A 42,768-nucleotide genomic window follows, 5' to 3' on the forward strand; every position below is an offset into this window, starting at 1 on the left:
ACATATCTCTTTGCGCTGACTTTTTCCTTTTCAAAAGTTTTTTAACCTTGGCATCTTTGTTTATATTTCGTTCTTTCGTACCATTAGAAGCTACAAACAGCTCTTTTAAACCAACATCCATACCAATCGACTCATTGGTTAGTTCTTGTGATTCAAAGTCTTCTTGGAATCCTACACTAATCCACCAGTGACGACCATCAAATGTAACTCTTGGATTGGATGGTTTTTTGTTTCTTGGTAGTTGTTGGCTTGTTTTCACTTCTCCAATGGACTGAATATCAACTACTTTCTTTCCTATAATCAGTTTTTCATAATTGGCATAAAATCCTTGGATTAAATCTTTTTTGGATTTATAAGAAGTGTGATAACCATTTTTGTGATTTTTGAACGAATTTTTTCTCGCCTTATCAAAATCTTTTGAAGCCTGTTTTGGAACTTGTGCGTTGATGTTATTTAACCACTCATATCTCTTTCGCTTCTTGATCTTTGTAAATCGTTTCTGTAAAGCTAACTGTGGAACAGATTTTCCAAATAGCTTATAGTATCTATCACTCATTCTTTTACAATAGTTATAAGCGAATCTTGCAGCACCAGCATGGTTTCTAAGCACTTTTTCTTGTTCAGGCGTTGGAATCAGTCTGACTTTCTTCGCCAATATCATCAGAAGTCAACTCCTTGAATATCTGATTGATTTTTTCTGCTTTCGCAACATTCACGCTCTCTATTTCTAGCCACGCTGTAGTTCAATCAGCTTTAGGGATTGCCCGCAGTTAATCCTCACTACTAGCCAATCACTTGACTGGCAGGGCTTACTGATATATTTAATTAACTTTAGTTATAATTGGTTAAATAAATCGTAACAGTTAATTACCCTCTGAATGTTTTTTCAATAAAGTTTGCACAAGAGCTTCCATCTCTTTTAACGTCTCCTTATAAACAGAAAGAGAGCCTCCAAACGGATCGGAAATATCCTTACTTACACCTTCAGTTAATCCATATAGTGTATACACTTTCTCTTCATTATTAGGATAATGCCCAAGTATAATTCCCTTATGATTTTCTGTCATTGCTATTACAATATCAGCCCAATCAAGCAAAGTTTCATTTATTTGCTGTGAAGCATGATCGATTGAAATTCCCTTTTCAACGAGTGCTTCTTTCGCATAAACCGATGCATCGCTTCCAGGATAGACGAAAACACCAGCAGATTGCACTTCAAATTCACCTTCTCCGTAATGACGAAGTAAAGCCTCAGCCATCGGACTACGACACGTATTTCCAGTGCAAACAAATAGCACTCGTTTCATCTAAACCCACCCCTTTTTTCTGTTTCCTACCATTTATCATAGCGTACATTAGAATAGAACAAAAGAAATGTGAATATAGGAAAGGCGCATTTCTCTTATATTTTTTCTAAGAAAAATGCGCCTTATCCACATATATGTGAAACCCTATTTCCAAGTGCCCAAAGTATTTTATCATACATAATACACACACTACAAAACAAAATAAGGAATCCATTTCATATGAAACAGATTCCTTTCGCACAATAATTATTTCATTGTAACTTTCATTACTTCTGTTGAACCTTTTGTAGCTGTTACACCTACAGTAGTCTTAATAGACTCAGCTGCATCTGTATTTGTAATAACGATTGGCGTAATTGTACTTTTCGCTTTTTCACGGATTAATTCTAAGTCGAATGAGATTAATTTATCTCCAGCTTTTACAGCTTGGCCTTCAGAAACGTGAGCTTCAAAACCTTCGCCTTCCATTTTTACAGTTTCTAATCCAACGTGGATTAAAATTTCTGTACCATTTTTCGCTTTAATTCCAATAGCATGTTTTGTGTGGAATAATTGTACGATTTCACCATCAACTGGAGATACAACTACACCTTCAGTAGGATCGATTGCAACACCCTCACCCATCATACGACCAGCGAATACTGGATCTGGTACTTCTTCAATATTTTTCACTGCTCCAGTTAATGGAGCTACGATTGTTTCTTCATTTGTTTTTGAACCAAGACCGAATAATTTTTTAAACATAGGATAGTCCTCCTTATAATTTACCTAAAAGTTTATAGGGCAATCCCTAGTAAAGATCGGGATACATGTAAGACTTCATACTTCGAATATTATATTGTAAAAACGCTTTTGAAATAAATTACGTCATTACTAATAGACTCTTATTGTAGCGCTTCATAAAATTCCAGTCAATTCTGATTGTCTGAATAACAATAAGAAAGTTAACTCCTACTTATATTTTCTCTTTTTCTACCTGACTTGTCTAGAGGTCTTTACTACATTTTATTTTTTGTTGTTAATATGTAAAATTTATTTCATACCTTCTTCAAAAATCGCTTGACTAAAGTAAGTAACTATTTTATTATCACTTACATAAGATAAGTTAACAACTTTTAGGGGGTTTTAAAATGATGGATATCGGTCTTCTTATTATTCGTCTTATTATAGGAATTACATTCATGGGTCATGGCGCTCAAAAATTATTCGGTTGGTTCGGCGGTTACGGCTTAAAAGGCACAGGCGGCTGGATGGAATCAATCGGCTTACGCCCTGGTGTATTTATGGCATTTATGGCGGGTGCAACTGAACTATTAGGTGGTTTCTTATTCGCATCAGGTATTTTCACTGCAATTGGTTCATTATTTATCGTCGGAACAATGTTAATGGCAATCTTCACTGTTCATGGAAAAAACGGTTACTGGATCACACAAAACGGATTTGAGTACAATTTAATGTTAATCGCTGTTGCTGTCGGTGTAGCTTTAATCGGACCTGGCGCATACGTTTTACTTTAATTTTCATCTTGATTTCAAGATTCTTCAAAAGGAACTTACTTCATCGCGATTGAAGTAAGTTCCTTTTTATATAACAAAAATATTATTTTCAGCAGGAGTTTTCCACTGGCATCTTGTAAACAAACAATAAGTCGTCATATTTAGAAAGGGGATTACAACATGTTATCCATTAATCCAAACGAACAAACCGAAAAAGATAATTACAAATTACTAACAGGGAGTATCATTCCACGTCCTGTTGCATTCGTTACTTCTGTAACTAAAGATGGCGTATTGAACGGTGCACCCTATAGTTATTTCAATATCGTCGCTGCCAATCCACCACTTATCTCAGTTTCCGTACAACGAAAAGAAGGAAAACAGAAAGACACTTCCAGAAACGCAATCGAAAAAGGAGAGTTTGTCGTACATATTTCTGATGAATCTTACGTAGAAGCGATCAATGAAACAGCGGCCAATCTACCTCCAAATGAAAGTGAAATTGAACTAGCAAAACTAACACCCATTGAAAGTGACGTCATCTCCGTTCCAGGTGTGAAAGAAGCAAACATTCGAATGGAATGCGTATTAGAACGTGCAATCCCTCTTGGCGGAACGGAAAACTCACCAGCTTGCGATTTACTAATTGGACGCGTCGTTCGTTTCCACATCGCAGAACACCTATACGAAAACGGCCGTATTCACGCCGAAGAACTAAAACCAATAAGCCGCCTAGCAGGACACAACTACGCAAAACTAGGAGAACAATTTGAATTGGTGAGGCCAGTTTAAAAGTGGAAGCGGCTCACTCAGAATGGGAGGAGGATGGAGCTTCTGACGTAGAGGCGCTTTTTGCCTCGCAGGAAGACGCGAAGCCACCGACCATTCTAGCCGCTGGAACTGGATAATATTTAAAAGCGGAAGCAACTTGCTCAACTTCATCACTCAAACATAAAATCCCCCGCTTTTAGCGGGGGATTTTTTTTATAATTCTTCCTTTTTTTCCTCTAAATCCGGGAATTTCTCTTTTTTCGGTTCCCCAAGCTTAATTACTAAGAAGTATAGGGAAAGCAATGTAATAAGGAAAACAATTAAAAACGGGTATGGCGAATAAAACGCACGCGCTGCCTCCGTTTTCCCCGCAACAAACTTTAATGACTCAATATCTAAAAACTCAGCAAACATTTGTACACCGAGCATACTAAACCAGAAAACAAAAAAACTAATAATAATACCAAAAACTTGCTTTAATCTCGTCATTCTTCTCATCCTTTCTATATCTGTAATTTTTTAGTGCAATAAAGTATAGTACAAACAAAACTATGTACAGAAAGGAACTATCTTATCATTCACGAATTAACTTGATCCAACCCAAAATTGAAATTTGTAAAATAATACCCCATATAATAAGTTGTCGTAACCACCTAGGGAAAAAGGATATATAATCCAAATCCAACCAGAATGATACCACCTACTATTTCACCATATGTACCAAGCATATCTTTCACATGTCTACCAATTAGTAAACCAAACCACGCTAATAACATGCTAATAAATCCAAAAAGTAATATTGTAATAATCGTCTGTGCTCCGTAAATACCAAGACTAAGCCCTACTGAGAAACTATCTATACTGACGCCAAATGCAAATACAAATAAACTAATTCCTATAGGGGCCGTTCTAGTCTCTTCGTTTTCTAAAATAGACGAATATACGATATAAAACCCTAGTCCAATTAATAATATAGCTCCTGCAAAATGTGCCAAATCCCCATACTTCTCTGATAGGAAACGTCCTAATACCATTCCGATAAAGGGCATAATAATATGAAATATCCCGATTGTCATACCGATATACAGGATTTGTCTCAACTTTAAGGCCATCATCCCCATACCTAGGCTCACCGAAAATGCATCCATACCTAAGGCAAATGCCATAATTATTAAAGGCATTAATTGTTCAAATGTCATTCATGTCCCTCCTCGGACGTGCTACTTCAAAATATGCTTATCCGAGGAGAAATATTCTGTTGCGAAAGGTACATTATCATTCAGTAATAATATGATGTCCCGCTGCTTTTGTTAAACGATTCATAATTGCATTCCCTATTCCTTCATTCGGGAACGACTCACTAAAAATAACATCCACGTCACTTGCATCAAACGTTCTAAGCACATCATATAATTTAGTCGCAACGCTAGCTAAATCGCTTCGCACACCACAAGATAATACAACATCTGCGCTATATACATGCTGATATTCTTCTGTCGTTAATACCCCTACTTTAAATCCTTCTTCCTTTTTCTTATCCACAATATGCTGAATAAACTCGCGCGATCCTTCAATGATACTAAGTGGCGCTTTCGGTGCATAATGTGTATATTTCATTCCAGGTGATTTAGGCTTTTCCTTCTCATCCTTTAAAGCTGGATCTAAAGAAACATTTCCTATCACCGCTTCCAACTGTTCTTTCGTAATGCCACCTGGACGTAGAATCGTTGGCACTGCGCTCGTACAATCAATTACAGTTGACTCAACCCCTACTCCTGTTGCACCACCATCAACAATACCTGCAATCTTTCCATTTAAGTCTTCATATACGTGAGAAGCTAATGTTGGGCTTGGACGACCTGAACGATTCGCACTTGGTGCCGCAACAGGTACATTTGCCTCCTCAATAAGAGCAAGCGCTACTGGATGATCCGGCATCCTTACTCCAACCGTATTAAGTCCTGCCGTTACTTTCTCTGAAATCCCTTCTTTTCTAGGTAAAATAATTGTTAACGGGCCTGGCCAAAAATGTTCCATTAACTTCTCTGCAACTGGAGGAATTTCCTTCACAATCCCATCTAACTGAGATGTTGTACCTATGTGGACAATAAGTGGATTATCACTCGGTCTCCCTTTCGCTTCAAAAATTTTCGCGATCGCTTCATCATTCATCGCGTTTGCACCTAGTCCATATACTGTTTCTGTAGGGAAGGCAATCGCTTCATTTTCCTTTAATAATTTTGCTGCTTCTTGTAACTGTGGATAATATTTTTTTCTTTCCACAACATTATCCACAACCCACATATTTGTATGCATTTTTTCCCACGTCCTTTTCTACCATGAAATACTTGTCTATTTTTAGTTTACTATGATATTTATCCAAAAGACAAACAAGGTTTATCCACAAAATGTGGATAAACCTAATTAATCCGTGGATAACTTTGTGAATAGCTGACAATTTAGTATTATTGCATTTGGCTCTTTTATATTTTTACAAAAGTGTTCTAACTGTCGAATTCCCTCTGGCACGTTTTCTTTTTCTACAGTGACAAAGTCAAAAAACTGAAAGATCGTTATCGATTGTGGATGATTTGTTAGTAAGTACAATTGTCGAATATTTTTTTCTTTCATATACTGCAAAAACATTTCAAAAAAATATAAGAAAGTCTGTTTATCCACACGAGGTGTGAATAAACAAGAACGAATAAGTACATCTTCCCCACTTTGTTCATAACCAATTACAGCTCGTATTTCTTCCGCCTCTTCCAAAATCATAAATTGTACGTACAACTCATTTATTTTATCATCTTTTTTATTAGCTTGTCCGAAAAAAGAATGTAATCTTTCCACATCTGCTTTCGTAGCAAAATACACTTTCTTCATAATAAATCCCTCCTCATTTTTATATATGAGGAGGGATTTATTAATAGTACTATTTAGAGAATAAAGATGTAAAAGCCTCTACGATAAACAATTTAACTTCTGGCTTTTCCTCTTCCTCTTCTACTTTTACATACTCATTTTGTTTTTCTTGTTTTTGCTCCACAGATTTCTCCACTTTTCCCACAGTTTTTGTCTCTTCTTTACTTACAGGCTGTTCTTCGACTTTTGTTTCATTTTTTACTACTTTCTTTTCAGAAGCCGTTACTTTTTTTGCTACTTCCTTCTTTGCATCTTTCGTCTCTTTCACCTTATCCTCTTTTTTCTCTGGCGCATCTACTATATCCTCTTCAGGTTGTTTCACTTGCTCTTCTTCAGGAGACTCAGCCTTCACAACATGCTCCTCTTTTCTTACAGCTGTACCGCTCGAAAAATCTAAGAAACACATTGGCGGAAATAATACACACCACCAGTTCGCCCCTTCTCCTTCTCCAATTGTAATCAGTACTGCTTCATATTCTCCCGCTGGATAAATAAAATTCCCATATACCTTTGTAGGAAACTTTACATTCTTACTAAATTTCACTTGAAATGACTCTTTGCTTCCTTCTCTTTTTAATGTATTTGCAACTGTTTTTTCGATTTCTGGAATATGGCTTTGAATTACTTTTCTTGCCTCTTCGAATGAAGTTAGATCCGCTACCCATCCATCAATTTGTGCTTTTACTTCATCACGCACTTTACGTTTTAAAGCCTGATCTTTATCTGAATCACTATTTGCTAAAATTCGTAATCGAACGGCCTCTTTCGGAATAACAGAGGGCCCTTTCGCATCAGCTTTCATATATCCAAACTGCACAAGCAACTGTGCACCAATTAATAATAGAAGAAGATAAGCAATAACTTGTTTTTTCATTTCCTCCACCGTCCCTTCTACAAACAGTGTGGACAGACTTTCATCTTTCTAAACTATTAAATTCAAAATCTATATGAATTTTCCCATAAAAAAATAGAGTAAGGCTTATACCTTACTCCATCTCTGCAAATACCATACGGTCTTTTCCATTAATATCAAAAACAACCTCAACATGAGCATGTGGAAAAGCTTGTTGTAGCAGTCCCTTTACATCCTCACCTTGTCCTACTCCAATTTCAAACGCGACAATTGCTTTCTTCTGCAACACATTCGGCAATTCTTCCATAAAACGGCGATAAAAATCTAATCCGTCTTCACCGCCAACAAGCGCTCTCTTTGGTTCATGCTCTTTCACAACAAGAGAAAGACCACGCCAATCCTCTTCCGGTATATATGGAGGATTTGAAACAACAACATCTAACTTTTGACCTGTTTTATAAAATGGAGACAATAAATCACCGTGATAGAACGTTACTTCTGCGTCCAAAGCTTTTGCATTTTCTTTTGCAACTTCAATCGACTCCTGCGCAATATCTACCGTATACACATGAAGGTTTTCATTTTCTAAAGCAAGCGTAATAGAAATCGCTCCACTACCTGTGCCGATATCCGCTACATGAAGTTTCTCCTTACCAAAATGGCGCTCAATTCTTTCTAATACTCCCACTATAAGCTCTTCTGTTTCCGGTCTTGGTATTAATACTTCTTCATTCACAAAGAACGACCGTCCATAAAACATCTCATAACCAATCATATATTGAATAGGAATACCTTCTACATGCTTGTGGATAAACTCCGTAAAACTTTTTTCTTGTTCCGTAGTTATTTCTTCACGCATATTCATCAGTAATCCTGTTCTGTTCATCTTTAATACATGACAAAGGACAATTTCTCCCGCATTTTCATCTCGTCCATTTTCCTGTAAAAAAGAAGAAGCCCATTTCAGGGCTTCATAGACACGCATTACTCAGCTGCCTCCATCTTTTGAGCCTGATCTTCCATCACTAAGGCATTGATGAAATCATCTAACTTACCTTGTAAGATTTGATCTAGCTTTTGAATCGTTAAACCGATTCGATGGTCTGTAACACGGTTTTGCGGGAAGTTATACGTACGAATACGCTCTGAACGATCTCCCGTACCAACAGCTTGTTTACGGTTTTGATCATACTCAGCTTGTGCTTCTTGTCTAAACTTATCATAAACACGTGCGCGTAATACTTTCATCGCTTTTTCTTTATTCTTAATCTGTGATTTCTCATCCTGACAAGATACAACTACACCAGTCGGTAAATGCGTTAAACGCACCGCTGACATCGTTGTATTAACACTCTGTCCACCAGGACCACTAGAAGCGAATGTATCAACACGAACATCTTTCTCATGAATATCGATTTCTACTTCTTCTGCCTCTGGTAATACAGCTACAGTTGCTGTAGATGTATGAATACGTCCACCAGATTCTGTTTCAGGAACACGTTGTACACGGTGAGCGCCATTCTCGAATTTCAGCTTCGCGAATGCACCTTTACCGTTAATCATAAAGATAATCTCTTTATATCCGCCTAATTCTGTATAGCTAGCCTCGATAATTTCCGTTTTCCAGCCTTGTACCTCAGCGTAACGGCTGTACATACGGTATAAGTCACCAGCAAATAAAGCCGCCTCATCGCCACCAGCAGCTCCACGAACCTCAACGATAACGTTCTTATCATCGTTAGGGTCTTTTGGAACAAGTAAAATTTTCAGACGCTCTGACAATTCTTTATCTTGTCCTTCTAATTCAGAAACCTCTTCTTTTACCATGTCACGCATATCAGCGTCTAACTTATCTTCTAACATTGCTTTCGCATCTCTTAATTGCTCACGAACATCTTTATACTCACGGTACACCTCTACCGTTTCCTGCATATCAGATTGTTCCTTTGAATATTCACGAAGCTTGTTTGTATCACTAATAATTTCTGGGTCACTTAACAATTCATTTAACTTCTCATAACGATCTTCTACAGCTTGCAAACGATCTAACACATCATTCACCTCTACATCCTAGTATCTAATACAAATAGTATATGGTACTTACTCAAAAAAACGCAAATTATATTTAAAAGTACAAGCGGCTCGCTCAGAATGGGAGGAGGTTGGAGCTTCTGAAAGAGAGTCCAGGAAGAAGCGAAACCACCGACCATTCTAGCCGCTGGAGCTAGATAATATTTAAAAGTGCAAGCGGCTCGCACCGCTCATTCTCTCTATTTTGAAAAAAACCCGCCCTACATAGCGAGTTTTACTTATCTTTGTTTGTAGGTACTGCATGACAATGACGGCAACGTGGTTCATACGACTCTGAAGCCCCAACTAAAATGATTGGATCATCAAATGCCGCTGGTTCTCCATCAATTAAACGTTGCGTACGACTTGCTGGAGATCCACATTCAGAACAAACTGCCTGCAATTTAGTTACATGTTCAGCGATCGCCATTAGCTGAGGAACTTGTCCAAATGGTAGACCACGGAAATCTTGGTCTAAACCAGCTACAATGACACGATAGCCACGATTTGCCAATATTTGCACCACTTCCACAATGTCCCCATCAAAAAATTGCACCTCATCGATTGCAATAACATCCATTTCTTCTGTTACATGGTTAAATATATCTTTTGAAGCTGAAACAGACACCGCTTTAACCTTTGACCCATTATGTGATACAACATCTTCTTCACTATAACGATTATCAATACATGGTTTAAATACAATCGCATGTTGTTTCGCAAATTGCGTACGGCGTATACGGCGGATGAGCTCTTCTGATTTTCCAGAAAACATACTCCCGCAAATCACTTCAATCCAACCACTTTGATTCATTAAGTACATTGAGCTCTCCTTTCATCTACTTTCCTAATCCAAAGTAGGGTAAAGGTTTAATATTTTTGCAAAAAAAACAGACAAGCGAATACATACACTTGCCTGTTTTATGTTCTTTATTACTTAATACCGTATTTCTTATTGAAGCGGTCAACACGTCCGTCTGCAGTAGCAAACTTCTGACGTCCAGTGTAGAATGGGTGAGAATCAGAACTGATCTCAATTTTTAGTAATGGATAAGTGTTACCATCTTCCCACTCAACAGTTTCGCTAGAGCCTTTAGTAGACCCGCTTAAGAATTTGAAGCCTGTGTTCGTGTCCATAAATACAACTTTATTGTAATTTGGATGGATTCCTGCTTTCATTCTTTTCATCTCCTTCCGCCCTGAATCATTTTCGAAACAGAGTTTTTCATCTTCAGCTGCTTACACAACTATATTGATGAAACACATATGATGAAATTATAACAAGGCTAACTCCATTTTGCAACTACCTGTTTTTGTCTTTTTAAAAATTAAAAGTACAAGCGGCTCGCTCAGAATGGGAGGGCACTTAAAGCTCTCGACCCAAATATGATTTTCATCTCAAAAAACAAAATTATTTCCATATATTACTCTCTCTAATATTCCCTTAAAAACATAAAAAAACTCGCTTACTATGAAATAAGCGAGTCCCAATCTTTTCCCTTTACTTAGTTGTTACATACCTTTTTGAGTCTGCAACAATGTTTTGTAAAAATTCTTCATTTGTCTTTGTTTGACGAAGTTTACGCAAGAAACCTTCAACAAAGTCTGGTGTATCACGCATTGTTTTACGAATACCCCATAATTTGTCTAAATGTTCTTTCGGAATTAATAGATCTTCTTTACGCGTACCAGAGCGACGAATATCAATCGCTGGGAAGATACGACGCTCAGCTAATGAACGATCTAGGTGAAGTTCCATATTTCCAGTTCCTTTAAATTCCTCATAAATTACATCATCCATACGAGACCCTGTATCAACGAGCGCTGTTGCTAAGATCGTTAAGCTACCGCCTTCTTCAATATTACGCGCAGCTCCAAAGAAACGCTTCGGTCTATGGAAGGCAGCTGGGTCGATACCACCCGATAATGTTCTACCACTTGGTGGAATAACAAGGTTGTAAGCTCGCGCTAAACGGGTAATACTATCCATTAAAATGATAACATCTTTTTTGTGCTCTACAAGACGCATTGCACGTTCTAACACAAGTTCAGCTACTTTAATATGATTTTCTGGTACTTCATCAAAAGTAGAACTTACAACATCTCCTTTAACAGAACGTTCAATGTCTGTTACTTCCTCTGGACGCTCATCAATTAAAAGTACAATTAATTCTGCTTCCGGATGATTTGTTGTAACACTGTGCGCGATTTCTTTTAATAGACTTGTTTTACCTGCCTTTGGAGGCGCGACAATTAAACCACGTTGTCCAAATCCAACTGGTGCGATTAGATCCATGATGCGTGTCGGTAACTTTTTCGGTTCCGTTTCCAATTTCATTTGGCGATCTGGGTATAATGGTGTTAATGCAGGGAAATGCACACGCTCTTTTGCTGACTCTGGATCATCTCCGTTTACAGCTTCAACTTGTAACAATCCAAAATAGCGTTCATTTTCTTTCGGAGGTCGTACTTTACCAGAAACTTTATCTCCATTACGTAAATCGAAACGACGAATTTGCGAAGCCGAGATATAAATATCTTCTGAGCTTGGAGAGTAGTTGATAGGACGTAGGAATCCAAATCCTTCTGATTGAATAATTTCTAATACACCTTCCATGAAAAAGAAACCTTCTTTTTCTGCTCGAGCTTTTAAAATAGCGAAGATTAACTCTTTTTTCGTTAATTTGCTATAATACGAAATCTTAAATTCTTTCGCAAGCTCGTATAATTCTTTTAATTTCATGTTTTCTAATGCTGCAATTGACAAATTCATTCAGACACCACACTTTAACGTTATTCTCTATTCAAATGGGTAAAGGGAAAAAATACGGAAGGCAAATAATTAATAATGAAAGGCAATAAGTTCAAGTAGGGTAATATTCACTATTGTAACCCTTTTATCTAGTTTTAATCAATACGTTGAAACACAAATACAAGAAGCGAAGACAAGAAAATTTGTCTTCGCTTTTTATATTTCGTTCTTTTTTCTACTCACCTGATTTTAAGGAAGAATAGATAAGGCATTTAACTCTCTCGTTTGAAGCAAAAAGCGCTTCAAACGAGAGAGCTCCAATGCCCTACGATTCTGAACGAGCCGCTTCCACTTTTTACTTAATCCAGCTTCAGCAGCTAGAATGGTCGGTGGCTTCACTTCTTCCTCCCATTTTCTGAACGAGCTGCTTACGCTTTTTACTTAATAACCAAGTTCGGTTTTTTATTTAAGCTATGACGCCCGTCTACGAAGCGCACTGTACCTGATTTCGCACGCATAACAAGGGATTGTGTTGTTCCTACACTACCTTTAAATTGAACACCGCGTAATAGTTCTCCGTCTGTTACACCAGTTGCAGCAAAGATTGCATCGTCACCTCTTACTAAGTCTTCCATACGAAGGATGCGATTTATATCTTCAATGCCCATTTTTTTGCAACGTTCTAATTCAGCTTCGTCTTGTGGTAAGAGCTTTCCTTGAATTTCTCCACCTAAGCATTTTAACGCAACCGCAGCTAATACACCTTCAGGAGCCCCACCAGAACCGAATAAAATATCTACACCTGTACGGTCAAATGCTGTATTGATTGCTCCAGCTACATCTCCATCGTTAATTAACTTAATACGAGCACCAGCCTTACGAATTTCTTCAATAATTGCTTGATGACGTGGACGGTTTAAAACTGTCGCTACAACATCTTCAATATCTTTATTCTTCGCTTTCGCAACAGCGCGTAGGTTATCGATAATAGGTGCGTCAATATCAACTGCCCCAACTGCTTCTGGGCCAACCGCAATCTTATCCATGTACATGTCAGGAGCATGTAACAAATTACCGTGATCTGCAATTGCAATAACAGCAAGTGCATTCCATCCGCCAGCTGCTACGATGTTTGTCCCTTCTAAAGGATCAACTGCAACGTCTACGCGCGGACCATATCCTGTACCTAATTTCTCTCCGATATACAGCATTGGCGCTTCATCCATTTCACCTTCACCAATTACAACTGTACCTTTCATCGGAATTGTATCAAATACATCACGCATAGCTGATGTTGCTGCACCGTCTGCTTCATCCTTTTTCCCGCGTCCCATCCAACGCGCTGATGATAATGCTGCAGCCTCTGTTACACGTACTAACTCCATAGATAAACTTCTTTCCAAGATAATCCCTCTCCTTTAAGTCTTTAATATTTCTGCCGTATTTTGTGAACCGTGTTTTTTTATAAAGTGCACTTCCGCTAACGATGATTCTTCGCTCCCCATTAACGGAGGTCTCACCACTTTAAGCGTTCTTCATTTCTTCAATCTCTTGCTTTGTCATTTGTTCTCGCCAAATGTTTGCACCAAGCCCTTTAAGCTTGTCTACTATATTTTCATAACCTCGATCAATATGTTCAAGTCCTGTCACTTCTGTAATTCCATCCGCCATTAATCCTGCAATAACAAGTGCAGCTCCAGCTCGCAAATCACTTGCTTTCACTTTTGCACCTTGCAATAAAACAGGGCTAGTTACAATTGCCGAACGGCCTTCTACTTTAATTTGTGCATTCATACGACGCAGTTCATCAATATGTTTGAAACGTGCACCGTAAATTGTATCTGTGACAACACCCGTCCCGTGTGCTTTTGTTAAAAGCGTCGTGAATGGCTGTTGCAGATCTGTTGGGAACCCTGGATATACAAGCGTTTTTACATCAACTACTTTCAACCTTCTATTACCGTTCACTGTAATTTGGTCATCGCTTGTTTCAACTTGAACACCAGCTTCTCTTAGTTTCGCAGTAACTGACTCTAAATGCTGAGGAATAACATTATCAACTGTTACTTCTCCTCCTGATGCAGCTCCTAAAATCATATACGTACCAGCTTCAATACGATCTGGAATGATAGTGTGGTGACAACCGTGTAAAGAATCCACACCATCAATTCGGATTACATCTGTACCAGCACCTTTAATGCGTGCTCCCATACTTGTTAATAATGTGGCCACATCAATGATTTCTGGCTCTTTCGCTGCATTTTCAATAACAGTTCTACCTTTCGCTCGTACAGCTGCTAGCATAATATTAATCGTAGCTCCTACACTAACAACATCTAAATAAATACGCGCCCCACGTAGCTCATCTGCTCTTAAATAAATGGCACCTTGTTCATTTGTAACATGTGTCCCTAACGCTTCAAACCCTTTAATATGCTGATCAATCGGTCGTGGCCCTAAATGACATCCACCTGGAAGCCCAATAACAGCTTTTTTAAAACGGCCAAGCATTGCACCCATCAAATAATAAGAAGCGCGCAATTTTTTCACTTTTCCATTTGGTAAAGGCATCGCAACCATGTTAGAAGGATCGACTACCATCTCTTCTTCATGCCCATAAGTTACTTTCCCTCCAATTTCCTCTAGTAAGTCTCCTAACATTTTCACGTCCGAAATATTAGGAACGCCACCGATAGTTACTGGAGTGTCTGCTAAAATCGTCGCTGGAATTAGTGCAACAGCACTGTTCTTTGCACCACTCACACGAATTGTTCCATTTAAAGCTCTTCCGCCTTCAATTAGCAATTTTTCCATATTGAGCTCCCTTCTTGTGAATGTATTTATCTTCTACCTCTTTTTAAAAAGAAGTAGAAGATCCCCCAGAATCTCAATCACTCTTTCCACCCTAAAAACCATCACCTACAGTTCCCCTGTAGTATAAATAGGTGAAGGTTAACTATTCATCGAATTATAAATCAGATACTTATCACATTTATTAATAGGACTATGCACATTACTTTCTATATTTAAAGCTTCAAAAATTTACTTTATAAAATCTTTAGACTTGTTCACGCTTTCATTATACAACGAAAGGAAACCGTCTAAAAGACTAGACGGTTTCCAAAACGGAATTTTATTATTACGCTTTACCGTTAGAACCGAACTCACGCATTTTACCAGCAACAGTTGCTTTAATAGCGTCGCGGCCAGGTCCAATAAATTTACGAGGATCGTAAACTTCTTGGTCTTTGTTTAATACTTCACGAACAGCTTTTGTAAACTCAATTTGGTTCTCAGTGTTTACATTGATTTTTGAAGTACCTAAAGAAATAGCTTTTACGATATCAGCAGTTGGGATACCAGTACCACCGTGTAATACTAAAGGTACGCCAGTGAAGTCACGAACTTGTTCCATTTCAGCGAATCCTAAGTTAGGCTCACCTTTGTAAGGACCGTGTACAGAACCTAAAGCTGGAGCTAGGCAGTCGATACCAGTTGCTTCAACAAGGTGTTTACACTCTGCAGGATCAGCATAAATTACGCCTTCAGCAATTACGTCGTCTTCTTGTCCGCCAACTGTTCCAAGCTCAGCTTCAACAGATACGTTACGAGCGTGTGCATATTCTACTACTTTTTTAGTAGTTTCAACGTTTTCTTCGAATGGGTGGTGAGAAGCGTCGATCATTACAGATGTGAAACCTGCATCGATTGCTTCTTTACACTTCTCAAAGCTTGAACCATGGTCAAGGTGAATCGCTACAGGAACAGAAATGTTCATTTCTTCGATTAAAGCTTTAACCATAGCTACAACTGTTTTGAAACCAGTCATATGACGAGCTGCACCCTCAGATACACCTAGGATTACAGGAGATTTTTCTTCTTCCGCAGCAGCTAAGATAGCTTGAGTCCACTCTAAGTTGTTCATGTTGAATTGACCAACTGCGTATTTTCCTTCTAGTGCTTTGTTTAGCATTTCTTTCATAGAAACTAAAGGCATGGTGAATCCTCCTAAAAAACGTTTTTTGTATCCGATAAGTTCTTATCGCTGGTAGTATGACCTGGATAAGGTAAAATATGTATATCTACATACCGGACTTCTTTCTACACTCAATAGGATAACAACTTGTACTCAAAAACTCAACCGTATTCACCTGCTCAATAGTCCATGTAAACGCTTTTTTCCATATTTTTTATAAAAAATTCATTTTTACGCCTCTACAGCGAGCTCATTTCTCACAGCTTGACGAATTTCATCAATATCAAACGGTTTAGCAAAGTGCATTAAAGCTCCTAAATCTTTAGCCTCTTGGATCATATCAAGCTCTCCATACGCAGTCATTAAAATTACTTTAATACTCTCATCAATTTCCTTTACATGCTTTAAAATTTCTATACCATCCATACCTGGAATTTTCATATCTAACACTACTAAATCTGGATTATCTTTTTTCACGATATCTAAAGCTTGAAATCCATTCGCTGCTTGGAACGTCTGATAACCTTCTTTTTGGAACACTTCATGCAATAACACACGAATGCCATATTGATCATCAACGATTAAAATTTTCCCTTCCATAACTCCCAACCTTTCTGTGTAAGTACAAGATTTACAGCTTCTTATATCTTATCGATTTATTTTCGCTATTCTTTGCCAAATTCCTTCCTATTCTTTCTCATTTTACCGTTTACTATTTCGTTATGCTACCCCTACGATTTCCCCTTCTTAAAAAAAATGAGCTATAATGAGAACCGGCGAACACGAAAGGAAGGAGCGACAACATGTTAAAAATTTTCTCAACTCAATTAGGTGGATATTTCTCTAGAATTTCCCAAAAAGAAGAAATGAACTTAGAAGATAGCGCTCGCCTACTTGCCCAGGCATTAGTTGGCGACGGATTCATTTACTTGCACGGTACAAACGAAATGGAAGGCATTGTTTCAGAAGCATTATTCGGTGCTGAACCAATGAAACAAGCAAAACGTTTAATAGAAAACGGCGAACTGGCAACTGTAACCTCTGCGGACCGTGTGCTTCTTATTAGTCGTTTTTCGACGGATGAAGAAATTGTAAAGATCGCAAAAAAACTTCAAGAAGAAGGTCAATCTAGCGTTGGAATCTCGGCTATTCAAGAAGGTACGGAATCACTGGAACAATACACAGATGTACATATCGATACAAAACTGTTAAAAGGCCTTATTCCAGATGATGAAGGTAACCGCTATGGGTTCCCAAGTTTAATTGTAGCTTTATTTGCTTATCACGGATTGAAATTTACAATTGATGAAATGTTAAATGAATATTAAAAAAAGCGCCCTATTTCAGGCGCTTTTTTTATTACTTGCTCTCTTTATTCGTAATAGACGCTCTTACGAAGTCATGGAACAATGGTTGTGGACGGTTTGGACGAGATACAAGTTCTGGATGGAACTGTGCTGCCACGAACCAAGGATGTTCTTTTAATTCAATGATTTCAACTAAACGACCGTCTGGGCTTGTACCAGAGAATACAAATCCTGCTTTTTCCATATCCGGACGGAATTGATTGTTGAACTCATAACGATGACGATGACGCTCATATACAACTGGCTCATTGTAAGCATTGTAAGCATTTGTTTCTTCAGCAAGCTTACATGGGTATAGACCAAGACGAAGTGTACCACCTAAGTCTTCCACATCTTTTTGTTCTGGTAATAAGTCAATGATTGCATAAGGCGTGTCAGGATTAATTTCAGAAGAGTTAGCTCCTTCTAATCCTAATACATTACGTGCAAATTCGATTGATGCAAGTTGCATACCTAAGCAAATTCCTAAGAATGGAACTTTGTTTTCACGAGCATATTGAATTGCAACGATTTTACCTTCTACTCCACGATCGCCGAAGCCACCTGGTACAAGGATACCGTCTGTATCGCCAACTAATTCTTTTACGTTCTCTGCTGTTACGTGCTCAGCATTTACCCATTTTACTTCTACATCTGTATCGAATGAGTAACCAGCATGACGAAGTGCTTCTACAACAGAAATGTATGCATCTTGAAGCTCTACGTATTTACCAACAAGAGCGATTTTTGTTTTCTTAGAAAGGTTACGTACTTTATCAACTAGCGCAGTCCACTCTGTCATATCTGCAGCTGGATTGTCTAATTTCAAGTGATCACAAACGATTTGGTCCATATTTTGTTCTTGAAGAGATAATGGAACCGCATATAAAGTATCTGCATCACGTGCTTCGATAACCGCTTTTGTATCGATGTCACAGAATAATGCAAGCTTGTCTTTCATGTCCTGAGAAACAGGCAATTCTGTACGAACAACGATAATATTTGGTTGAATACCTAAGCTACGAAGCTCTTTAACGCTATGTTGCGTTGGTTTTGTTTTCATTTCACCCGCTGCTTTTAAGTACGGGATTAACGTACAGTGAATGTACATTACGTTGTCACGACCGATGTCGCTCTTAATTTGACGGATTGCTTCTAAGAATGGTAGAGACTCAATATCACCAACAGTTCCACCGATTTCTGTAATAACAACGTCCGCGTTTGTTTCGCGACCAGAACGGTATACGCGCTCTTTAATTTCGTTAGTAATGTGAGGAATAACTTGAACTGTTCCTCCTAAATATTCACCACGACGCTCTTTTTGAAGAACTGAAGAGTAAATTTTACCTGTTGTTACGTTGCTGTATTTGTTTAAGTTAATGTCGATAAAACGCTCATAGTGACCAAGGTCTAAGTCAGTTTCTGCGCCATCATCTGTTACGAATACCTCACCGTGTTGGTATGGGCTCATAGTCCCTGGGTCTACGTTAATGTACGGATCAAATTTTTGAATCGTTACGTTTAAACCACGATTTTTTAATAATCTTCCAAGAGATGCTGCTGTAATACCTTTTCCTAAAGACGATACTACACCGCCTGTTACAAAAATATACTTAGTCATGAAAAAGCTCCCTTCTACTTTGCTGTTATATAATCACCGTTGCAAAGCGCAACGTATGTAGATAACACTGTATCCATCTTATTGTTAGACTCTTTTTATTTTCTAAACAAAAAACAAAAAAGAAAATTGCTCCCCTCATCACATAAAGTAATAAGTAGGGAGCAATTTTCTTTTATATTTACACTTTAAAAGTATTATCGTCCTTTTTTAAAGAGCCCAAAAATGATTCTACATGGACGATAATGAAAAGTCAAGAACTACAGCTCTTCCTCTTCTTCTTCTTCAGTTTCATCATACTCAAGTTCTTCTTCAGCGAAGTCTTCTTCTTCTTCGTCTAGATCATCAAGATCCTCGTCATCTCCGTCTTCTTCTTCAAGAACCTTGTCCAAATCTTCTACATCATCTTCGTCTGCATTTCCGTCTGCATCGTCAAAGTCATCTTCATCTTCTTCAATGTAGTCGTCAAAACCGTCTTCTTCAACTTTACGTTTTTTCTTCGGTTTTGGCTGCGGTAAGATTTCTTCATCAATTTGCTCGTATGGGTACCAGCTGCGTAGCCCCCAACGATTTTCTCCTAAATTAATGAAACGTCCGTCGATGTTTAAATCTGTATAAAATTGTGCGAGTTTCGCATTAACTTGCTCTTGAGATAGTCCCAGCACTTGAGCGATTTCTTGAACCAACTCGTTGAATGTCGTTGCTTGTCTTTTATCCCCTAAAACGCTATGTACAACTTCAATCATTGAACATTCTTTTAGCTCTTCTGGTGAATATTGCTTAAAATTCACTTATGCGGCACTTCCTTTCTTCAAATATAACCTTATATATAACGGTCTGCTTAAAAAAATCCATACTATTCATTATAAACAAAAGTCGTACAAATATGCTACAAAAAAAACGGGAAACTTTTATATGGCAATAAAATTATAATTTGTCCATTCCTTATTTCGGAAACATATGGGCTCCTTGCAATACATACCTAATTTGCATTTCAGTATATTCTTCAAGCGTATACAGTTTTTGCAGGGCCCAACGTCTAAATCCCCACATTTGTCCTTGTATGAAAATATTATGTGCAAGAAGCTGTATTTCCTTTTCATTTAATGTAAATGTCCCATTCGCTGTACACTGTTCTAAAATATTTTCAAACATCCCTACCATTTGAAACTCTTTTTCTAATACATATGGAAGTGATTCTTTCGGTAAAAAACGGACCTCTTGATACATGATTAATACTTCTTCTTGCAACTCGTCCATCACTTTAAAGTAATTCGTTATCGCTATCTTTAAACTTTCTATACTCCCCTTCTCGGTACATACTACTTCCTCTAATCGTTCTTTTACGTGTTCATAAATACTATCACAAACTAAATATAAAACATCATCTTTTGTACGAATGTACTCATAAAGTGTTCCGATACTAAATCCCGCCGCTTTCGCAATTTCTCTCGTTGTTGTGCGCGGAAATCCTTTTTGCTTAAACAGTTGCACCGCACCTTTAATCATTTGTTCACGTCTTAACGCAACTAATTTTTCATCTTTCACGGATGCATGTACGTTATGTTTAACCATCCCCTTCACCTCTCTCTATTATTTTTTTGGAAGGAAAAAGCGTAGGAAAATACCTACGCTTTCGTTCCTACTTCGTTAACATACGAGAAATTACGAGCCTTTGAATCTCTTGTGTTCCTTCATAAATCTGTGTAATCTTTGCATCTCGCATATAACGCTCTACTGGATAATCTTTCGTATAACCGTAACCACCAAATACTTGTACCGCTTCAGTCGTCACCTTCATCGCTGTATCACCTGCGAATACTTTTGACATCGCTGATTCTTTCCCGTATGGAAGCCCCTCAGACTCAAGCCAAGCTGCTTGATATGTTAAAAGGCGCGCTGCCTCTACATCCGTTGCCATATCTGCAAGTTTAAAGCCGATCCCTTGTTGCGCCGCAATCGGCTTCCCAAATTGATAGCGCTCTCTTGCATATTCTACAGAAGCATCTAAAGCTCCTTGTGCAATACCAACTGCTTGCGCCGCAATACCATTACGACCGCCATCTAACGTTTGCATTGCGACCTTAAATCCTTGCCCCTCTTCCCCAAGTAGATTCTCTACAGGAATACGGCAATCTTCAAACATAATTTCAGTCGTTGGCGAAGAGCGAATCCCTAGCTTACTTTCCTTCTTCCCAACTGAAAACCCTGGCGTATCACTTTCTACAATAAATGCGCTCGTGCCGCGCTGCTTCGATTCAGGATCTGTTAACGCAAAAACAACATAAATATCAGCAATACCACCATTTGTAATAAAAATTTTCGAACCATTTAATACGTAATGGTCTCCATCTAGCTTTGCAGTTGTCTTCATTCCACCAGCATCCGAACCGGAACTCGGCTCCGTTAAACCGTATGCGCCAATTTTCTTTCCTTCAGCCATCGGTCGCAAAAACTTTTGCTTTTGCTCTTCCGTTCCAAATTTAAAAATCGGCCATCCAGCAAGTGAAGTGTGCGCAGACAGTGTTACACCTGTAGAAGCACAAACGCGAGATAATTCTTCGATCGCAATTACGTACGCTAAGTAATCACTTCCAATCCCACCATACTCTTCAGGCCATGGGATACCTGTCAAACCAAGCTCTGCCATTTGATCAAATAAAGCACGATCAAACCTCTCTTCTTCATCACGCTCAGCTGCTGTTGGTGCTACTTCGTTCTTAGCAAAATCTCGAACCATTTTTCTTATCATTTCATGTTCTTCTGATAGTTTAAAATGCATTTCTGTCTCCCCCTCGCCCTTTTATAAAGCACGGCTAATAACAAGTTTTTGTATCTCACTCGTTCCTTCATAAATTTGCGTGATCTTCGCATCACGGAAAAATCGTTCTACTGGATAATCTTTCGTATAACCGTAACCACCAAATACTTGCACTGCTTCAATCGCCACTTCGACAGCTGTTTTAGAAGCAAATAACTTCGCAATAGATGCTTCCTTACCACACGATAACCCTTGAGCTCTAAGCGATGCCGCTCTATATACAAGTAGTCTCGCCGCTTCTACACTTGTTGCCATATCTGCAAGTTTAAAGCCAATCCCTTGCTGCGCAGCAATTGGCTTCCCGAATTGCTCTCGTTCCTTCGCATAATCAATCGCACATGTAAGTGCCGCTTCAGCAATTCCTAACGCCTGTGCACCGATTCCAATTCGTCCAACATCTAAATTTGCCATCGCCACCTTGAATCCTTGTCCTTCTTCACCTAGTAAATTCTCTGCTGGCACTTTCATATCTTCGAATGTAAGTTGTACTGTACGCGAACCGAGAAGCCCCATTTTATGTTCATCTTTTCCAATAATTAAACCAGGCGTATCTTTCTCTACTATAAATGCGGAAATACCACTTTTTCCTGCCTCTGGATTCGTAGAAGCGAATACAATGTATGTACTTGCTTCACCTCCATTTGTAATAAATACTTTTGATCCATTAATAATGTAGTGATCGTCTTTTTTTACAGCTCTTGACTTCAAACTTCCTGCATCTGATCCTGCATTTGGTTCTGTTAATGCAAATGCACCTAAATATTCACCAGTCGCAAGTTTAGAAACGTATTTCTGCTTCTGTTCTTCTGTTCCGAAATATAAAATCGGATTCATTCCAACTGACGTATGTACAGCTAAAATTACACCAACTGTTGCACTTACCTTTGAAATTTCCTCAATTGCTAGAATGTAAGAAATAAAATCCATTTCTGCGCCGCCGTATTTTGCAGGTGCTGGAATACCCATTAATCCAAGCTCGCCCATCTTTTGCAAAATCTCTTTCGGGAACACCCCTTGTTCCATACTAGGAACAAAGGGAGCTATTTCTTTCTGCGCAAAATCCCGAACCATTTTCCTCATCATTTGCTGTTCTTCAGTAAAATGAAAATTCATGTACTTCGCCTCCGTTTGCTATATATCTTTTTAATAATTTAGTAAGACCACTATTTTAATAAAGGGAGGAATTTACTCGTAAACGTAGAAACCACGGCCCGTTTTACGTCCTAACCATCCTGCATTCACATATTTACGTAATAATGGACATGGGCGATATTTACTATCTCCTAATCCTTCGTGCAACACTTCCATAATGTATAAACACGTATCTAAACCGATAAAATCAGCTAGCGTCAGAGGACCCATCGGATGATTCATACCAAGTTTCATTACTTCATCAATCGCTTCTTTCGTCGCTACACCTTCATATAACGTATAAATTGCTTCGTTAATCATCGGTAATAAAATACGGTTCGATACAAACCCAGGGAAATCATTTACTTCAACTGGCACTTTCCCGATTTTTTTCGTAATATCTTCAATCGTTTCATATACCGCGTCATCTGTAGCCAAACCACGAATAATTTCTACGAGTTTCATAACGGGAACTGGATTCATAAAGTGCATACCGATTACTTTTTCTGGTCGTTTCGTTACCGCTGCGATTTCCGTAATTGGTAACGATGACGTATTCGTCGCTAAAATAGCGTGTTCTGGAGCGATTTCATCTAGATTCGCAAAGATTTTCTTTTTAATATCCATTTTCTCAACAGCTGCTTCAATAACAAGATCTGCTTCTTTTACACTATTTAAATCAAGTGTCCATGTAAGACGATTTAAAGTCGCTTCTCTCTCTTCTTCTTTCATACGACCTTTTTCTACTTGACGAGCTAAATTTTTCGTAATAACAGCTAGCCCTCTATCTAATTGCTCTTGTTTTAAATCTTGTACTTTCACATCATATCCTGCCATTGCACATACTTGCGCGATTCCTGACCCCATTTGTCCTGCACCAATTACAACAATCTTTTGTACACCCATTTTTTCTTCCCCCTTAATTGTTAATAAACTATATAACTTCTAAAATTAGTTAACTTCAATCATCACTGCGTCACCTTGACCGCCACCGCTACAAATCGAAGCAATTCCAATTCCGCCGCCGCGCTGCTTTAGTGCATGGATAAGTGTAACGATAATACGCGCTCCGCTTGCTCCAATCGGATGGCCCATCGCCACTGCGCCGCCATTTACATTCAATTTTTCTGGGTCAATCCCTGCAATCTCTGTACTTGCAATTGCTACCGCCGCAAAAGCTTCATTAATCTCAAATAAATCGATATCTTCAATTGTCTTGCCTGTTTTTTTCAACAATTCGTTAATTGCATAACCTGGTGTTCTTGGGAAATCTTTTGATTCTACCGCGATTGCCGTATGCGCTAAAATTGTCGCTAATGGCTTTCTTCCTTCTTGCTTCGCTCTGTCCTCGCTCATTAATACAAGTGCAGCACCGCCATCATTAAGTCCCGGAGCATTACCAGCTGTCACTGCTGACGTCTTATCAAATACAGGCTTTAATTTCGCTAATTTTTCAATCGTTGTATCCTCGCGTGGCGCCTCATCCTTTGCAACGACGATAGGATCGCCTTTTCTTTGCTGAATCGTTACTGGTACAATCTCCTCTTCAAAACGACCTTCCTTATGTGCTGAAACTGCACGTTGATGGCTACGGTATGCCCACTCATCTTGCGCTTCGCGAGAGATCCCATCTTCTTTTGCAACTTCTCCGCCATAAACACCCATGTGTATACCTGAGAATGCGCACGTTAAACCATCGGCAACGTTTAAATCGATAACTTCATTGTTACCCATTCTGTATCCCCATCTTGCCCCTCGTAAAATGTAAGGACTATTACTCATCGATTCCATTCCACCAGCTACAATCAGTGATTGGTCACCCGCTCGAATAATTTGATCCGCTAACGTAACCGCGCGAAGCCCTGATGCACAAACTTTATTTACTGTTTCTGTCTGCACTTCCCAAGGAATGCCCGCCGCTCTTGCTGCTTGGCGTGATGGAATTTGTCCTTGTCCTCCTTGGATAACCGTTCCAAATATAACTTCTTCAACATCACTCGCGGACACATTCGCCCTTTCAAGCGCTGCCTTAATTGCGATTCCTCCAAGTTCTGTCGCTTTCACGTCTTTTAAAGTTCCCCCAAATTTTCCAACTGGTGTTCTTGCAGCACTTAAAATAACTGTTTTACTCATGTCTATTTCCCCCATTTCTTTTATTAGCGCTGAGCGCTCGCTCGGTATTCTTACATTGAGAAGAGGTGCACTGACTGCACCTCTTTCTAAAGTTGTATGCATTCCTACAAACTACATTGCTTCTTTCTTCTGCCCAATAACTGAGCGTTCTAAAATCTCTGTTACGTCAAGAGTTTGAACTGTTTCTTCCACTTCTTTCGCTTTCGTACCGTCACTAATCATCGTTAAGCAATATGGACATCCTGTACCGATAATTGACGGTTGTACAGCTAGCGCTTGCTCTGTACGAGCAACGTTAATACGAGAACCTGTCGTTTCTTCCATCCACATTAAACCGCCACCTGCGCCACAGCACATTCCAGTTTCGCGATTTCGCGCCATCTCTACAAGATTCACTCCAGGAATCGCTTTCAAAATATCACGTGGTGCTTCGTACACTTCGTTGTATCTTCCTAAATAACAGGAATCATGGTACGTAACTGTTTCCTCAATAGCGTGAACAGGTTTTAAGCGCCCTTCTTTCACCCACTGAGCTAACAATTCTGTATGATGATAGACCTCTGCTTGCAAGCCAAAGTCCGGATACTCATTTTTAAATGTGTTATAAGCATGAGGATCGATCGTAACGATTTTCTTCACTCCTGCTTTTTCAAATTCTTCGATATTCTTTGTCGCCATCTCTTGGAATACAAATTCATTTCCAAGGCGGCGCGGTGTATCTCCAGAATTCTTTTCTTTATTACCGAGAATCGCGAACGAAATGCCTGCTTCGTTCATTAACTTCGCAAACGATATCGCAATCTTCTGACTACGATTGTCGTATGATCCCATTGAACCAACCCAGAATAAATACTCGAATTCCTCACCAGCTTTTGATTTTTCTTTTACTGTTGGAACTGTTACTTCGTCATCACCTTGGCGCCATGTTTCACGCTCTTTACGGTTCAGACCCCACGGATTTCCTTGACGTTCAATGTTTGTCATCGCGCGTTGTGCTTCCGCGTCCATTTTTCCTTCTGTTAAAACGAGATAACGGCGTAAATCAATAATTTTGTCAACATGTTCATTCATAACCGGACATTGATCTTCACAGTTACGACACGTTGTACATGCCCAAATCTCCTCTTCTGTAATAACATCTCCGATTAAACTCGGATCGTAAGCGAGCGTTGTAGCTGCTGATTCTTGTTGCCCTTTTCCAGCTGCCATCATCGCTAACTGATTTCCTTGTGTACTATTAAAAGCAACTACTGGAACCCACGGTGCTTTTGATGTTACCGCAGCTCCTTTATCAGTTAAATGATCGCGAAGTTTTAAAATTAGGTCCATCGGCGATAACATTTTTCCTGTTCCTGTTGCCGGACACATATTTGTACAGCGACCACACTCTACGCAAGCGTATAAGTCAATAAGTTGATTCTGTCTAAAGTCTTCAATTTTACCAACACCAAATGTTTCTTGCGTTTCATCTTCAAAATCAATCTTTTCAAGCTTCCCTGGGTTTGAAAGACGGCCGAAGAATACATTAGCTGGTCCGGCAATTAAATGCGCATGTTTTGATTGTGGAACATACACTAAAAACGTTAACAAAATTAGTAAATGCACCCACCAAGAGAAATAGAACACTGAAATGGCTACGGTTTCATTTATCCCACCGAAAACGTAAGCGATTGCAGAAGCGATTGGTTCACTCCACGAAAGCTCCTCGCCATGCCATATAAGGCCCATACCGTTACCAAGCAGTACAGAAACCATTAAGCCTCCGATAAAGATAAGAACAAGGCCCGATTTAAAATTACGTTTTAAACGAACAAGCTTTTCAACATAGCGTCTATGAAAAGCCCAAAAGACTGCAATTAAAATAACAAGTGTGACAATTTCCTGGAAGAATGTAAATGCAGGGTATAGTGGTCCAAGTGGAAGATGTGATCCTGGTGCGAGCCCTTTCCAAACGAAGTCAATTGCTCCAAATTGGACAAGAATAAATCCGTAAAAGAACATAACGTGAATAATACCGCTCTTTTTATCTTTCAGCAGCTTTTTCTGACCGAAAACATTGACCTTAAGAAGATCCCAACGTTCTTTGAAGCGACGGTCAAATTCGATCTTTTTTCCTAATTGTATGTAGGCCATTCTCGTTCGTATAAGATATACAAACAAATATCCCGCATAAGCAATAACAGCAATGGCAGCCAGCCAATTAATGATCAGTAAGCTATTCATTTTTATGCTACCCCTCTCTTTGTAAGCCCTCTTTCTTTTTTAGAATCTTCGAAAACATATAATTTTCTGAATTTTATCCCCTACCTTCATTATATAATGAGTGAGCATTCAGTCAACAGTTTTTTGTTATACAACAACATATTTTTTAATAAAGCTGTTTATTTCGGTGAAACTAGAAAGTGAAACTTGCATTTGTAATAAATTGAAGGTGAACAGAATGCGAAGGAGGGAATTCACTCATGTTTTACTTATCTCTCTTGTTAATATGCGTTACTCTTTGGATCACAATTGACCTTTCATACGGGAGATTCCTTCATTTAAAACGTGTGCATTCTCGTACTTTCCCTTTACGTCAAAGTGATTTTCACCTTTATACATACGGAAAAGATTTATACGGTGCTTTATTTACTGATATAAAACGAGCAAAACACCATGTACATGTTTTATTCTTCATTGTAAAAAATGATGAAATAAGTCGTAAGTTTTTAAAGTTACTCATCGATAAAGCACAAGAAGGGGTCGAAGTAAGACTTTTACTCGACCGGTTTGGAAGTCATTCTTTATCAAAAGAGGCGATGTATTCCCTACGAAAACATGGTGTCTCTTTTTCATTTTGTCACAAAGTGAAATTTCCTTTTCTTTTCTTTTCTGCAAATCAAAGAAATCATAGAAAAATTACAGTTATTGACGGGAAGATTGGATATATTGGCGGATTTAATATCGGCGAGGAATATTTAGGGCACAATCAAAAATTAGGATTATGGCGGGACTATCATTTACGTCTTACAGGAGAAGGCGTTCAAGATTTACAAAAACAATTTTTACATGATTGGTTTGATGATACGAACCAAAATTTATTGAATACTTCTCTTTATTTTCCTAAACAACAACCCGGTGCAATATTACATCAATTTATTCCAACCGATGGTGCCTATTTACAAAATACATTTTTACATTTAATCGAAAATGCAAAAGAAGAACTCTTTATCGGTACACCATATTTCATTCCTGGCAAAAAAATTATGAGTGCACTATTAAAGGCACGAGAAAGAGGGGTTCAAATAACGATTCTCGTTCCAGAAAAGGCTGATCACGCCCTTGTTCGAGAAGCGAAATTCCCATATTGCCGAAAGTTAATACGGGCGGGTTGTAACATATACGCATTTCAGCAAGGGTTTTTTCACGCCAAAATTATCATTGCAGACAACCATACTTGTGATATAGGAACTGCTAATTTTGATAAGAGAAGTTTGTATGTTAACCATGAAATCAACTGCCTTTTATATGATAAACATTTCATACAAACAGTAAAAAACAAACTTCATGAAGATCTAGAATGCTCGTCACTACTTTCCTTTGAAGATGTCAATCCACTTTCTCTTATCGATAGAGGAAAGGAATGGCTAGGAACGATACTCGCTTTCTTTTTATAAGAAAAGGAATGATTTAAAGAGGTGGATCACATATGATTATGCAATTTGGATATGTCTCACATGCAATGGCGCTATGGGACTGTTCTCCTGCCAAAACGTTGACATTTACGAACTTTAAAAAACTTAATAAACAAGAGCGCGAAGATAAACTGTACCATGTTACACGTCAAAATTTAGAACACACTATACGTATCCTTCATTACAATATTGCACATGAAATTCCATTATATCGTTTATCTTCTTCTATTGTTCCACTTGCAACACATCCTGAAGTTGAATTTGATTATATTGAAGCATTTGCACCAATGTGGCGTAAAATAGGCGCATTAATTCAAGAGCACAATTTACGAATAAGTTTCCATCCCAATCAATTTACATTATTCACAAGCGACAAGCCGCATATTACAACTAACGCTATTACAGATCTGAACTATCATTACAACGTATTAGATGCGATAGGAATTGCTGATTCTTCTTATATCAACATTCATGTAGGTGGAGCATATGGAAATAAAGAAACCGCAATTGAGCGTTTCCATGAAAACATAAAGAAACTTCCTGCACATATAAAAAAACAAATGACTCTTGAAAACGATGATAAAACATATACAACTTCTGAAACTTTATCTATTTGCCAAAAAGAAAATATCCCTTTCGTATTTGATTATCACCATCATATGGCTAATCTTTGCAAGGAACCGCTGGAAGAGCTACTACCTGCGATTTTTGAAACTTGGTCACATACAAACGTCCCACCGAAAGTTCACATTTCCTCTCCTAAATCCGAAAAAGAATTTAGGGCTCATGCTGAATATATTGATTTAGAGTTTATCAAGCCCTTTTTACACATTACAAAAAAAATCAATCGTAATTTCGATATTATGATTGAAAGTAAACAGAAAGATTTAGCACTATTACAATTAATACGTGAATTTTCTTCTATAAAGGGGGTAAAAAGAATAAATAGCGCAACCTTACAATGGTAAGTTGTAAGGTTGCGCTATTTTTTTCAAAAAAAGTAATTTTCATAGTAAAAAATACCCTATTTTATATGCTATTATTTAAATTAGCATTTTCCCCCTAAGATTCAACTTTATTGAAACGGAGCCATAATATGAATCAAAAAAAATATGTACAATTTGTCATAATGTATATTAGTATATTTTCTCTTTGGATATTCCTTATTCCTAAGGACTTGACTATAAAAGAAATTGGAATTCTCTTCTTATTTTGTTTTGCTGCACTCTTTTCTTGCTATTGCTTATATAAAGCAATTAAGAAGATGAAAAGCGGTGACAAACTATTTTGGGTTTTACTACTGTGTACTTGCGTATGTGGACTAATTATGGAAATAACTTTATTTCTTCATTCATTTTCTATTTATGAGCAAGTCATATTCTCATATAAAGCACTACCTTTTTTCATCATACAATATATTTTGCTTTTTTCTGGATTTGCTATAAAGTTTATAAAACATTACTCCATTAGAGGTCTTGCTCAATTTTCATTCGATAGCATATTCATTGTTATTATGAATATTTATTTTACCTTAACCTTTATTTTAGATATTTCTAGCTTTCGTATGTTGACGAAGGACACGTGGCTTTTGATTGGGTATTTTATCGCACAATCATTAGTAATTTACGCCGTTATTAGCCTATATAGGAGAGAACGATATTCTTCTAGTAGAATCTCATTAATTATCGGCTTTACTATCATACTTGTTTACGGATATGTACACCTGTTTCAGTTAAACACAGGAATGGAAACTTCTTCTGAAGTCTCTTATTTGATACATACTGCTTCCATTTTATTAATTGGTTTATCATCCATCCTATACATTTTAGATAAACCAATGCAACATGAAACAAAAATGAAATATTATCGATTCGATTATGTACGCTTTATATTACCTTATTTTAGTATAATCATTACTTTTTCCTTTATTGTCATTCAGCCTTGGGATGATAAATTCATGTTAATCGGTCTAGTATTATCACTCATCTTATTATTCCTACGACAGCTTTACATGTGGAAAGATAATCAAGTATTAATCGATACGTACGAACAGTTGACTACACAACTAGAAGGAAAAATCGAAGAAGGTGCATCTGCCCTATCAAAAAGTGAACAACGTTATAAAGCTTTATTCGAAGATCATCCCGATGCTGTTTTTTCTTTAAATATGAACGGGATTTTTCAACAATCTAATAAGGCTTGTGAAAGTTTATTTACAGCCTATTATTGTGAAGTAACAAGCTATTCTCTTCTACACTTCATTGATCCACAAGATCATGAATTATTGAAGAAATCTTTACAAAGTACAACAGAAGGTAGGCCACAAACTCTAGAAATTCGTACAAAAGAAAAAGAAGGCTATTATTATTACCTTCACATCACACTCATCCCGACCTTTATAAATAAAGAAGTTGTTGGGATGTTTGGTATAGCACGTGATATTACAACTTTATATGAAAAACAAAAGCAAGTAGAGCATTTGGCTTTCCATGATGCACTTACAGGACTACCGAATCGCCGAAAATTCGAAAAAGATTTAAAAATGATTCTAAATACAGCGCAAAACAACACTAATGACGTTGCGGTCATGTTCCTCGACCTAGATCGATTTAAAAAAATTAACGATCGACTCGGCCATGATGTCGGGGATTTATTATTAATTGAAGTAGCAAAAAGATTACGTGGATGTTTGCGTTCAAAAGACATCGTTGCCCGCCAAGGCGGAGATGAATTTACGATCCTATTACCAGATATGTACTCTGAAAAAAGTGCTGCTTTTATAGCCGAACAAATTTTAACTATCTTAAATAAGCCTTACTTCATTAAAGATGAAGAACTTTTTGTCACACCAAGTATCGGAATTGCAATGTTTCCGGAATATGGAACCGATGTAACCGAATTAATGAAAAATGCAGATATGGCTATGTATCGAGCAAAAGCTAATGGAAAAAATAGATTCATTTTCTTCTCAAAAGAAATGAGTGTTGCGCAAAATGAACTACACTTCCTAGAAGGTGAACTTTCAAAAGCTCTGCAACAAAATGAATTTTTCCTTGAATATCAACCGCAAGTAAATACAAAAACAAAACAGATTATCGGTTTTGAGGCATTAATTCGCTGGAAACATCCAAAACTCGGAATTGTATCACCTGCCCAGTTTATTCCTCTAGCAGAGGAAACAGGATTTATTATTGAACTTGGTAATTGGATCTTACGTACCGCCTGCTTAGAAGCAAAAAAGTGGCATAACCAAGGATTTTCTCACTTAAAGGTTGGTGTAAATTTATCTGTTGTTCAATTTAATCATGCAGATTTAATATCAACTATTTCAAAAGTCTTGGAAGAAACAGAACTAAAGCCGGAAGCGCTAGATATTGAGATTACAGAAAGTATCGCGATTAATCAAAATCATTCTGTAATTGCTAAACTAGAAGAACTTCAAAATCTCGGTATCCAAATTTCAATTGATGACTTTGGAACTGGTTATAGTTCTTTAGCTTATTTAACGAAATATCCAATCAATACATTAAAAATTGCTCGAGAATTTATTTGTGGAATTACAAACAGCCCTTTAGAAGAAGCGATTATCTCTTCCATTATTAAGCTATCAAAAGAATTAAAGTTAGAGGTTATTGCGGAAGGTGTAGAAACAGAAGAACAATGGAAGTTTTTACACGAACAAAACTGTGACCACATTCAAGGATTCCTCTTTAGCAAACCTGTTTCTAATAAAGATGTTTGGATGTTACTCCACAAAAAAACAACCGTCTAAGTAAGACGGTTGTTTTTTTAATATTCAAAAGGTAGATCTGAAGCTAATTGTACCTCTTGATCATTATGAGAAATTACTTGGCTCTTCTCTAAAGCTGTATCGCCTAATGAAATACCCCATGCCATCGCTAACGTTAATAGACTACCAATAAGTAGTTTCTTCATATTCCATCACCACATTTTTTTCTTTTAATATATCATGAAAATTTATCCATACCGTATGCAATTATGCATATCCATTTTTTAGGCTGTTTATCTATTGATTTTATTTGCGAGTGCTTCTTTATATGCATGCATTTCTAATATATCAAAAAAGAAACTAGCCTTTTTATATGCATCTTCAATCTCTGCCCCATCATACTCCAACTTCTCTAGGCATTCACCTCTTTGATAATATAACTGTCCAATTAATGCCATACTATTAATTCGGCACGATATTTCAATCGCTTTATTTACTTGATAAAGTGACTCTTCATATTGATCATCTAAGTATAATGCTTTTGCATGATTATATCTTACCTTCACGTCAAATTCTTCATTATCATGCAATGTCTCTAATTGTTTTAATATATCTTCAAATAACTCAATGCTCTTCTTAAAATAGCTATTTTCAGCATAAATATTTGCAATTGCATTTTCTATATAGAGATTTTGATATACGTCTATTCCAGCTAATTGTTGATTTAACAATTTTTTTAATTCTAAAATACAATATTCGTAATCAATTTTCTTCAATATGTAAGCTGCTACATGATATTGCCATTGAAGAAACTGCTGGAATTCAGGATGATATTCTTCCTTTTTCAGCTCATTCCATACTCTATTATAAATTTCTTTATATCTTTTTTGCTTACACAGCATAATGACTTGATCTTTAAACTGTTTTTTTCTTTCAATATCGGAATAAATGAGTACCTCGTAAAAATGAATAATGGGAACTTGTAATTTCGCTGCGATACCTTGCAATATATCCATACTTGGGTATACTGCGCCCGATTCAATTCGGCTCACTTCCGATTGATGACATATATTATCGGATAACTGTTTTTGTGTTAACCCTCTCATCACCCTAATTTTCTTAATTTCACTTCCTAATTTTTCTGCGTGCATACTTACTCACCATCCCATTATAACAATCTAATTTTTTAAGTTGTCATACCACTACAATAATGTGAATTCGACAATTTTTGATATGAAATAATGCATAATATATATAAAATTCGGCAAATTCTCCATACAAGTCATCTCACATACAATAGATTAGGAGTGTTATAGATGAATTATAGAAAACTTGCCCATACTTTCGTTACATTCGGTCTGCTTTGTCCTTTATCAACAGAAGCTATTCATGCTCATAATTAGTCAAAAGTGAAGTAAAAGTTGAAATTGCTCAGCCTGGTTTAACAATCTGGAACTTAACACAACCTCAAAATGATGCGAAAGAAAATATTGCGAAAAAGTATTTAAAAGGTGCGGTAAACGTAGATTTCCAACCTACCAATAAAGAAACAAAAGAAAATCAAACCGAAGTTCATCTTGCACAAACTTATAAAAACTATAAAATATATGGTCAAGATCTCATTGTAAAGGTAGATACAAATGGAGTAATCACTACTGTTAGTGGTAAAGTTATCCAAAATCAAGACCGACAACCTAATCTTACTATAACAAATTTTTTGTCGAAAAATGAAGTAAAATCTACATTACACGCTACTCTTCAAATTCCAAGTGATGCAGCTGAGACAAAATTCTCTGGCGAAACCGTTGTTTATCCCGCTATTTACGGGCAGTAAGACCCTCACCTCAAAATTCGGCTGGGGCAAAGATATTAGGTGGGAGCCCCGCTGCCCGTTAACGCCCGATTGGTGGGGGCTAATAATCAGTGGGGAATGAACAAAACCCCACTGATTAAAGTTTCACTTTATAAGAAAAAAGAAGTTTACCACTCATAGGTAAACTTCTTTTTATATCCAGCCCTTTTCTTCTGCAATTGTAATTGCCTCAATTCTGTTTTTCGCATCAAGCTTCGTTAATATTTCAGAAATATAATTACGTACTGTACCAGGTGAAAGATAAAGTGCCTTCGCAATTTCATTTGCCGTCTTTCCTTCTTTCGCGAGTAAAAGCAATTCTTTTTCACGATCTGATAACGGATTTTGCTCCTGCCATAAGCCAAACATTAAATCTTGAGAGATCTCCCGTTTTCCTTTCATCACATTACGAATTGCTACAGCTAAATCTTCACTCGGGCTATCCTTTAACAAATACCCATGCACGCCAGCTTTCATCGCTCGTTCAAAATACCCTGGGCGAGCAAATGTTGTTAAAATCATTACTTTGCATGCCGATTTTTCTTTCTTTAAAGTTTCAGCAACATCTAATCCACTTTGAATCGGCATTTCAATATCCATAATACTTATATCGGGTTTTAGCGATTCAATTAATTTTAGCGCCTCTTCCCCATTTGCAGCTTGCCCAATTACTTCAATATCATCTTCTAGATCAAGTAGGGCCCCTAATGCCCCACGAAGCATCCGTTGATCTTCTGCAATAATAATTCGGATCATACCCTCACCTCATCTTTTCCTGTTCTAATGACAACTGGAACTTTTACTGTTAATAGTGTCCCTGGATTTATCGTATCCAGTTCAACAAATCCATCAATAAGAGCAATTCTCTCTTTCATACCGCGTATACCATTTCCATCATGGTTTTGATCTGCTAGACCGATACCGTTATCTTCTACGATCAAAATCAACTCACCTTGTGATTCTAATACAGAGACTGTGCACCGCGTTGCCTGACTATGCTTTACAACATTCGTCACTGCCTCACGCAAACACATCCCAACAATATTTTGTTCAATTGGTGATAACGAACTTGAACTTGCTTCTTGCTTTACTTCTAATTCAATATTAGCAGCTTGTAAAATTGCTTTTATTTGCTCTAATTCTTCTTCCACTGTAATCATACGCATATCAGAAATTAACTCTCTTAACTGCTTTAAAGCTGTACGAGATGTTTGTGTAATTTCCTTCGCCTCCATACTTGCACGCTCTGGATTTTTCACAATTAACTTCTCCACGAGCTGGCTTTTTAAAGTAATAAGAGATAACGTATGCCCTAGTGTGTCATGAAGATCCCTTGCGATTCGCTGCCGCTCTTCACGTTTTACTAAGTCTTTAATTTGTTCATTTGCTTCGTTTAATTGATTTTTTAACATCTTTTTTTGATTAAAATTACGCATTCCAAATGGCGTAAGAAGCATTAAAATAAACATCGGAACGATATTCACTAAACTTGCAGTTGTTAACTGATTATTATATACAAATACAAATGCCCCAAGCATTACAACTAATAAACATAACAACACTCGAAACGCTTTCTTACTTGGCGTAAATCCCATCGCACTTGCTGTGAAAAACCCAAAAAATATCATGAAAGGGTTGTAAAATAAAGCAAATAAAAAAATGAGTACCATTTGAATACACGCCCATAAAATGAACGTCTTCTGAACAAAATAAAGTTGACGGTATGTGACAATGAAAACTATTAACATACCGATTCCTAACACAAGCTTCCACCCTGATGCTTGTGTTAAATGGTAAATTGGAAATAACAGATACACGAACCACATATACGGGAAGAAACCCATATGTTTCGGAAAAATCTCAATCCTCTTCTTTTCTACCATTTATACCGCTTCCTGTCTTTTTCTTATATATATTGATACTACAACAAATATAAGGAAATAACCTCCTAGTACCGCGATATTTTCCCAACCAATTGACTTTCCAGCTACAATATCCCATGCTCCGCTTCCGAAATGATATGTCGGTGTCCACTCACCAATCGTTCTTAATATTTTAGGGAATACTTCAATCGGCATCCATAACCCGCCAATTACAGCTAAACTCATATTTAAAATATTCGCTAAGCCAGCTGCTGCATCTGCCTTCTTAATGGAGCCGATCACTGTTCCTAACGCTAGAAATGGTGTAACGCCTAATAATAACCATAATCCGGCACCAATCCATTGTCCTACTGTTAACTCAACATGATTAATTACTATCCCTGCCATAAAAATAACTAAGATTGAAAAAGCATTTACTACCGTTTGAGCAATAATCTTTGCTGTTAAATATGCCCCTTCTGGAAGTGGTGTAATTTTTAGAAGGTGTGTCCACCCTTGCCCTTTTTCTTGAGAGATTCTCACACCGAAACTAAAAAGTGCCGTTCCTACAATGCTAAAAGTTGCCATTGAGATTAAATAATGTGCTTTCCAAGCATCTCCGTTTTGTGGCACTTGAACGACATTTGTGAAAATGTAGTAAAACATAACTGGCATTAATAATGAGAAAAAGATAAACAATTTATTACGAAACGTACGTAAAATTTCTATTTTGCATTGCATCCATAAAGCTCTCATGCGATTTCCCCCTTTTGATTTGCGACAAATTGTTCAAATGCTTCATCCAGACTTCCACGTTCAACTGAAACGTCTGTTACAGGTAAATTCTTTTGATAAATTGCTTGTAAAGTTGCATCGGTATCCTCAGTTGTTAAGATAAAACGCCCTTCATTTGACTGTACTTCTGTGACATTCGGCAATTCCTTTAGCAACCTTGTAGGAATGCTTTCCTTTGAATAAAACGAAATCGTTTTTCGAGAAATCGTCGCTTTCATCTCATCCGGTGTACCATCTGCGATAATCTTTCCGTTCGCAAACAATAAAATACGATTCGCCAATGCATCTGCTTCCTCTAAATAATGTGTCGTTAAAATAATCGTTTTCCCTTCACCTGTTAATTTTCTAATCGTTTCCCAAAACGTCCTTCGAGACGTAATATCCATTCCAACTGTCGGCTCATCTAAAAATAGCAAATCTGGATTTCCTGCAAGTGCGAGCGCAAAGTTTAACCTTCTTTTTTGTCCACCTGATAATTTCTCACATCTTTGCTTTCGCTCTGATTCTAAATTTGATAATTGGAGTAATGTTTCTTTCGCTACCGGGTTCGTATAGTAACTACGGAATAACTCAATTGCTTCTTCCACTGAAATGCTATCAATAACACTTACCTCTTGTAGCATCGCACCGAAGCTATTACGAACATCTCTATGCTTGGGGCTTTTTCCAAATACAGAAACCGTTCCTTCTGTTGGATCTTTTAATCCAAGCATCATGGACATCATTGTTGTTTTTCCTGCACCATTTGGTCCAAGTAATGCTACTATTTCCCCTTTATTCACATGAAATGAAACGTTATTTACTGCATTTTTATGTTTAAATGTTTTAGAAACACCATTTACTTCAATAATCTTTTCCATCTCTCCACCCCCGCTGTTTCTTATATTTACATTGTATGTTTTGGAAAAGTTAGGAAACAGTATGATGCGTCATGACATCCACATGACAATTGTCATGTATTCTTCGTGAGAGGAATCAACCAGCATACCGCAAGCGAGTAGCAGGACGAAAATAAACATGATACAATCGGGGAAGATATATATTTGAGGAAGGACAGTGGTTTTCATGATTATTCGTAATGAACAAGATTTAGAAGGCTTACGAAAAATCGGCCGCATCGTTGCGCTTGCACGTGAAGAAATGAAAAAACAAGCAAAGCCAGGTATGACAACGAAAGAGCTTGATTTGATCGGTAAAAAAGTATTAGATGAGCATGGTGCTATTTCTGCACCTGAAAAAGAATATGATTTCCCTGGTGTAACTTGCATCAGTGTAAATGAAGAAGTTGCTCACGGTATTCCCGGAGATCGTATATTAAAAGAAGGCGATTTAGTAAATGTCGACGTATCTGCTGCACTTGGTGGTTATTATGCAGATACAGGTATTTCATTTGTACTTGGAGACGACGAAGCAAAAGAAAAGCTTTGCCAAGCAGCGGTTGATGCATTTTGGGCAGCAATGAAAAAAGTTAAAGCTGGATCAAAACAAAATCAAATTGGTCGTGCTGTTTCAAACTTTGCACATAAAAATGGATACAATGTTATTCAAAACTTAACTGGTCACGGTATTGGTCTCAGCTTACATGAAGCACCAAACCACATTTTAAGCTATTATGACCCAATGGATAATGCGCTTCTAAAGGATGGCCTTGTTATCGCTGTAGAGCCATTCATTTCTATGAAAGCTGATCATATTATCGAGCGCGGTGACGATGGTTGGACATTCGTTACACCTGACAAAAGCCTTGTTGCACAATGTGAACATACAGTTGTCGTAACACGCGGTGAACCGATAATCTTAACAGAAATATAATAAAAAACAGCCGTTTTGTAGATTTCTGCTACTAAAGCGGCTGTTTTTTATTATTTTTAATTATGTAACATCCCCATAAACAGAAAGCTTATAAAATAAAAAAGTGATACATCAAAGTATCACCTTTTTAACGGGGTGGGGCTGCCCAAAAGTACGGAAAACCCTTGGACAGCCTCGTATTTTCATATGGATGCCTTACATATATCACTGATGATAATTATGAAATGCGGAAACATAATTATCACCACATGATTCAAACATGAGAAATGGAACCCTACAGTGATTCCATCCCCTTACATAATCTAAAGTTTGGGTACACTAGATTCATGCAATGTAGGAGCCTTCAGAACAGAAAGCGAACCTTCATTTAAAATGATAGCATACATACCTTCGCCGAAAATATGCAAATATGCATATAACGTTTTTTATTTCTCAACATACATTTATTGAAAATTCATACATATAAAGGTAAAATAAAGTCGTTATCCGTCTTCTTTTGTCAGTCAGAGAGAATAGAAGAATGGGAGAGGAAAAAATGAGAAAATCACTGAAACAAAAAATAGTAAGCTCCTTGCTTGCTGTATCACTCGCCGTTAGCTTAGCTCCAATTGGACAAGCAAAAGCTGATTCCACATCAGAAATCACGCAAACCCCACCTATTACAAAGCAAGTTGATGCAAATCGTGCCATCGAACATATCCGATTTTTATCCGAAACAATTGGTCCTCGTCCTGGTGGGACAAAATCAGAAGAATGGGCCTCTCGCTATGTTGGTATGCAACTTAAATCAATGGGCTACGAAGTAGAATATCAGCCATTTCAAGTGCCCGATCAGTACGTTGGATTCATTGAATCACCACTATCCACAAAACGCAATTGGCAAGCTGGTGCTGCTCCTAATGCACTAATTTCTACAGAAGCTGTTACAGCTCCTCTTATCTTTGTTCAAGGTGGAACAAAACTAGAAGATATTCCAAATGAGGTAAACGGAAAAATTGTTTTATTTGAAAGAGGAACAACAGTGGCAGACTACAATAAACAAGTCGAAAATGCTGTTAGTAAAGGTGCAAAAGGTGTTCTTTTATACAGTTTAATCGGTGGACGCGGAAACTACGGACAAACTTTCAATCCTCGCTTAACGAAAAAGCAATCTGTGCCTGTATTTGGTCTTGCTTATGCTCAAGGAAATGCGTTTAAAGAAGAAATCGCGAAAAAAGGAACAACACTCCTTTCATTAAAAGCTAGACACGAATCTAACTTAACATCTCTCAATGTTATTGCGAAAAAGAAACCAAAAAAGAGTACCGGCAATGAAAAGGCAGTCGTTGTAAGTTCACACTATGATAGTGTCGTTGGAGCACCTGGTGCTAACGATAACGCTTCTGGAACAGGACTAGTATTAGAATTAGCTCGTGCTTTTCAAAATGTAGAAACTGATAAAGAAATCCGCTTTATTGCTTTCGGTTCTGAAGAAACTGGATTACTTGGTTCGGATTATTATGTGAATAGTCTATCCCAAAAAGAACGTGACCGTATTTTAGGTGTCTTTAACGCAGATATGGTCGCTACAAATTATGATAAAGCAAAAAATTTATATGCTATGACACCTGATGGATCTACAAATCTTGTAACCGATGCTGCTTTGCAAGCAGGTAAACAATTAAATACTGACCTCGTTCTTCAAGGAAAATTCGGTTCAAGTGATCACGTGCCGTTTGCTGATGCTGGTATTCCTGCTGCTCTATTTATTTGGATGAGTGTCGATAGTTGGAATCCATTAATCTATCATATTGAAAAGGTATATCACACGCCTCAAGATAACGTATTTGAGAACATATCACCAGAACGTATGAAAATGGCATTAGAGGTCATTGGTACAGGCGTCTATAATAGCCTTCAACCTACCGTGAAAACAGGGCAAAAAGCTGCTTAATACTATTTCAAGCTACCGATTAATCGGTGGCTTTTTATTAAGGAAAAATAAATATGTATAACAGCATATTTATTACCCGAAAAAAATATTAATAAATAAATTAAAATATATTAATTACGAGATTTATTGTGTATAATATAAAACGCAACATATTAATTTAGTTGCATTATTGAATGGTATTACCATGTAGAATAAAAATTGTAATAATAGTAATTACATCTAATAAAGAAAGCTTTCTACTATGAAAAAATTATTCTTGCAGTTGTGTTAGCTTTAACAGTTATTTCAGGAACTAATGCTGATGCAGCTACTCACGATCAAAGCTTTACAAAATACTATTTCTAAATTAGCCATAAAAGTGGCTATGCATTCATCCAAAACTTAACGGAACATGGTCATTGATCTTAAATTACATGAGATACCACACCACATTTTAAGCTTATGGTCCAATGGATAATCGACTTATCGAAAGTGATTTCTCCGTTGATTTAGAGCCACTTATCTCTATGAAAGCTGACCATATTATTCAGCCGCTGATTGAGTACAACTTGAAACTGTTCTCTTTTTTCTATAAAAAAACCCCTCAGGTTGCATTCTTCCCTTCACTCTATCGTGAAGTGTTTTTGAATACTTACCTAAAGGGCGTAATATCAATAGTAATTTTTTAATTTGTCTGCTACTCAGATTACAGTGTAATCAATAATCTAAATCTTTTTTATTATTTTATTCGCTGACGAGCAAGTAGGATCCCACCTAACAGGAACAATACCATACCTCCAAGAATTGAACTCATTTCTGCTGATGTTCCTCCTGTGTTAGGAAGTAATGTTGGCTTATCATTTTCTGTAGTAGGTGGAACTTTTGAATCGCTATTTTTGTCTGCATTTGTGTTTGGATCTTTTGGATCTGTGCTTGGATTTTTTGGATCTGTGCTTGGATTTTTTGGATCTGTGCTTGGATCTTTCGGATCTGTGCTTGGATCTTTTGGATCTACACCTGGTTCGTCCTTGATTTTTGTATTTGTAATGTCATAACCATTTACTTCGGATTTGTATCCCGCTACTGGTTGTTCTTTCACTTCATACTTGTACGCTAATCCGTTTTCATCATATACTTGTAGTTTTTCAAACGTGTACTTCCAGTTTGTTGCCACGCTTACTTCTTTCGTGTCAATAACTTTTCCATTTTGTAATAAGTCTACTTTGATGGATGATGGACGATCTATTGCGTTGTTATCATCCCAGACTTTCTTACCACTGATTTCTGTTGTTTCTGTATTTTTGTAAGTGTTCGTAATTGTTGTTCCTTCTACTTTTGTTTCATATCCATTTACTTTTACTTCACTTACTGTGTACGTGTATTCATTTCCTTGTTCATCGTACTTTGGTAGATATTTGAAGCTGAAGTTCCAGTTGCCTTCTTTATCAGCTTTCACTTCTTGCTTGTTAATCTCTGTTCCATTTTGAAGCAATTGAACCGTAATACTTTCTGGGCGTGTGTTGAACTTGTTGTCGTAGTCTTCCCAGACTTTCTTACCACTTACTTCTGTTGTTTCTGTATTTTTGTAAGTGTTCGTGATTGTTGTTCCGTCTACTTTTGTTTCATAGTCTTTCACTTTTACTTCATTTACTGTGTACGTGTACGCATTTCCTTGTTCATCATACTTTGGTAGGTCTTTGAAGTTGAAACTCCAGTTTCCTTCTTTATCCGCTTTTACTTCTTGCTTGTTAATCTCTGTTCCATTTTGAAGTAATTGAACCGTAATACTTTCTGGGCGTGTACCAAACTTATTGTTGTAGTCTTCCCAAACTTTCTTACCACTAAGTTCTGTTGTTTCTGTATTTTTGTAAGTGTTCGTGATCGTTGTTCCGTCTACTTTTGTTTCGTAGCCATCAACTTTCACTTCACTTACTG

At 37.4% G+C, this 42,768-nt stretch carries 41 protein-coding genes and 2 pseudogenes; 10 read left to right on the forward strand and 33 right to left on the reverse strand.

All coding sequences use genetic code 11. The annotated features are described in order from the left end of the window. From MR065_RS22500 to MR065_RS22510, 3 genes are all read right to left on the reverse strand, one after another. On the reverse strand, window positions 1–661 hold a 661-nt coding region (locus MR065_RS22500), incomplete at its 3' end, for an RNA-guided endonuclease InsQ/TnpB family protein (RefSeq protein ID WP_242215118.1). 202 nt (window positions 662–863) lie between these two features. Beyond that, window positions 864–1,307 (reverse strand): low molecular weight protein arginine phosphatase, encoded by a 444-nt coding sequence (locus MR065_RS22505; RefSeq protein ID WP_242215119.1) that lies wholly within the window; start codon window positions 1,305–1,307, stop codon window positions 864–866. A gap of 246 nt (window positions 1,308–1,553) precedes the next feature. After that, window positions 1,554–2,051 (reverse strand): PTS sugar transporter subunit IIA, encoded by a 498-nt coding sequence (locus MR065_RS22510; protein ID WP_097902988.1) that lies wholly within the window; start codon window positions 2,049–2,051, stop codon window positions 1,554–1,556. Window positions 2,052–2,437: 386 nt separating this feature from the next. Here MR065_RS22510 and MR065_RS22515 point away from each other — a divergent pair, with 386 nt between their 5' ends. Together MR065_RS22515 and MR065_RS22520 are read left to right on the forward strand one after the other, a co-directional pair. Then, complete coding sequence (locus MR065_RS22515; protein WP_064476105.1) at window positions 2,438–2,824, forward strand: DoxX family protein; 387 nt, start codon at window positions 2,438–2,440, stop codon at window positions 2,822–2,824. 159 nt (window positions 2,825–2,983) lie between these two features. Continuing rightward, window positions 2,984–3,595, forward strand: coding sequence for a flavin reductase family protein (locus tag MR065_RS22520; protein WP_242215120.1), 612 nt, complete (start codon window positions 2,984–2,986; stop codon window positions 3,593–3,595). 192 nt (window positions 3,596–3,787) lie between these two features. Here MR065_RS22520 and MR065_RS22525 read toward each other — a convergent pair whose 3' ends face one another. From MR065_RS22525 to spo0F, 15 genes are all read right to left on the reverse strand, one after another. After that, the gene (locus MR065_RS22525; protein WP_242215121.1) at window positions 3,788–4,063 is read right to left on the reverse strand and encodes a DUF3935 domain-containing protein; all 276 of its coding nucleotides are present in this window, start codon (window positions 4,061–4,063) and stop codon (window positions 3,788–3,790) included. A 164-nt stretch (window positions 4,064–4,227) separates the two neighbouring features. Beyond that, on the reverse strand, window positions 4,228–4,773 hold the full coding sequence (locus MR065_RS22530; protein WP_242215122.1) for a manganese efflux pump MntP: 546 nt from the start codon (window positions 4,771–4,773) through the stop codon (window positions 4,228–4,230). 76 nt (window positions 4,774–4,849) lie between these two features. Next, window positions 4,850–5,890 carry an L-threonylcarbamoyladenylate synthase gene (locus tag MR065_RS22535; RefSeq protein ID WP_242215123.1) on the reverse strand — a complete coding sequence of 347 codons (1,041 nt, stop codon included), beginning with the start codon at window positions 5,888–5,890 and terminating at the stop codon, window positions 4,850–4,852. A 108-nt stretch (window positions 5,891–5,998) separates the two neighbouring features. Further along, window positions 5,999–6,457 carry a GNAT family N-acetyltransferase gene (locus tag MR065_RS22540; RefSeq protein WP_242215124.1) on the reverse strand — a complete coding sequence of 153 codons (459 nt, stop codon included), beginning with the start codon at window positions 6,455–6,457 and terminating at the stop codon, window positions 5,999–6,001. A 49-nt stretch (window positions 6,458–6,506) separates the two neighbouring features. Beyond that, window positions 6,507–7,370: a stage II sporulation protein R gene (spoIIR, locus tag MR065_RS22545; RefSeq protein ID WP_242215125.1), complete on the reverse strand. Its 864-nt coding sequence runs from the start codon at window positions 7,368–7,370 to the stop codon at window positions 6,507–6,509. A 112-nt stretch (window positions 7,371–7,482) separates the two neighbouring features. Beyond that, window positions 7,483–8,334, reverse strand: coding sequence for a peptide chain release factor N(5)-glutamine methyltransferase (gene prmC / locus MR065_RS22550; protein ID WP_242215126.1), 852 nt, complete (start codon window positions 8,332–8,334; stop codon window positions 7,483–7,485). Continuing rightward, window positions 8,334–9,401, reverse strand: coding sequence for a peptide chain release factor 1 (gene prfA, locus MR065_RS22555; protein ID WP_242215142.1), 1,068 nt, complete (start codon window positions 9,399–9,401; stop codon window positions 8,334–8,336). Before prfA ends, prmC begins: the two co-directional genes overlap by 1 nt. 253 nt (window positions 9,402–9,654) lie before the next feature. Then, window positions 9,655–10,242, reverse strand: coding sequence for a thymidine kinase (locus MR065_RS22560; protein WP_097902996.1), 588 nt, complete (start codon window positions 10,240–10,242; stop codon window positions 9,655–9,657). A gap of 110 nt (window positions 10,243–10,352) precedes the next feature. Beyond that, a complete protein-coding gene (locus MR065_RS22565) occupies window positions 10,353–10,598 on the reverse strand; it encodes a type B 50S ribosomal protein L31 (protein ID WP_000643447.1) in 246 nt (81 codons plus the stop codon). Between the two features lie 322 nt (window positions 10,599–10,920). Next, on the reverse strand, window positions 10,921–12,192 hold the full coding sequence (rho, locus tag MR065_RS22570) for a transcription termination factor Rho (RefSeq protein ID WP_001053898.1): 1,272 nt from the start codon (window positions 12,190–12,192) through the stop codon (window positions 10,921–10,923). Window positions 12,193–12,420: 228 nt separating this feature from the next. Beyond that, window positions 12,421–12,570: a hypothetical protein gene (locus MR065_RS22575; RefSeq protein ID WP_242215127.1), complete on the reverse strand. Its 150-nt coding sequence runs from the start codon at window positions 12,568–12,570 to the stop codon at window positions 12,421–12,423. Window positions 12,571–12,608: 38 nt separating this feature from the next. Then, the gene (glpX, locus tag MR065_RS22580; protein WP_242215128.1) at window positions 12,609–13,574 is read right to left on the reverse strand and encodes a class II fructose-bisphosphatase; all 966 of its coding nucleotides are present in this window, start codon (window positions 13,572–13,574) and stop codon (window positions 12,609–12,611) included. 121 nt (window positions 13,575–13,695) lie between these two features. Then, window positions 13,696–14,985, reverse strand: coding sequence for a UDP-N-acetylglucosamine 1-carboxyvinyltransferase (gene murA, locus MR065_RS22585; RefSeq protein WP_242215129.1), 1,290 nt, complete (start codon window positions 14,983–14,985; stop codon window positions 13,696–13,698). A gap of 325 nt (window positions 14,986–15,310) precedes the next feature. Beyond that, the gene (locus tag MR065_RS22590; RefSeq protein WP_001131847.1) at window positions 15,311–16,168 is read right to left on the reverse strand and encodes a class II fructose-bisphosphate aldolase; all 858 of its coding nucleotides are present in this window, start codon (window positions 16,166–16,168) and stop codon (window positions 15,311–15,313) included. A 210-nt stretch (window positions 16,169–16,378) separates the two neighbouring features. Next, window positions 16,379–16,747 (reverse strand): sporulation initiation phosphotransferase Spo0F, encoded by a 369-nt coding sequence (gene spo0F, locus MR065_RS22595; RefSeq protein WP_000398594.1) that lies wholly within the window; start codon window positions 16,745–16,747, stop codon window positions 16,379–16,381. Between the two features lie 203 nt (window positions 16,748–16,950). On the opposite strand from spo0F, the gene MR065_RS22600 reads away from it, so the two are divergent. Beyond that, the gene (locus tag MR065_RS22600; protein WP_097903000.1) at window positions 16,951–17,475 is read left to right on the forward strand and encodes a DUF2529 domain-containing protein; all 525 of its coding nucleotides are present in this window, start codon (window positions 16,951–16,953) and stop codon (window positions 17,473–17,475) included. A 31-nt stretch (window positions 17,476–17,506) separates the two neighbouring features. Here MR065_RS22600 and pyrG read toward each other — a convergent pair whose 3' ends face one another. The 8 genes from pyrG to MR065_RS22640 form a co-directional block, all read right to left on the reverse strand. Then, window positions 17,507–19,114: a CTP synthase gene (gene pyrG / locus MR065_RS22605; protein ID WP_097903001.1), complete on the reverse strand. Its 1,608-nt coding sequence runs from the start codon at window positions 19,112–19,114 to the stop codon at window positions 17,507–17,509. 257 nt (window positions 19,115–19,371) lie between these two features. Next, window positions 19,372–19,902: a DNA-directed RNA polymerase subunit delta gene (gene rpoE / locus MR065_RS22610; RefSeq protein ID WP_242215130.1), complete on the reverse strand. Its 531-nt coding sequence runs from the start codon at window positions 19,900–19,902 to the stop codon at window positions 19,372–19,374. A gap of 154 nt (window positions 19,903–20,056) precedes the next feature. After that, window positions 20,057–20,686, reverse strand: coding sequence for a TetR/AcrR family transcriptional regulator (locus MR065_RS22615; protein ID WP_242215131.1), 630 nt, complete (start codon window positions 20,684–20,686; stop codon window positions 20,057–20,059). Window positions 20,687–20,753: 67 nt separating this feature from the next. After that, complete coding sequence (gene acdA, locus MR065_RS22620; RefSeq protein WP_097903004.1) at window positions 20,754–21,893, reverse strand: acyl-CoA dehydrogenase AcdA; 1,140 nt, start codon at window positions 21,891–21,893, stop codon at window positions 20,754–20,756. A gap of 21 nt (window positions 21,894–21,914) precedes the next feature. Continuing rightward, the gene (locus tag MR065_RS22625; protein ID WP_097903005.1) at window positions 21,915–23,045 is read right to left on the reverse strand and encodes an acyl-CoA dehydrogenase; all 1,131 of its coding nucleotides are present in this window, start codon (window positions 23,043–23,045) and stop codon (window positions 21,915–21,917) included. A 72-nt stretch (window positions 23,046–23,117) separates the two neighbouring features. Next, a complete protein-coding gene (locus tag MR065_RS22630) occupies window positions 23,118–23,969 on the reverse strand; it encodes a 3-hydroxybutyryl-CoA dehydrogenase (protein ID WP_242215132.1) in 852 nt (283 codons plus the stop codon). A gap of 45 nt (window positions 23,970–24,014) precedes the next feature. Continuing rightward, complete coding sequence (locus MR065_RS22635; RefSeq protein WP_141557986.1) at window positions 24,015–25,298, reverse strand: acetyl-CoA C-acetyltransferase; 1,284 nt, start codon at window positions 25,296–25,298, stop codon at window positions 24,015–24,017. A gap of 9 nt (window positions 25,299–25,307) precedes the next feature. After that, the gene (locus MR065_RS22640) at window positions 25,308–27,419 is read right to left on the reverse strand and encodes a (Fe-S)-binding protein (protein WP_242215133.1); all 2,112 of its coding nucleotides are present in this window, start codon (window positions 27,417–27,419) and stop codon (window positions 25,308–25,310) included. A 239-nt stretch (window positions 27,420–27,658) separates the two neighbouring features. Between MR065_RS22640 and cls the strand changes: the two genes are divergently transcribed. From cls to MR065_RS22655, 3 genes are all read left to right on the forward strand, one after another. Next, window positions 27,659–28,852, forward strand: a complete 1,194-nt coding sequence (gene cls, locus MR065_RS22645) for a cardiolipin synthase (protein WP_242215134.1) — start codon at window positions 27,659–27,661, stop codon at window positions 28,850–28,852. 32 nt (window positions 28,853–28,884) lie between these two features. Beyond that, window positions 28,885–29,838 carry a UV DNA damage repair endonuclease UvsE gene (gene uvsE, locus MR065_RS22650; RefSeq protein WP_242215135.1) on the forward strand — a complete coding sequence of 318 codons (954 nt, stop codon included), beginning with the start codon at window positions 28,885–28,887 and terminating at the stop codon, window positions 29,836–29,838. Window positions 29,839–29,966: 128 nt separating this feature from the next. Continuing rightward, the gene (locus MR065_RS22655; RefSeq protein WP_242215136.1) at window positions 29,967–32,642 is read left to right on the forward strand and encodes a DUF4084 domain-containing protein; all 2,676 of its coding nucleotides are present in this window, start codon (window positions 29,967–29,969) and stop codon (window positions 32,640–32,642) included. A gap of 17 nt (window positions 32,643–32,659) precedes the next feature. Here MR065_RS22655 and papR read toward each other — a convergent pair whose 3' ends face one another. Both papR and plcR read right to left on the reverse strand, forming a co-directional pair. Beyond that, complete coding sequence (papR, locus tag MR065_RS22660) at window positions 32,660–32,806, reverse strand: quorum-sensing peptide PapR (protein ID WP_097903011.1); 147 nt, start codon at window positions 32,804–32,806, stop codon at window positions 32,660–32,662. Between the two features lie 87 nt (window positions 32,807–32,893). Further along, entirely contained in the window at window positions 32,894–33,751 is an 858-nt protein-coding gene (gene plcR / locus MR065_RS22665) for a transcriptional regulator PlcR (protein WP_098268239.1), read from the reverse strand. 165 nt (window positions 33,752–33,916) lie between these two features. On the opposite strand from plcR, the pseudogene MR065_RS22670 reads away from it, so the two are divergent. Continuing rightward, a pseudogene (locus MR065_RS22670) lies at window positions 33,917–34,413 on the forward strand (M4 family metallopeptidase); the annotation flags it as partial. Window positions 34,414–34,605: 192 nt separating this feature from the next. Here the strand turns inward: MR065_RS22670 and MR065_RS22675 are convergent. From MR065_RS22675 to MR065_RS22690, 4 genes are read right to left on the reverse strand one after another with little or no spacing between them, the layout of a single operon-like run. Continuing rightward, window positions 34,606–35,208 (reverse strand): response regulator transcription factor, encoded by a 603-nt coding sequence (locus MR065_RS22675; protein ID WP_242215137.1) that lies wholly within the window; start codon window positions 35,206–35,208, stop codon window positions 34,606–34,608. Further along, window positions 35,205–36,335, reverse strand: coding sequence for a sensor histidine kinase (locus MR065_RS22680; RefSeq protein ID WP_242215138.1), 1,131 nt, complete (start codon window positions 36,333–36,335; stop codon window positions 35,205–35,207). Before MR065_RS22680 ends, MR065_RS22675 begins: the two co-directional genes overlap by 4 nt. Beyond that, window positions 36,336–37,070: an ABC transporter permease gene (locus tag MR065_RS22685; RefSeq protein ID WP_242215139.1), complete on the reverse strand. Its 735-nt coding sequence runs from the start codon at window positions 37,068–37,070 to the stop codon at window positions 36,336–36,338. Beyond that, window positions 37,067–37,969 (reverse strand): ABC transporter ATP-binding protein, encoded by a 903-nt coding sequence (locus MR065_RS22690; protein ID WP_097903016.1) that lies wholly within the window; start codon window positions 37,967–37,969, stop codon window positions 37,067–37,069. The genes MR065_RS22685 and MR065_RS22690 overlap by 4 nt, the downstream gene beginning before the upstream one ends. Before the next feature lie 205 nt (window positions 37,970–38,174). Here MR065_RS22690 and map point away from each other — a divergent pair, with 205 nt between their 5' ends. The 3 genes and pseudogenes from map to MR065_RS22705 all read left to right on the forward strand — a co-directional run. Then, the gene (gene map, locus MR065_RS22695; protein ID WP_098990784.1) at window positions 38,175–38,921 is read left to right on the forward strand and encodes a type I methionyl aminopeptidase; all 747 of its coding nucleotides are present in this window, start codon (window positions 38,175–38,177) and stop codon (window positions 38,919–38,921) included. 535 nt (window positions 38,922–39,456) lie between these two features. After that, on the forward strand, window positions 39,457–40,854 hold the full coding sequence (locus MR065_RS22700; RefSeq protein WP_242215140.1) for a M28 family metallopeptidase: 1,398 nt from the start codon (window positions 39,457–39,459) through the stop codon (window positions 40,852–40,854). A 348-nt stretch (window positions 40,855–41,202) separates the two neighbouring features. Continuing rightward, window positions 41,203–41,384, forward strand: a pseudogene (locus MR065_RS22705) (type I methionyl aminopeptidase); the annotation flags it as partial. A 188-nt stretch (window positions 41,385–41,572) separates the two neighbouring features. On the opposite strand, the gene MR065_RS22710 reads toward MR065_RS22705, so the two are convergent. Next, window positions 41,573–42,768: Cna B-type domain-containing protein (locus MR065_RS22710; RefSeq protein ID WP_242215141.1), on the reverse strand; the 1,196-nt coding region annotated here is incomplete at its 5' end.

Origin of the sequence: Bacillus cereus group sp. BfR-BA-01383, assembly GCF_022663495.1 — a bacterium.
In the GTDB taxonomy this organism is placed as follows: domain Bacteria; phylum Bacillota; class Bacilli; order Bacillales; family Bacillaceae_G; genus Bacillus_A; species Bacillus_A cereus_AU.

Bases quoted from the DNA above. Each gene is read 5' to 3' on its own strand.
- MR065_RS22530 (WP_242215122.1), bottom strand. From the start codon at position 4,773: ATGACATTTGAACAATTAATGCCTTTAATAATTATGGCATTTGCCTTA.
- map (WP_098990784.1), top strand. From the start codon at position 38,175: ATGATTATTCGTAATGAACAAGATTTAGAAGGCTTACGAAAAATCGGC.
- MR065_RS22690 (WP_097903016.1), bottom strand. From the start codon at position 37,969: ATGGAAAAGATTATTGAAGTAAATGGTGTTTCTAAAACATTTAAACAT.
- MR065_RS22625 (WP_097903005.1), bottom strand. From the start codon at position 23,045: ATGAATTTTCATTTTACTGAAGAACAGCAAATGATGAGGAAAATGGTT.
- papR (WP_097903011.1), bottom strand. From the start codon at position 32,806: ATGAAGAAACTACTTATTGGTAGTCTATTAACGTTAGCGATGGCATGG.
- MR065_RS22535 (WP_242215123.1), bottom strand. From the start codon at position 5,890: ATGCATACAAATATGTGGGTTGTGGATAATGTTGTGGAAAGAAAAAAA.
- plcR (WP_098268239.1), bottom strand. From the start codon at position 33,751: ATGCACGCAGAAAAATTAGGAAGTGAAATTAAGAAAATTAGGGTGATG.
- MR065_RS22700 (WP_242215140.1), top strand. From the start codon at position 39,457: ATGAGAAAATCACTGAAACAAAAAATAGTAAGCTCCTTGCTTGCTGTA.
- MR065_RS22675 (WP_242215137.1), bottom strand. From the start codon at position 35,208: ATGATCCGAATTATTATTGCAGAAGATCAACGGATGCTTCGTGGGGCA.
- MR065_RS22505 (WP_242215119.1), bottom strand. From the start codon at position 1,307: ATGAAACGAGTGCTATTTGTTTGCACTGGAAATACGTGTCGTAGTCCG.
- MR065_RS22635 (WP_141557986.1), bottom strand. From the start codon at position 25,298: ATGCATACAACTTTAGAAAGAGGTGCAGTCAGTGCACCTCTTCTCAAT.
- MR065_RS22655 (WP_242215136.1), top strand. From the start codon at position 29,967: ATGAATCAAAAAAAATATGTACAATTTGTCATAATGTATATTAGTATA.
- MR065_RS22680 (WP_242215138.1), bottom strand. From the start codon at position 36,335: ATGGTAGAAAAGAAGAGGATTGAGATTTTTCCGAAACATATGGGTTTC.
- MR065_RS22565 (WP_000643447.1), bottom strand. From the start codon at position 10,598: ATGAAAGCAGGAATCCATCCAAATTACAATAAAGTTGTATTTATGGAC.
- MR065_RS22590 (WP_001131847.1), bottom strand. From the start codon at position 16,168: ATGCCTTTAGTTTCTATGAAAGAAATGCTAAACAAAGCACTAGAAGGA.
- MR065_RS22510 (WP_097902988.1), bottom strand. From the start codon at position 2,051: ATGTTTAAAAAATTATTCGGTCTTGGTTCAAAAACAAATGAAGAAACA.
- rho (WP_001053898.1), bottom strand. From the start codon at position 12,192: ATGAATTTGTCAATTGCAGCATTAGAAAACATGAAATTAAAAGAATTA.
- spoIIR (WP_242215125.1), bottom strand. From the start codon at position 7,370: ATGAAAAAACAAGTTATTGCTTATCTTCTTCTATTATTAATTGGTGCA.
- MR065_RS22525 (WP_242215121.1), bottom strand. From the start codon at position 4,063: ATGACGAGATTAAAGCAAGTTTTTGGTATTATTATTAGTTTTTTTGTT.
- MR065_RS22540 (WP_242215124.1), bottom strand. From the start codon at position 6,457: ATGAAGAAAGTGTATTTTGCTACGAAAGCAGATGTGGAAAGATTACAT.
- acdA (WP_097903004.1), bottom strand. From the start codon at position 21,893: ATGCATTTTAAACTATCAGAAGAACATGAAATGATAAGAAAAATGGTT.
- MR065_RS22515 (WP_064476105.1), top strand. From the start codon at position 2,438: ATGATGGATATCGGTCTTCTTATTATTCGTCTTATTATAGGAATTACA.
- MR065_RS22560 (WP_097902996.1), bottom strand. From the start codon at position 10,242: ATGTACTTAATGAATCAAAGTGGTTGGATTGAAGTGATTTGCGGGAGT.
- MR065_RS22615 (WP_242215131.1), bottom strand. From the start codon at position 20,686: ATGGTTAAACATAACGTACATGCATCCGTGAAAGATGAAAAATTAGTT.
- uvsE (WP_242215135.1), top strand. From the start codon at position 28,885: ATGATTATGCAATTTGGATATGTCTCACATGCAATGGCGCTATGGGAC.
- cls (WP_242215134.1), top strand. From the start codon at position 27,659: ATGTTTTACTTATCTCTCTTGTTAATATGCGTTACTCTTTGGATCACA.
- murA (WP_242215129.1), bottom strand. From the start codon at position 14,985: ATGGAAAAATTGCTAATTGAAGGCGGAAGAGCTTTAAATGGAACAATT.
- spo0F (WP_000398594.1), bottom strand. From the start codon at position 16,747: ATGGAAGGGAAAATTTTAATCGTTGATGATCAATATGGCATTCGTGTG.
- pyrG (WP_097903001.1), bottom strand. From the start codon at position 19,114: ATGACTAAGTATATTTTTGTAACAGGCGGTGTAGTATCGTCTTTAGGA.
- prmC (WP_242215126.1), bottom strand. From the start codon at position 8,334: ATGCGTGTCTATGAAGCCCTGAAATGGGCTTCTTCTTTTTTACAGGAA.
- MR065_RS22685 (WP_242215139.1), bottom strand. From the start codon at position 37,070: ATGAGAGCTTTATGGATGCAATGCAAAATAGAAATTTTACGTACGTTT.
- MR065_RS22600 (WP_097903000.1), top strand. From the start codon at position 16,951: ATGTTAAAAATTTTCTCAACTCAATTAGGTGGATATTTCTCTAGAATT.
- MR065_RS22520 (WP_242215120.1), top strand. From the start codon at position 2,984: ATGTTATCCATTAATCCAAACGAACAAACCGAAAAAGATAATTACAAA.
- MR065_RS22640 (WP_242215133.1), bottom strand. From the start codon at position 27,419: ATGAATAGCTTACTGATCATTAATTGGCTGGCTGCCATTGCTGTTATT.
- MR065_RS22630 (WP_242215132.1), bottom strand. From the start codon at position 23,969: ATGGGTGTACAAAAGATTGTTGTAATTGGTGCAGGACAAATGGGGTCA.